At 30.0% G+C, this 50,394-nt stretch carries 42 protein-coding genes, 1 tRNA gene and 1 other annotated feature (1 of these 44 cut by a window edge); of the genes, 6 read left to right on the top strand and 37 right to left on the bottom strand.

The window, feature by feature from the left end; translation table 11 throughout:
- Positions 1-331 precede the first annotated feature (331 nt).
- Positions 332-1,327, top strand: coding sequence for an asparaginase (locus tag QX51_RS03530; RefSeq protein ID WP_039678524.1), 996 nt, complete (start codon positions 332-334; stop codon positions 1,325-1,327).
- Positions 1,328-1,483: 156 nt separating this feature from the next.
- Here the strand turns inward: QX51_RS03530 and QX51_RS03525 are convergent, their stop codons facing one another.
- The 4 genes from QX51_RS03525 to QX51_RS03510 form a co-directional block, all read right to left on the bottom strand.
- Positions 1,484-2,206: an amino acid ABC transporter ATP-binding protein gene (locus tag QX51_RS03525; protein WP_039678523.1), complete on the bottom strand. Its 723-nt coding sequence runs from the start codon at positions 2,204-2,206 to the stop codon at positions 1,484-1,486.
- A gap of 24 nt (positions 2,207-2,230) precedes the next feature.
- Positions 2,231-2,902, bottom strand: a complete 672-nt coding sequence (locus QX51_RS03520; RefSeq protein ID WP_039678522.1) for an amino acid ABC transporter permease — start codon at positions 2,900-2,902, stop codon at positions 2,231-2,233.
- 25 nt (positions 2,903-2,927) lie between these two features.
- Positions 2,928-3,779: a transporter substrate-binding domain-containing protein gene (locus QX51_RS03515; RefSeq protein WP_039678521.1), complete on the bottom strand. Its 852-nt coding sequence runs from the start codon at positions 3,777-3,779 to the stop codon at positions 2,928-2,930.
- Positions 3,780-3,907: 128 nt separating this feature from the next.
- Positions 3,908-4,202 (bottom strand) — a binding site (T-box leader).
- A 91-nt stretch (positions 4,203-4,293) separates the two neighbouring features.
- The gene (locus QX51_RS03510) at positions 4,294-6,336 is read right to left on the bottom strand and encodes an ATP-dependent helicase (protein WP_039678520.1); all 2,043 of its coding nucleotides are present in this window, start codon (positions 6,334-6,336) and stop codon (positions 4,294-4,296) included.
- Positions 6,337-6,465: 129 nt separating this feature from the next.
- Here QX51_RS03510 and QX51_RS03505 point away from each other — a divergent pair, with 129 nt between their 5' ends.
- A complete protein-coding gene (locus QX51_RS03505) occupies positions 6,466-6,987 on the top strand; it encodes a ribonuclease H-like domain-containing protein (RefSeq protein WP_052232861.1) in 522 nt (173 codons plus the stop codon).
- A gap of 291 nt (positions 6,988-7,278) precedes the next feature.
- On the opposite strand, the gene QX51_RS03495 is transcribed toward QX51_RS03505, so the two are convergent.
- From QX51_RS03495 to QX51_RS03485, 3 genes are all read right to left on the bottom strand, one after another.
- Positions 7,279-8,043, bottom strand: coding sequence for a YdcF family protein (locus QX51_RS03495; protein WP_052232860.1), 765 nt, complete (start codon positions 8,041-8,043; stop codon positions 7,279-7,281).
- Between the two features lie 135 nt (positions 8,044-8,178).
- The gene (locus tag QX51_RS03490) at positions 8,179-9,084 is read right to left on the bottom strand and encodes a CPBP family intramembrane glutamic endopeptidase (RefSeq protein WP_052232859.1); all 906 of its coding nucleotides are present in this window, start codon (positions 9,082-9,084) and stop codon (positions 8,179-8,181) included.
- A gap of 168 nt (positions 9,085-9,252) precedes the next feature.
- Positions 9,253-10,818 carry a ClC family H(+)/Cl(-) exchange transporter gene (locus tag QX51_RS03485; protein ID WP_039678518.1) on the bottom strand — a complete coding sequence of 522 codons (1,566 nt, stop codon included), beginning with the start codon at positions 10,816-10,818 and terminating at the stop codon, positions 9,253-9,255.
- A gap of 152 nt (positions 10,819-10,970) precedes the next feature.
- On the opposite strand from QX51_RS03485, the gene QX51_RS03480 reads away from it, so the two are divergent.
- The gene (locus QX51_RS03480; RefSeq protein WP_039678517.1) at positions 10,971-12,209 is read left to right on the top strand and encodes a cation:proton antiporter; all 1,239 of its coding nucleotides are present in this window, start codon (positions 10,971-10,973) and stop codon (positions 12,207-12,209) included.
- 103 nt (positions 12,210-12,312) lie between these two features.
- Positions 12,313-13,326 (top strand): CHASE3 domain-containing protein, encoded by a 1,014-nt coding sequence (locus tag QX51_RS03475; protein WP_039678516.1) that lies wholly within the window; start codon positions 12,313-12,315, stop codon positions 13,324-13,326.
- 105 nt (positions 13,327-13,431) lie between these two features.
- Here QX51_RS03475 and QX51_RS03470 read toward each other — a convergent pair.
- The 24 genes from QX51_RS03470 to QX51_RS03355 all read right to left on the bottom strand — a co-directional run bounded on the left by QX51_RS03470 (position 13,432) and on the right by QX51_RS03355 (position 39,948).
- Positions 13,432-13,524, bottom strand: a tRNA-Ser gene (locus QX51_RS03470).
- A gap of 140 nt (positions 13,525-13,664) precedes the next feature.
- Complete coding sequence (locus QX51_RS03465) at positions 13,665-13,973, bottom strand: DUF8180 domain-containing protein (RefSeq protein ID WP_039678515.1); 309 nt, start codon at positions 13,971-13,973, stop codon at positions 13,665-13,667.
- Positions 13,974-13,986: 13 nt separating this feature from the next.
- A complete protein-coding gene (locus QX51_RS03460) occupies positions 13,987-14,403 on the bottom strand; it encodes a DUF3842 family protein (protein ID WP_039678514.1) in 417 nt (138 codons plus the stop codon).
- 24 nt (positions 14,404-14,427) lie between these two features.
- Positions 14,428-14,619 (bottom strand): CooT family nickel-binding protein, encoded by a 192-nt coding sequence (locus QX51_RS03455; protein ID WP_018592076.1) that lies wholly within the window; start codon positions 14,617-14,619, stop codon positions 14,428-14,430.
- 212 nt (positions 14,620-14,831) lie between these two features.
- Positions 14,832-15,689: an ABC transporter ATP-binding protein gene (locus QX51_RS03450; protein ID WP_039678513.1), complete on the bottom strand. Its 858-nt coding sequence runs from the start codon at positions 15,687-15,689 to the stop codon at positions 14,832-14,834.
- Positions 15,689-16,771 carry a FecCD family ABC transporter permease gene (locus tag QX51_RS03445; protein WP_039678512.1) on the bottom strand — a complete coding sequence of 361 codons (1,083 nt, stop codon included), beginning with the start codon at positions 16,769-16,771 and terminating at the stop codon, positions 15,689-15,691. Before QX51_RS03445 ends, QX51_RS03450 begins: the two co-directional genes overlap by 1 nt.
- Positions 16,771-17,793 (bottom strand): ABC transporter substrate-binding protein, encoded by a 1,023-nt coding sequence (locus QX51_RS03440; protein ID WP_039678511.1) that lies wholly within the window; start codon positions 17,791-17,793, stop codon positions 16,771-16,773. The genes QX51_RS03445 and QX51_RS03440 overlap by 1 nt, the downstream gene beginning before the upstream one ends.
- A 421-nt stretch (positions 17,794-18,214) precedes the next feature.
- Positions 18,215-20,143, bottom strand: coding sequence for a corrinoid activation/regeneration protein AcsV (gene acsV / locus QX51_RS03435; RefSeq protein ID WP_039678510.1), 1,929 nt, complete (start codon positions 20,141-20,143; stop codon positions 18,215-18,217).
- A 179-nt stretch (positions 20,144-20,322) separates the two neighbouring features.
- The gene (gene gcvH / locus QX51_RS03430; RefSeq protein WP_039678509.1) at positions 20,323-20,700 is read right to left on the bottom strand and encodes a glycine cleavage system protein GcvH; all 378 of its coding nucleotides are present in this window, start codon (positions 20,698-20,700) and stop codon (positions 20,323-20,325) included.
- Positions 20,701-20,731: 31 nt separating this feature from the next.
- Positions 20,732-22,861: an acetyl-CoA decarbonylase/synthase complex subunit alpha/beta gene (gene acsB, locus QX51_RS03425; protein WP_039678508.1), complete on the bottom strand. Its 2,130-nt coding sequence runs from the start codon at positions 22,859-22,861 to the stop codon at positions 20,732-20,734.
- Between the two features lie 106 nt (positions 22,862-22,967).
- Positions 22,968-23,783: a carbon monoxide dehydrogenase/acetyl-CoA synthase methytransferase subunit gene (gene acsE, locus QX51_RS03420; protein WP_039678507.1), complete on the bottom strand. Its 816-nt coding sequence runs from the start codon at positions 23,781-23,783 to the stop codon at positions 22,968-22,970.
- A 69-nt stretch (positions 23,784-23,852) separates the two neighbouring features.
- Positions 23,853-25,202: an acetyl-CoA decarbonylase/synthase complex subunit gamma gene (gene acsC / locus QX51_RS03415; RefSeq protein ID WP_039678506.1), complete on the bottom strand. Its 1,350-nt coding sequence runs from the start codon at positions 25,200-25,202 to the stop codon at positions 23,853-23,855.
- Between the two features lie 30 nt (positions 25,203-25,232).
- The gene (gene acsD, locus QX51_RS03410; protein ID WP_039678505.1) at positions 25,233-26,177 is read right to left on the bottom strand and encodes an acetyl-CoA decarbonylase/synthase complex subunit delta; all 945 of its coding nucleotides are present in this window, start codon (positions 26,175-26,177) and stop codon (positions 25,233-25,235) included.
- 19 nt (positions 26,178-26,196) lie between these two features.
- Positions 26,197-26,967, bottom strand: a complete 771-nt coding sequence (locus QX51_RS03405; RefSeq protein WP_039678504.1) for a carbon monoxide dehydrogenase accessory protein CooC — start codon at positions 26,965-26,967, stop codon at positions 26,197-26,199.
- A gap of 60 nt (positions 26,968-27,027) precedes the next feature.
- Entirely contained in the window at positions 27,028-28,419 is a 1,392-nt protein-coding gene (lpdA, locus tag QX51_RS03400) for a dihydrolipoyl dehydrogenase (RefSeq protein ID WP_039678503.1), read from the bottom strand.
- A gap of 33 nt (positions 28,420-28,452) precedes the next feature.
- Positions 28,453-29,334 (bottom strand): methylenetetrahydrofolate reductase, encoded by an 882-nt coding sequence (locus QX51_RS03395; protein ID WP_039678502.1) that lies wholly within the window; start codon positions 29,332-29,334, stop codon positions 28,453-28,455.
- A gap of 30 nt (positions 29,335-29,364) precedes the next feature.
- Positions 29,365-30,039 (bottom strand): methylenetetrahydrofolate reductase C-terminal domain-containing protein, encoded by a 675-nt coding sequence (locus QX51_RS03390; RefSeq protein WP_039678501.1) that lies wholly within the window; start codon positions 30,037-30,039, stop codon positions 29,365-29,367.
- Positions 30,040-30,087: 48 nt separating this feature from the next.
- Positions 30,088-30,945 carry a bifunctional 5,10-methylenetetrahydrofolate dehydrogenase/5,10-methenyltetrahydrofolate cyclohydrolase gene (locus QX51_RS03385; RefSeq protein ID WP_039678500.1) on the bottom strand — a complete coding sequence of 286 codons (858 nt, stop codon included), beginning with the start codon at positions 30,943-30,945 and terminating at the stop codon, positions 30,088-30,090.
- A 119-nt stretch (positions 30,946-31,064) separates the two neighbouring features.
- Positions 31,065-31,697, bottom strand: coding sequence for a cyclodeaminase/cyclohydrolase family protein (locus tag QX51_RS03380; RefSeq protein ID WP_039678499.1), 633 nt, complete (start codon positions 31,695-31,697; stop codon positions 31,065-31,067).
- A gap of 117 nt (positions 31,698-31,814) precedes the next feature.
- Positions 31,815-33,491, bottom strand: coding sequence for a formate--tetrahydrofolate ligase (locus tag QX51_RS03375; protein WP_039678498.1), 1,677 nt, complete (start codon positions 33,489-33,491; stop codon positions 31,815-31,817).
- A gap of 85 nt (positions 33,492-33,576) precedes the next feature.
- On the bottom strand, positions 33,577-34,362 hold the full coding sequence (locus QX51_RS03370) for an ATP-binding protein (RefSeq protein ID WP_039678497.1): 786 nt from the start codon (positions 34,360-34,362) through the stop codon (positions 33,577-33,579).
- A 148-nt stretch (positions 34,363-34,510) separates the two neighbouring features.
- A complete protein-coding gene (cooS, locus tag QX51_RS03365) occupies positions 34,511-36,472 on the bottom strand; it encodes an anaerobic carbon-monoxide dehydrogenase catalytic subunit (protein ID WP_074429468.1) in 1,962 nt (653 codons plus the stop codon).
- Between the two features lie 565 nt (positions 36,473-37,037).
- Positions 37,038-38,186, bottom strand: a complete 1,149-nt coding sequence (locus QX51_RS03360) for a tetratricopeptide repeat protein (RefSeq protein ID WP_039678496.1) — start codon at positions 38,184-38,186, stop codon at positions 37,038-37,040.
- Positions 38,176-39,948, bottom strand: a complete 1,773-nt coding sequence (locus QX51_RS03355; protein WP_039678495.1) for a B12-binding domain-containing radical SAM protein — start codon at positions 39,946-39,948, stop codon at positions 38,176-38,178. Before QX51_RS03355 ends, QX51_RS03360 begins: the two co-directional genes overlap by 11 nt.
- 122 nt (positions 39,949-40,070) lie before the next feature.
- Here QX51_RS03355 and QX51_RS03350 point away from each other — a divergent pair, with 122 nt between their 5' ends.
- A complete protein-coding gene (locus QX51_RS03350) occupies positions 40,071-40,271 on the top strand; it encodes a hypothetical protein (RefSeq protein WP_039678494.1) in 201 nt (66 codons plus the stop codon).
- 2 nt (positions 40,272-40,273) lie between these two features.
- Here the strand turns inward: QX51_RS03350 and QX51_RS03345 are convergent, their stop codons facing one another.
- From QX51_RS03345 to QX51_RS03330, 4 genes are all read right to left on the bottom strand, one after another.
- On the bottom strand, positions 40,274-41,203 hold the full coding sequence (locus QX51_RS03345; protein WP_039678493.1) for a hypothetical protein: 930 nt from the start codon (positions 41,201-41,203) through the stop codon (positions 40,274-40,276).
- Between the two features lie 121 nt (positions 41,204-41,324).
- Positions 41,325-43,025: an arginine--tRNA ligase gene (gene argS, locus QX51_RS03340; RefSeq protein ID WP_039678492.1), complete on the bottom strand. Its 1,701-nt coding sequence runs from the start codon at positions 43,023-43,025 to the stop codon at positions 41,325-41,327.
- Positions 43,026-43,117: 92 nt separating this feature from the next.
- Positions 43,118-43,561 (bottom strand): 2-thiouracil desulfurase family protein, encoded by a 444-nt coding sequence (locus QX51_RS03335; RefSeq protein WP_039678491.1) that lies wholly within the window; start codon positions 43,559-43,561, stop codon positions 43,118-43,120.
- Between the two features lie 21 nt (positions 43,562-43,582).
- A complete protein-coding gene (locus QX51_RS03330) occupies positions 43,583-45,961 on the bottom strand; it encodes an endonuclease MutS2 (protein WP_039678490.1) in 2,379 nt (792 codons plus the stop codon).
- 223 nt (positions 45,962-46,184) lie between these two features.
- On the opposite strand from QX51_RS03330, the gene QX51_RS03325 reads away from it, so the two are divergent.
- Entirely contained in the window at positions 46,185-47,636 is a 1,452-nt protein-coding gene (locus tag QX51_RS03325; protein WP_039678489.1) for an aminoacyl-histidine dipeptidase, read from the top strand.
- 116 nt (positions 47,637-47,752) lie between these two features.
- Here the strand turns inward: QX51_RS03325 and QX51_RS03320 are convergent, their stop codons facing one another.
- Both QX51_RS03320 and zapA read right to left on the bottom strand, forming a co-directional pair.
- Entirely contained in the window at positions 47,753-50,164 is a 2,412-nt protein-coding gene (locus QX51_RS03320; RefSeq protein WP_039678488.1) for a U32 family peptidase, read from the bottom strand.
- 74 nt (positions 50,165-50,238) lie between these two features.
- Positions 50,239-50,394, bottom strand: the end of a protein-coding gene (gene zapA, locus QX51_RS03315; RefSeq protein WP_039678487.1) for a cell division protein ZapA. 441 nt of this gene lie beyond the right edge of the window; the window shows 156 of its 597 coding nt (coding positions 442-597); the start codon falls outside the window, past its right edge; its stop codon occupies positions 50,239-50,241.

Raw genomic sequence — 50,394 nt, 5'->3', positions numbered from 1 at the left:
ACATTTTTCCATTTAAATATAATCTGAAATATTTATCTAAAAAATTTGTAAAATTGTGTTGCATTTTTTGTCGAATATTGCTATTATATATAAGTAGTTATCCCCTTGATAACCCAATTAAAGTTTCTATTCAATACCCCTTTTTATGAATAGATATATATTATGTCTAAGACGAATTAGATTTAATTTATCAGAACAAAAAAGAGCTTCCCCGGCTCTTTTTTTGTGTTTACTTTTAAAGTAAAGTGATGAAAATTCTTTAAAAATAATAATTTTTACTTTATATTTTTGGTATAATTAAAGTAGTATTTAAATTCAAGGAGGTAATATTATGTCTACTAAAAAAAAGGTAGGTATCCTATTTACTGGTGGAACTATCTCTATGACAATAGATAAAGAGATTGGTGCAAATGTACCAACATTATCAGGAGAGCAAATAATGTCTATGGCAACTAACGTAAAAGATGTTGCTGATTTTGAAATAAAAGATTTTGATGAAATTCCAGGACCTCATATGACACCTGAAAAATTAATGCAATTAAAGCACTCTGTATTAGAATTATTAGACAGAGATGATATATGCGGTGTTGTAATAACTCATGGTACTGATAGTCTAGAAGAGACTGCTTATTTCTTAGATTTAGTAATAAATCATGAAAAACCTGTTATCGTTACAGGAGCTATGAGAAGTAGTTCTGAACTTGGTTATGATGGTTCAAATAACTTATCATCAGCTATTTGTGTTGCTATATCAGAAAATGCTAAAAACAAAGGTGTTCTTGTTGTTTTAAACAACGAAGTATTATTAGCATCAGAAGCAACTAAAACTGATACTATGGCCTTAAATACCTTCCAATCACCTGGTAAGGGATCTTTAGGTATAGTTGACAGTAATGAACTTCTATTATTTAAAAATGTTGCTTACAGAACTTTTATAGATACTGATAAAGTAGAAACTAAAGTTGCTCTTTTTAAATCAGGAATAGGAATGGATTACACTTTTATAAATCATGCTGTAGATATGGGATATAAAGGTATTATAATAGAAGCAATGGGAAGAGGAAATATACCTCCATTAATGTATGAGGGGGTTAAATATGCCAGAGAAAAAGGCGTTATAGTTGTTATAACCTCTAGATGTTCAACTGGTAGAGTCTACGATTCTTATGGCTATTTAGGATCAGGAAGAGATTTAAAAAATCTAGGTTGTATCTTTGCTGGTGACTTAAATGGACATAAATCAAGAATAAAATTAATGTTAGCATTAGGTAAAACTAATAATCTTGATGAGCTTAAAGACCTTTTCCAAAAAGGAATATATTATTAAGATTATTTAATTTATAAAAAATCTAGTATTATCCAATTAAATTACAGTAATATTATATATACCTTCTTTATTATTAAACATAATATGAATTAAATTAATTTGATAATAAAAAACTTCCAGAGATAATCTGGAAGTTTTTTTATTACAATAATATATTTATAGAACCTTAGCTAAAAATTCTTTTGTTCTCTCATTTGTAGGATTATTAAATACATTTTCTGGTGTACCATTTTCTACAATTTTTCCATCATCCACAAATATAACCCTATCTGCTACTTCTTTTGCAAATCCCATTTCATGAGTAACTATTGCCATAGTCATTCCTTCATTAGCTAGTTCTTTTATAACATCTAGAACTTCTTTTACCATTTCCGGGTCCAAAGCTGATGTAGGTTCATCGAATAACATCATATCAGGCTCCATTGCCAATGCTCTAGCTATGGCTATTCTTTGCTTTTGCCCTCCTGATAACTGAGAAGGGTATGCATCTTTTTTATCTAATAGCCCTACTCTATCTAATAATATCTGAGCTTTTTTATTTGCCTCTTCTTTGCTTATTTTTTTTATTTTAATAGGAGCTAAAGTTATATTATCTAAAACAGTCATATGAGGAAATAGGTTAAAATTTTGAAATACCATTCCTATATTTTGTCTTACTTCATCAATATTAACTTTCTTATCCGTTATATTTTTATCTTCAAATAATATTTCACCTTCTGTAGGTTCTTCAAGTAAGTTCATACATCTTAAAAGTGTACTTTTGCCTGATCCACTTGGTCCTACTATTGCAACTATTTCACCCTTATCAATTTGTAAATCTATACCCTTAAGTACATGTAAATCTCCAAATAATTTATGCAAATTACTTATCTTTATCATCTTATCACTTTCCCTTATATTATTCTAATTTGACTGAGCTAATTTTTTCTCTAATATACATACTAATTTAGATAATACATAAGTTATTACAAGATACGTAGCTGCTGCTACTAAATACGGTTCCATTGGGCTATAAACTGCTGTAACTATTATTCCTGCCTTAAACATCAGCTCTTGGGTTCCTATAACAGAAAGTACTGCTGATTCTTTTACTAATGTTATGAACTCATTTGCTAAAGCTGGCAACACATTTTTTATAGCTTGTGGAACTATTACAAATCTCATTGTATCCTTATATCCTAAACCTAAAGATCTACTAGCCTCCATTTGACCTTTATCAACAGACTGTATTCCAGATCTTAATATTTCAGCCACATAAGCACTGGAATTTATAGATAATGCAAATGCACCTGCTATAAATTTTGAAGATATAGGCCCTACATCTGGAAAGTCGAAGCCTAGTTGTGGAAATCCATAATAAATAATATATACTTGCACAAATAATGGTGTACCTCTAAGAATTTGAATGTATGCACTTGATATTAGTTTTAATATCTTAACTTTAGACATTTTCATTAAACAAATTAATAAACCAAGAACAAAACCTATAACCAATGATACCATAGATACTAATATGGTATACTCTGCCCCTTTAATAATTAATCCATAGTACCCACTTAATTTACTAAAATCCATATATCCATCTCCTAGTTAATGTCTCTTATTTGGCTAATTCTAAAGCTTGTTGCATATACTCATCTATTTTACCGTCTTTATCTAATTTTGCTATTGTATCATTTACAGATTTTAAAAATGCAGTATTATCAACTTTATCATCTGATTTTTTTATAGCTGCTGCTGCAGTTTCTGCAACTTCATCTCCTATAGTTGTATTCCCTATAGCTACATTTTTATAATTTTTTACATTTATTTCTGCAACTGCTTTACCAGTTACTATAACATCTATTTTTCCATTTTGAAGTTCTAACATTAAATCTGGTATTTTCTTCAATTGTGTTGCATCTGATATTCCTAGACAACCTTCTTTATCACTTGTAACATAATCTGCTTGAGTTGTTCCTTTTTGAACTCCAACTTTTAGGTTCTTTAAGTCTTCTGAGCTTTTTATAGAATCTTCTTTTCCTTTTGCTACTATACAAACATTACTATTTGTATAATATATTTCTGAGAAGTCTACACTTTTCTTTCTAGTTTCATCTGGTGTCATACCTGCTAAAACTATATCTACTTTATCAGCTTGTAAAGCCCCTAGTAATCCATCAAAGTCCATGTCTGTGTATTCTACTTTTACTCCCATATCTTTAGCTATTTCTTGAACTATAAAATCATCAAATCCTACTATTTTATCTTCTCCGTCTACTACCTTGTGGAATTCATATGGTGAGTATTCAGCACTTGTTCCTACTTTTAGTACACCTGCATCCTTAATTTGTTGAAGTTTGTCTGCTGTTTTACTATCTCCACCGTCATCCCCACTACTTGAACATCCTACTAATGATATCGTCATCATTGCAGCCAAAGTTAATCCTAATATTTTCTTTAATCCTTTCATTTCAATATCCCCCTTTTATAATTTAAAATATAATCTCTAAAAAATTCATGTCGCCTGTTAGCATATCATTTTGATACTGATTAGTGTAACGGTATTACCCAAATAAAAAAGTCCCTTAGTCATAATGACTAAGAGACGAATTAACCGCGTTACCACTCTTGTTGATAAAACTCACTCCGCTCGTTTCGCCAACGATATGTCTTTGCTATTATTTCAGACAAATCCGTTGCTAAACAAAATTCTCATTACTTGAGTTGAGCTCTATCCTCTCAAACCCTTAAGGCAGGCGCTACCTATTATCATACTTAGGTTCTGATAATCTTCTCCAAAGCTCTCTTCACACTAAACTTTATTATTAGGCTCACACCATACCCTAACTCGCTGAAACTCTATTTAGGCTACTTTCTTTTTCCTAGAATTTTCCTTTTCAAATTATTAATAAAATTATAGTTAGATAAACTAACTTTGTCAACAACAATTTTCAGAATCTTTTTATTTTTGTTCATATCTTTATTTATAACTTCTTAATGATATTATTTCTAATACATAGTTTGTAATCTAATGTTTTCTCTTCATTTTTAAATTTAACTTGTACCATATCTCCATCTTTACCCACAATTCTTCCATCTCCAAAACTTTTGTGATAAAGTTTATCCCCAATACTCACACTATTAATCTCTTCTTTTGTTGGATTTTTTATATCATCTAAAAATCTTGATTTATATGCCTTTTTGCCATATTTATTTATCGGTGAGCTCAAAGTTAAACTTTCCTCTGCACGAGTCATACCTACATACATAAGTCTTCTCTCTTCTTCAATTTGCTCATCTTTTTTCTCATCATCATCAATATCATAAGACTTTTCATGTGGAATGGTACCTTCATTAATACCTATAATATATACATATCTAAATTCCAAACCTTTAGCACTATGCATAGTAGTAAATACTACTCCATCCAGCTCTTTTTTATGCTGATTTTGCTCTAATTCTTCTTTAACTTTTTCTATATGAGTTAAATATTCTTCAATAGTTTCAAAATTAGACGCTGAACTTTCTATCTCATTTAATATTTCTATTAATCCATTTGTTTTTATTTTTCTATTAACACAATAATCTAAAATATATTTATCATAATCTAAAGTTGTCCTTATATAAGATATAGCATCTTGTGGGCATTGATGTTTTAAATAACTTATATCAATATCCAGATCATTTATGGTTTTTACTTGTTTTGGATGAAGATTACACTTTGTTATTAAAGCATTAACAAAATCCTTATCTTCTTTTATTTGACTTAAATTATCTCTAGATATATATCTAAATGGTTTATTAATTATTCTTATCCAATCTTCATTAGTATGTTGCTTTGCAGCTATTTTCAAATAAGATAGTATATCTCTTGCTGCCCAGTGATCATATATTGTCACTATAGAGTCTTTTATAGTAAACGGTATTCTCATATCCATAAACACATCTACAAGAGCTCTAGATTGAATATTTGTCCTGTAAATAACTGCAAAATCACTATATTCTACATAGTCCTTTTTAATTTCTTCTAATATTTCTTTTCCAATTTGAATTGCCTCATCTTCTGAGTCCTTCGGTGTAATATAATTCACTATAGCACCTTCTCCTTGGTGACATTTTATAGTTTTATCATATCTACTTATATTTTTCTCTATCAATTTATTAGATACATCAATTATTTCTTTTTTAGACCTGTAATTAATATCTAGTAATATCTTTTTTGTACCTTGGAAGTACTCTTCAAACTGTAATAAAAAGTCTGGTCTAGCGCCTCTAAATCCATAAATACTTTGATCCTCATCTCCAACAACAAATATATTATTATTAGGATTTGCCATTAGTTTTAGAACCTCAAATTGCACTCTATTTATATCCTGAAACTCATCTACTAAAATATATTTATAAACTTGTCTAACCATATCTAGAGCTTGTTTATTTTGACTCAACAAATAATATGTTCTTAGTAACATATCATCAAAATCTATTTTTTTGACTTGTTCCTTATATTCTTCATACATGTTGTAAGTATTTATAAACTCATCTTTTGTTAAAATTTCTGATTCAAAATCCTGCTTATCCATAAGCTCATTTTTCACATAAGAAATTTCATTTATAACTTGTCCCACAGTCTCGTCATCTTCGCCGTTTTCTACTTTTAAATTCTTAAGTATTCCTTTTATAGTGATTCTTTTTGTTTTTTCATCAAGAATACTATTCATATCGTATCTTCCAAAATATCTTAAAATCTTGTAAAAAACAGCATGAAAAGTCCCAAAAGTAACTTTATTTATTCTATTATCCTTACAAATTTGCAATGCCCTATTTTGCATTTCCATAGAAGAGTTCTTCGTGAAACTTATTGCTAATATTCTTGCTGGAGGAATATTATTATTCATTATCATATTTGCTATTCTATAAGTTATAACTCTTGTTTTACCTGAACCAGGTCCAGCCAGCACCATACAAGGTCCTTCCACATGTTCCACTGCTTTTCTTTGATTTTCGTTTAATTTATCTTTATCAATCATTTTTTCCCACCTTGAAGTATTTGTTTATTATTTATAAAATTACATTTACTATGATTCCTATTTAATATATGATTAAATTAATTTATTCAACGTCTATTATAGTACAAAAATGAAAAAAGGAGAAATATCATGAAAATTATAGAGAAAATTCTTAATGAAAAATTAAACATAGATAATAACACCTTTATTTTCGACATTGAAACCACAGGACTAAATCCTAAGTTTTGCAAAGTTATTTTAATTGGTATTCTATATAATTGCCAAGATAAGACTGTTATTAAACAGTTTTTTGCAGAAAATGAAGATGAAGAAAAAGAAGTGCTTACTGCCTTTGCTAATGATATTAAGTGTTTCAAAAGACATGTAACTTATAATGGCCTAGGCTTTGATATAGGGTTTATAAATTATAGATTAAAAAAACATAACATTGATTTTACTTTGAATAAAGAAGACGACTTCGATATTTTTAGATTTGTTAAACAATTTAAAAGTCCTCTAAACTTAGAAGATTGCAGTTTAAGTACAGTTGAAACATTCTTTGGTATTCATAGGGATGATATTATAGATGGTGGCGAAAGTGTAAAATTATATAAAAATTTTGTTAAAAACAAAGATCAAAAAACTTATCATGAATTATTTTATTTTTACTGAAAATCAAAACAATATTTCAATCTATAACGACAATTATACTATAATATGCCAAGATAATAATATTTCTCTGGAAATAAATATCAATAAAGGTATAGATAGAGATAAAAATACCATATTATTTTATAATTTATCGAAAATTATTCCTCTTAAGTTTAATGATGATGTTCTAAATGCAAATATTTATTCTTTGTGTAATTTTATAATGAAAAATGAACTTTGTAATATTTAACATTTTAAGTATAAAAGCTATATAACTAAATACTCTTTAATTTAGCTATATAGCTTCTTATTTTAATTCCAAAAACTAAGTTTTATACTCCTATATAAATCTATAATACTTGTAGGGTATTCTCTTATCATATAATAAATCCTATTAGAGAAGCCACTTATTGAACATAATCCTTCATTATCAATCCCCAAAATACTAGCTATAAATCTTCCCCTAAATAGATGATAGTCGCTAGTAACAATCAAAGCTCTATTTGCCAAATTTAAATCTTTCATTATTTTTTTACTAAATATTATATTTTCTAAAGTGGTAGCTGCTTTATCTTCTAAGATTATATTTTCTTCATTCACGCCCTTTTCCAACAAATAATCCCTCATTGCTGATGCTTCAGTAGTTACCTCATCTTCACCTTGTCCACCAGATACAATTATATTGATATCTTTATTTTTATTGTAATATTCAATACCTTTATCTAGCCTTAGCTTTAAGGTTTTAGATACTCCATCTTCATTTACTTTTGCACCTAAAATTATCATTGTATCAATAGGTTTTACATTACTTATATCTTTTGTTTTATACATATTTATGACAATTGCACTTTGTAGAATAATAAAGGATGATATAAACAATATCATTATTATTCTATAAATTTGGTATATTACTTTTGTATATTTATTTTTATATGCAATATTTTTGACTCTTATTAAGACGTATATAAGCATCATTGATACACTTATAAATACAGTAGAAAAACTTAGTCCCCATTCAATTAATGCTAATATGGCTGGAATACTAAATATTATAATTAGCTTTATATTTTTACTCACAACAGTCCTCCCATACAATAATCCCTTATTTTTTATTTTCAGTCAATTATAACATACCACATTATAATAAAAAAAGAAGTTATTTAGGTAACAATTTAATTAATCATTCCTTAAGTAACTCCTTAAATCTAATATTTAATTATTTATTATCACTTCTTCTTCAAATGGATTTTCTATTTTTCCTAATTTTATATAGCAATAAATACCTACTAATATAAGTATGCATCCTCCTATTATACCTGTTGGTGCTGGTCCTATAAAAGGATTTACAGTTCCTCTACATAAAATTATACTAAAGGCAGCGAAACCATTTATTGCACTATGAGCTATACCTGCTGGAATAACACTTTTCGTTTTTATAGTTAAATATGAAAGATAAAATCCAAAAATCACACAAAACACTATCATAGCAAATATGCCTCCCCATGGTGCTCCTACATATCCAGTCCCATAATTATGCCCCATTGCAATTATAGGTGCATGCCATATTCCCCATATAACTCCACTTATAATTATGGATTTTTGTACAGAATACTGTTTACAAAGCTTTTGAAGTAAATATCCTCTCCAGCCTACCTCTTCACCAAGAGTAAATATAATATTTATTATAGGTCCTATTAAGATGCCTTGAGCAAATTGAGCAATCAAAATTATCTTTGCATCAATAGCTATACCTTGGTTTTGTAATAATTCCTTAAGTGAAGTTAAATTTGTATCTAGCATATTAGGAAAAATAATAAAAAATATAATTCCACCTAATATTATAAAAACATTCGTCATAAAATATGCAGTTAGGTAATACTTCATATTATTTTTAAATCTCGGTTTTAAATACATATTTTTAAAACCTTCTTTTGTAATTAATCTTGTTAATATTGAAGATAATGTTGGTATTAGCATGAGAACTGATAATATTATAAGACTTTTGCTTGATCCATAAGTGTCTCCAGTCAAAGGTATTGTAGCAACCCATCCCCATGAAAGTATAAATACAATTCCTAAAAACACATACAATCTTCTTTTTTCAATATTTTTCCCCATTTTTATTCAACCCCTTTATATTTACCTATTAAATCTATATTTCTAATTTCTTTAATAAATTCTCGTATCTAATATTATATCTTATTAATATAAAACCATCAGTCGACACAATGTATTTATGGTTGATTTTACATTCATCAAGTCAACTGATGGTTTGCTTAATATTTATTAAATTGTAGCTGCCATTTCAGATATATCTTCCAACATACACGATGCATGATCTTCATTAGTCATTATTACTAATAAATCTCCCGCATAAATCTTCGTATCTCCCCTTGGTAAAATTTCTTTTTCACCTCTATGTATAGATACTACTAAACAATCTTCAGGCCAATCTATATCTTTTATTTCTTTGTCATCTAATTCACTGTATATTTGTACTGCTATTTCTATTAGAGTTTTCTTCCCTACTCTTCCTTCATATTTATTTATACCTTTAGCTAAAATTCTGCTTAATAAACTTTCATAAATTGGTGCAGAATTTAAAATATCTGAAGTTAATTGAGATACTATTACCACTACTGCTAAAGACAACAAATGATTTAGAGACCCTGTCATTTCTGAAATTAATAATATAGCTGTAATAGGTGCTTTTACTATAGAGGCAAAATGTCCTGCCATTGCTAATACTATAAAGTTTACTATATACATGTCTGGTATACCCAAATACTTTGCAAAAACTAATCCTACAAAATTACCAACAAGGGCTCCTAGTACTAATAGTGGGAAAAATATTCCCCCTGGAGCTCCAGATCCAAAACAAACAAAAGTGAATAAAAATTTAACTACTATTAAGGTAAATAAAAACATCATAGTAAAGTTACTATCTTTTAATTCCATGATTAAATCATGTCCCCCACCCAATACTATAGGAAAGATTATACCTACTATTCCTGTTATGACGAAAGGAATTATACATTTTACTTCCACGCTTTTATTTAATTTCTTATATAAGTCCTGTGTTTTTAAAAGACCATTGCTAAATATAACACCACTAACTCCTATTACTATACCTAAAATTATAAGGCCCCAATAATACTTTAAAGGTAAAGAATTCAATTGTGAAAAATGTAAAGATGGTGTCATTCCAAAAAAGTTTTTGGAGACAAAATCAGCCATTAGAGATGCTATCATTGCTGACACTAATACTAAAGAAGAAAAGTTTTTATGTGTTTCTTCTAAAGAAAACATGACTCCCGATATGGGTGCATTGAAAGCTGCTGAAAGTCCTGCACTTGCTCCACTCGTAATTAAATATTTTTTCTCATTATCTAATTTTTTAGTTTTCTCAGAAATACCTTCTCCAATACAAGCTCCCATTTGAACTGATGGACCCTCTCTTCCAAGAGAAAGACCTGCACCTAAACAAATTAATCCACCTATAAATTTGTATACCAATACATTGAGCCAATTTTGTTTTAAATTTCTAGTTAATATACCTTCTACTTGCGGTATACCACTACCACTAATCATAGGCTCTTTCTTTACCATTCTGCCAACTGCAAATCCAAGAACTATTAAAATTATAAATAATATAGGTATTAAAATATAATTTTCACTAGCTTTTTTATAAAAATTTATAAATACAGGGCTAAGTGTTGATAATATAATTCTATGTATAACAATTATAATTCCTACTACTATACCTACTATTAAGGAATCTAAAATAAGCCTATATTTTAGTTTTTCTAATCTTTTTAACATTACATCAATTCTATCTGTTTTCCTAATCATATCTTATTCCTCCTATGACTATTTTAATTATGTTTCTATTAAAAAACAAGTTTAATAAAATATGAAAATTATTTTGTTAACATATCTATATAAATAAGTTTTTTACAAATAATATTTTTAATGAAAAATAATTATTTGTGGAGGTAAAAATTATGAGCGAAACAAATATAGTAGCAGTTAGCGCAAATGAATTACTTCTTCTAATGGCTTCCATTAGTATCCTTGGAATAATTGGAGGATTTATCGGAGAAAAATTAAAAATACCTGATGTAGTTATTTACCTACTTTTTGGAGTTGCATTTGGTCCTATATTTTTTAATATAGTTAATATAGATTCATATCCAGTTGCAAATGAGCTAATTTTAAATTTTGGCTCGGCTTTTATACTTTATGAAGGCGGAAGAGAGATTAAGTTGAAAATTTTAAACAAAGTTAAAATAACAGTTTTAATGTTAGCTTCCTTAGGGGTTTTTATAACTGCAAGTACCATTGCAGTTGGAGCTTTTTACATATTAAATTTGCCAATATCAACTAGTATCCTTTTAGGATCTATTGTTGCATCTACCGACCCAGCGAGCTTAATACCTGTATTTAAACAAGTATCAATTCACAAAATGTTAAAACAAACAGTTATAAGTGAATCTGCATTCAATGATGCCTTTGGCGCTATACTCTTCTCAAGTGTTTTAGCTGGAGTTACCATGACTCAAGAAACTAGCTTAGGACAAACTGTTTTACAACTAGTGTTTATGATTCTTATTGGTTTAATAGTTGGTGTTGTCGTAGCACTTATAGGTGTAGCCTTATCATCTAATAAACAATATGGTATTTTCCATAAATATGCCCCTATAATATCATTGGTAATTGCAATTCTTGCTTATGAAATTTCTGAAAAATTAGGTGGTAGCGGATATATGTCTGTTTTCATTGCTGGGTTAGTCGCAGGTAATAAGAAAACCTTCCATCTTTGGATTGATGATGAGCCTTATATAGAAGGTGTTCATTTTAGAGAATGTATAGCTACTATATCTAGAATGGCTATTTTTATTGTTTTAGGAACTCATTTGGATTTAAATTCTTTAATAAAATATGGTTGGAAATCACTACTCGTAGTTCTTATTCTTATATTCATAGCTAGACCACTAGTAGTTCTAATTTGTACTGCCTTTGATAAAAAAGCAAATTGGAGTTGGAACGAAAAATTATTTATGATGTGGGTTAGAGAAACGGGAGTTATTCCCGCTGCATTATCAGGTATTGTAGTATCAAATAAAGTTCCTGGTTATGAAATTATATCATCTACTGTATTTATGGCAATAGTAGTAACACTTCTAGTTCAAGCCAGCTCAACTGGTATTGTTGCAAAGAAATTGAATGTTTTAGAAGAATAAGTTTATATAAATATATCTTTATTTTTTATATCTCTCTAATCATGGTACTTTTTACATATTTATACAATATATTAATATAAAAAGTATTAATTGGTGAATATTTATGAAAAAAAAGATAATTATATCTCTTTCTGTAATAATAACAATGTTACTTTCTATAAGTGTATATACTTATAGAACTAATAATAAAATATCTAGTTATATAGAAGAAAGTAGTAGTTTAAGAAAAAAAACTTTAATTCTAAGTGATTTAAGAAGTGATTTAGTCAAATGTTCTCAAGATCAAAGACTTTATATTCTAACACAAGATAAAGACTATAAAAATAAATTCAATGAAGGCATGAAAGAAATTTATCAAAATGTTGAGAATATGCACAAAGAAGGGTATCTTACTTTGACTGAGAAAAATAAACTTACTTATACGCTGGATAATTTTAAAGATTTAAATATAAATTATTTTAATCAAAGCTATAATAGCTCTATATCTACTCAATTAGAAAATGAAATCATAAACTATAATACCGAACAACTAAAAATATTAAATAATATTACCTTAGACATAACTTCACAATCAGAAAATATTGAAAAAGAAAATGATAAAATTAATTCTTTATCTGCTTTACATAGTAAATCAATACAAAGTGCAAGCTCTTTAGTTGCAATTATTATTTCTGGTTTTCTATATTATTTTAAAGTAAAACTAAAAAAAGACAATGTAGATATTGAGGATATAATTAATTATTTAACTACAAATGATAAAGAAAATATTGACAATGATAATAATAAGAAAATTGATGATTTAAACCTACTTAAATCAAAAATTACTGAAAATGAAGTTTTATTGGATAATGCTAAATTACTATATATGCAAAGTTTAAAATTAAAAGATCAATATGAAAAAAGCGAAGTGATTTTAGATCAAATAGACTCTTCTACAAAAAGTCTGAAGTTAATACTAAATACTCTTGAGAATTATCCTGATACAACACAAAAAATTATTTTAAATGACATAGAAAATCAACTTTTAAATCTTAAAATTTTATTTAAATCATTACCATATTATAATGACTTTGTAATGGATATATCTAAAAATATGATCAAAAATAATAAAGATTAATTTAGAATTAGATTCACTTGAGCCACTGCGTAGCGAATCATTTTTATTTGAAGTATTTGAGATTATAAAAAAAGACTATGGAAGTTATTCCATAGTCTTTTTGATTGGCGGAGAAGGAGGGATTCGAACCCTCGCACCGGTTTAATCCAGCCTAATCCCTTAGCAGGGGATCCTCTTGAGCCACTTGAGTACTTCTCCAATACCATTTCATTATATTATATGAAAACCTTTTTGTCAACAATTAAAATTTATAAAATATTATTTGTATCTAAAATTTAATTCTATTATTAACAAAAGCAAAGAAAATTTTCATCTTCTTTGCTTTTTATATCACATAACTACATATGTTTTTTAGCTTCTAATAACATCTCATTAGCTTGTTGCATATATTCTATTGCTTTTTCTATATACTCAGCTGTTTCTTCTTTTCCCATTTCTTTAGCTTTGCTCACCCATTCTCTAAAGCCTTCTTCATGAGATTCATTATGATTTACCCAGTGTACTAATAAAATATTTAACGTCTTTTCATCCTTACTAATTTCTTCTTCGTGGTCATGACAGTTACCTCCGCATCCACACTCAGTATGTACATGGTCGTCATCATGATGATGCCCTTCATGATATAAAGCTATATTTTTATTAAACATTTTAAAGTCCCCCTTATTTTATATTAAATTCCCTTTTTATTATTTTGATTGTGTCTTTAATTAATAATGATAATGGTTTTCCTTCTATACCTATTACTTCAAAATTTTCTGGCATTATTGGTAATAATATTTTAAATGCTTCGCTATCACAAACGGCCTCACTTATGGCGCTTGTTACTTCTCCCATCATAGTATTTGGCATAACAATCGAAATAGGCGAAACAATTATATTGGCTTTTTTTGAAGATACTACTATTGCATTTTCTCCAGTTGCACCTTTATTAGCATGAGCCTTCATCATGGCACTTGTTGCTATTGAGTTTGTACCTAAAGCATATATCTCCATATATGTCGGTAATTCCTCCCTCAGTGCGCTAACAACCTGTGCTCCTATACCTCCACCCATTCCGTCTATTACTGCAATTATCATATTGACCTACCCCTGATTTAATTTTTATTTTTCTGCTAAAATTATTTTGTGATCCATTAATCTTATTTCTTTAATAAATCCATCAACTATTTTTTGTTCTCCTAATAAATCTGTTAAATAAACCTTTCCTTCAGTTGGATCTACGTTTACCACATTTTCCATTACTTTTTCTAATTTATTATCTTTTCCTAATACAAATGCAGATGATTCACACATATAAAAATCCCCCTTAATTATAAATCTAATCAAAAAAAAGATTTCCAAAGGCATTACAATACCATAAGAAACCTTCATGATTTCATTTACAAATTTTTCTATTAATATAAGTATATACTCATATTATTTGCAAGTCAAACACTTAAGTACAATTTATTTCTTACAACAAAAATTATTGTAAAAAACTTGTTTTTGTATTGTATTTTCCTAAATTAGACATATATTTGATTCTCTTCATGAGAATGTAATCCTGTAAATCCATCCTCATGTATATGGTTATCACCTACCCCATTTATATGTTCATGAGTATGCATAAAAGACACTTGTAATTTTTGATTAATTGGATTTTTGCCTACATAAGCATTTACTCCAAATATTTCTTTTAATGTTTCTGATGTTATTACTTCTTCCACATTTCCAAATTTCTTTATTTGTCCATCTTTCATAACTATTAAATAATCACAATACATAGATGCTATGTTCATATCATGTATTGCTGACAATGTTGTTATATTCATACTTTTTACCAAATCCATTAACTGTATTTGATACCCAATATCTAAATGATTTGTTGGTTCGTCTAATATTAAAAAATCTGTATTTTGTACTAATGCCCTTGCAATTAAAGCTCTCTGTTTTTCTCCTCCTGACAAGTTAGAAAAACTTCTATAACTATAATCATCTAAACCTACTTTTTTTAACATTTCTAATACCATTTTTAAATCATCCTTGGAATAGTCTTCAATAACAGATTTATAAGGATATCTTCCCATTTTTACTATTTGCTCCACAGTGAAGTCAAACTGAGAATTACTTTCTTGAGCTAGTACAGCTATTTCTTTTGCACATTCTTTATCTTTCATCTTGGATAAGTCTTTATTGTCCAAAATTATCTTCCCACTTGAAGGCTTATATAGCCTATATATATTTTTTAATAAAGTAGATTTACCTGACCCATTCGGTCCTATAATACCTACAAAACTTCCTTTAGGAATATCAAAAGATATATCTTTCAATATTTCTTTATTATCTATACTAAATCTTAAATTTTTCACTTGAATTTTATGCATTATTCATTGCCTCCAAAATCATATTCTCTTTTGGAAATTAAATATAAGAAGAACGGACCACCAACTAGTGATGTTATTATTCCTATAGGTATTTCTATTGGAGGGAAAAGCCCTCTTGCAAATACGTCTGATATTATTAAAAATATAGCCCCTACTAAAGAAGAAAGTACTATTAACTTTTTATGATCATTTCCTCCAATAGTTCTACATACATGAGGTACTACAAGGCCTATAAATCCAATTGCACCTGTTATTGCAACTAAAGACGATGTTAATAATGTGGCTAATATTAATATCATAGATTTTATAAACTTCACATTTATACCCAAAACTATGGCATTATCATCTCCTAAAAGCAGTATATCTAAAGACTTAGACATTATAAACACTATTATCATCACTATGATTAAAATGACAAAAGGAAGTAATAATACATCCCATTTTGCTCCACCTAAACTACCCACAGTCCAAAACAACGCATTTTTAGCTTGATTTGAATTTTCTGCTGAATATATAAGTAAATTAGTTAACGCTGAAAATATGGTTGATATGGCCATTCCTGTAAGTACAAGCCTTGTTGTAGATGTTGTCTTTCCCATTTTAGTTCCTATTGCAAATACCAATACTCCTGATATTATAGAACCCACAAATGCACCTGCACTAATGCTATTAATTCCTATTGCTGATACTCCTCCAAGAACAATTACCCCAACTGCTCCACAAGATGCTCCTGAAGATATTCCTAATATGTACGGCTCTGCTATTGGGTTCTTTGTCACACATTGCATCATTACACCACAAAGTGCCAATCCAGCTCCGCATATGGCTCCCAATAAAACTCTAGGAAATCTAATTTCCCATATTATATTTTGTGTCATAACTGTTCCAACATTGCCAAATAAACTTCCTTTTGTTAACTTATTAAGTAGTACTTTATACACTTCTCCAGGTTCTACGTATGTACTACCTATTGCAATAGCAATAACTACTGTTACCGCTAATATGACTGTTAACAGTAGTATCCAAAACAAGAAACCTTTCTTGTTAGAAAGGCTTCTCTTTTGCTTTACCGATATCTCCATTATTTATTTTCTCCATAGAAATATCCATACATTTCTTCTATTAACTTAGGATTTCTAACACCTGGAGATAAATCTGCTAATCCTACAACATATATCTTATTATTTTTTATAGCTGATACATCTTTTAATGCAGGATGAGATTTTAGAAACTCAATTTTTTCTTTAACTGGTTGTCCAGCCATAAAATCAGTTACTAATATTACTTCTGGATTTTGTGCTACTATGCTCTCAAAAGAAACATTTATATATGGTTTTTTTGCATCTTTTCCAAATATATTACTTCCACCTGCTAGCTCAATTAAATTATTAGCAAGACCAGATCCAACTACCATGGCATCTTTTTCTCCAGAATCATACACCATCATTTTCACTCTATCTTCATCTTTTATATTTCCTAATTTATTAGTTACTGATTTTATATCACTTTTCATTTTATTTATTACTTCTGTTGATTTATCTTGAACTCCAAATATTTTTCCAAGTAGTTCAAAGTCTTCATAAACAGTATCTACTGTAGCATCTGCAGAATAAGATTTAGCCATAAATGGTGCTATATCTTTTTCAATAAGTTCCTGTGGAGATCCTGTCGTTTGCTCACTTATTGATGAATCCCAACCACTAACAAAATCTGCTCCTGTAGCCATAAAACCTTCTTTTGATACAGAATGTCCCTCACCTATTTTAAGCTGTGGTATCTTTTCATAAGCTTCTTTAAATTCTGGTAGTATTGGGTTATCTAAAAGTGCTGTTCCTACCATTCTATCCCCTAAATCTAGTGCTAGTAACATCTCTGTCATAAATTGAGATAAAGTTACAGCTTTTTGTCTTGGAGTTTCTACTTTTACATCATAATCTTTCGCTCCGTCAGAATATGTATACTCTACCTTTTCAAAATTACTTGATTCAACTTTAGCTTCTGGTGATTCTGTCTTCTTGCTAGAAGAACATCCAACTGCACCTAGCGTTAAACCTATTACTGATATTACTACTAGTACTCTGTTTAAACTTTTACTTTTTACCATAAAATATCCCCCTTAAAATTACTATTTTTATACTTATTACTTTTTATATTGATTAAATATAAAAGACCATGAGATTATATATATCAATAAGGATATATAAAACCTTCATGGTCTTAATTATTATATTTATGTTGTTATTATGTAACGTTTAATCTTTTCTTAACTTATTTTCTTAATTAATCTTCTGATAAATATTTGGCACTTCTTGTGCTTGATTCCTTAATAATATAACATATATGACTATGCATGTGAATAAAGTTAAATATTTCCAGAATATTAAGTATTATACATAATACTACATTTTTTTATTTTTATACAAAATATGACACTTATACTTTTTTTAATATAATAAAAAAGCTATGAATTATGCAGTTTTACCTAACTTCATAGCTTTTTTATTATATGTTTTAAATTATTATTTTTATTCCAAAATTTCTTTTACTGTTGGAAATTGGTCTATATTAGTATGTGGTAAGAAGCATGCAGAAACAAATTCGTCCATATATGTAGGGTATACACTTAACTCAACATATGTCATTTGAGATCCTATTTCTTCTAATTTCTGTCTAGCATCTGAACTTATTAAACTTAAGTATGATCCAACTAATGAACTATTTCCTATATATTTAAACTTACTTCTATCTACATCTGGAAGCAATCCTATTAATATTGAATTCTCAATATCAAGATTATTTCCTATTCCACCTGCTATATAAACATTATCTATCACTTCAAAGTCCATACCAAGACTTTCTACAAGAACTGATGCTCCAGAATAAATTGCACCTTTTGTTCTAATAAAATTATCAATATCAATTTCATTTATAAATAGGTCATTTTCTAAATCTGCATACTCTTCTTTAAATGCCAATACGTATTCACCTATATCATGTTCATTAAATCTAATTCTTTTATTGTCTAACTCCTTCTTAATTTTTCCTCTTCTATCAATTATTCCTTTAAGAAGCATTTGACAAATTAAATCTATTATACCTGAACCACAAATTCCTATAGGTGTACATTCTCCGATTATTGTTAACTCAGGGTCCAAAGTATTTTCATCTATACTAACTTTTTCTATAGCTCCATCTGACGCCCTCATACCACAGCTAATTCCTCCACCTTCAAAAGCCGGTCCTGCTGAGCATGCACAACACATCATAAAATCTCTATTCCCAAATACAATTTCTCCATTAGTTCCTAAATCTATGAATAATGTATTCTCATCACTAGCCCATATTCCAGCTGATAATGTACCTGCTGTTATATCTCCTCCTACATAACTTGCCACATTCGGAGATAAGTATATTAAAGCACTTTTATTTACATTTAATCCTACATCTTCACCCATTAAATTAGGTGATTTTAGATATGGAGGAATATAAGGTTCTAATCTTAAATAATCAGGGTATATACCTAAGAAAAGTGTAGACATTGTTGTATTACCAGATAATACAACTCTTACTACATTATTTTTATTTATACCTGTACTAGCATATATAGATTCGATTAAAGGATTAAGAGTTTCATCTATAATTGCTTTTCTCATTACTTCTAAATTATTTTTTCTTATAGCAAATACGATTCTATTAATTACATCAGCACCGTATTTTATTTGTGCATTTCCTGAAGATGCTTTTTCTACAACTTCATTAGTAATTAAGTTAACTAAACAAACAACTACAGATGTTGTTCCTATATCTATAGCTAGTCCGTATAATTCACCTTCTTTATTACCTGATTCTATATTTAATATAGTTATCTTACTTTTCTTTTTTACATAAGTTAAAGTGATTTTAAAGTTATCTTCTCTTAATACTTTAGGTAATTTTTTTAATATGTCTAATCTAAAATCTATTCCTTCAAATCCTAAATCTTGTTTTATTTGTCTTTCTAATCTGTCCACATCACTTATATTATCATCTAGTGATGGTTCATCTACTTCAATATATTTTTTCTCAACATTAGTACTATAAGAGAATTCATTTTCTTCTATTATTCCTCTAGCTCTATCAAATAATTGTTTATCTACCTTTTTCCCAGATCCTTCTATTTTCATGTCATGCATTGATGATGAAAGTTTAGATGGAACATCTATCGTAATATCTCCAGTAACTTTTGTAGCACATGCTAAAATATATCCTTGATCATATTCTTCATCACTAATATGTACTGTTTTTTCTGTATCACACTTTCCCTCTAATAACTTTACTTTACATTTTCCACATGATTGAGCCCCGTTACAAGGTGCATCTATAAAAATATCTGCTTCTCTCGCTAAATCTAATAAATTTTTCCCAAGTTCACATTCTACTTCTTTGTTATGTGATTTAAAAAATACTTTAGCCATTCTTACTCACCCCAATAAATTAATTTTTATAATCACTCAACCTTCTATATTACTAAAATATTAATAAAATAACCTTTTAATATTATTTAAATTCTATATGATTAAAAAAGCATAGTAAACTTAATTCTATTAAATTTACTATGCTTTCATTTTAATTCAAATTATATGTTAACTATATATTATTCTAAACCTTTTTCGTAGTCTTCTCCACTTAATAAAGTATCTAACTCAGCTGGATCTGACATTTTTACTTTACATATCCATGCATCATATGGAGCTTCATTAACATATTCAGGTTCATCTTCTAATTTATCTTCGTTTATTTCAACTACTACTCCTGAAACTGGAGCTATTAAATCAGAAGCTACTTTAGATGATTCTATAACACCAAAAGACTCATCTTTTGTTAGTTCATCATCTATTTCTGGCATTTCAACGAATAAAACTTCTCCCAATTGTTCTTGAGCAAAGTCACTTACTCCAACAAATGCAAACTCTCCTTCAACTTTTACCCAAGTATGTTTTGGAGAATATTTTAATCCTGCTACTGTACTCATATATATTTCTCCCCCGATATCTTTATTTAAATTACATTATTGGATCCATAGATAAAGCTGGATGTCCTTTTTCTTCAAGGAATGCACAAACTGATTCAGAATCAACTGCTATAGTTTCATCACAAATCATTTCGCTGAAGTTTTCTATTCCAGCCATTTCTTGAACTGTAGCATTTAATTTATCAGCTACGAAATCTTTTAATTCTTTTGGCATCCAAACTATTCTTTCTGGTCCACCTTCAGTATAAGCAAATTTCTTAGAAGATATGAAATGTCTACCATGACCCATGAATCCAGGAGTTTGAACTCCACCACCAGTCATAGAAGCAAGTTCACCGAAAGTCATACCAACTGGAGTAATTCCAGGGAACTCTCTATTTACTATAACTAATCCATTAGCTTCTGGCATGATACCACATATACATTCGAAACATCCACAAGAAGTCATAGGATCTTCCATTATAGAGTAAAGAGTAACACTCTCAACTGCACCTTGAGATATTTCATTTACAGTATCATTAACTGATTGCCAAATACCTTTCTTGTCATCTAAACATTCACCTTTAGCTATTGGTTGGCAAGGTCCTGTTGGATTAAGTTCTTTAGTAGCTTTAGCATCTAACCAAGAAACTGCACCACAAAGTCCTAATCTCTCAGGAGTAACTACACAAACGTGAGCTGGAGCGAATGATTGACACATGTTACAAGAATAGAAGTCTTCAACACTTTCATCAACAAGAGATGCTAATCTGTCATCTCTAGCTTCATATTTAGCTAAAGCTTCAGCTTTTCTTTCATTAACTATTGCTTCATCAGTAATTATAGTAACTTCACACTTATCAACAACAGCTTCGAATTCATCTTTCATCATAGCATACATAACTTCACCTATATGCTCAAGAGTAAATCCTTTTTCAACAGCATCTTTAGATATTCTTACCCAAGACATATCTCTTTGACCAACATGCATTAATCCTTCTATGTAGTTCATGAAGTAGTGGAATCTTCTTTCAAGAACTGGTTCGAAGTCTTCTTGCATTGCTTTACCAGCAACATTAACTACTATAGCAAGTGGTAATCTAGTTACACCATCTGCTAATTTAGCCGGATCTATATTTTCACCTATAACTTCTATTTTATGGTCTTCTACTTCTGCCATAGATTTAGCTATAACTAATTCCCAAGCAGGAGTTTTATTTCCACCGAATTCGTAAGCCATTTCAGATTTTCTTATTCTTTCACCTTCGAAAGCTGCAGCGAATCCAACTGGTATAGGTATTTCAGTAACTTTTATTTTTATGTTTCTAGCTTCTAAAGAAGTAGCAACAAATTTATCGTAATCTCTTTGAGTTAATAAGTTGCAAGGAACTTCAGTAACAACTTGATCAGTTATAACTGGGAATCCAAGTGCTATAGCACCAGCACCACAAGCAACTATTAATTCACTAAGTGGTCCAAATGCATTTACGAATGCAGGAACCCTCTTAGCTGTGTATTCTAATAATTGATTTAAATCTCCTGGAGGAACAGCACCGAATATTAATGCAGCTCTTATAGCAACAGAAACAACATGGATAACTGATGTTACATCATATCCTAGAGGTATAACACGAAGCTCTACACTCATTTTTACTCCAGCCTCTATAGCTTGATCTATAACTTTTCCAACTAAGAAAGTCATTATACCTTTAGATTGATAGTCTTTAACTACTTTTGCTAATGTTTCAGCGTCTGGGCATTCACCTAATACAACTGCAACACCAGGTATATCTCCTGTAACTAATGGTACACCTAAAGATCTGATTATAGGGTCAACTACATGCCCTGCACATGGAGCCTCGTATGGAGCCTCGTTTAAAGCATATTTAACTGCTTCAACTATTTCAGCAGCTAAAGCTGTAGCTAAACCAGCATTTAAAGCTGTTTCAAGTAATGGTTTTTCTACTATTAAAGATTTTACTATTGCTAAAGCACCTTCTAAATCTCCTAAAGTAGCCATTTTTTGACCTGTTGCAGCATATATACATGGAAGAGAATATGCTGTATCTGGGAATGCCACTGGGCATTCTTTACCTTTTTCTGCTATTGCAGTTGTAAGTGCTCCATTTGCTGCATCATATGCTTGATTTGCACCTGTGTAAATTATGTTATATAAATTCACTTTTTACTTCCCCCTTTTATGAATTATATGTTTATATTCAAGCTAGGCATTAATTTTTAATGCCTAGCTATTAAAACCTAATTCTAATTTAAAATTCTAATTTTTATTATCCTTTATAATCAAAAGCTAAGTCTTTTACTTCTAAGTAAGAATCTGCATATAAGTTAGCATTTCTTATTATGTCGCAAGATTTTATAGTTTGCATCAATAATTCATCTAATGGGTTAACTATAGCAGAAGAGAATCCATTAGCCATTGCCATTGCTAACCAGTTACTATCTAGTATAGGTCTTATATGTTTTGGACAACCATTAGAAACGTTAGATAATCCACCAGTAGTTTTTAATCCCATTTCAGTCATTTGTCTTATAGCTTCTAAAACGTCCATTTGTTTATCTTGCATTCCTTTTATAACTAAGCAAAGTGGGTCAAAGTATACATCTGTTTCTGGATCTATTCCAGCCATAGCAGCTGCTTCTATTAACTCAGTACAATATCCCATACGTTGTTCGTTATCAGCAGGTATACCTTCTTTAGCACATAATGCTATTATAGCTGCATCGTATCCTCCAGCAACTTCCATTAAGTGCATTCTATCTCCAGCATCTGCAGAGTTTATGATTGGTTTTCCATGAGTTCTATCATAAACTTTTAATCCAGCTTCTAAAGCTGCAACGTTAGCAGTATCTAGAGCTAGTGGAACATTGTTTAATTCACTTTGAAGTAACTTAACTCCCCATTCCATTATTTCTGCTCCATCTCTTTCTGCTGGTCCTATATTAAAATCTATAACATGAGCTCCTGCATCTAATTGCTCTACAGCTCTTTTTATTATTGGTTCTGGATTTCTTTCAGCTATAGCTTTTCTTATTGGTGGTGCTATACAGTGAATTCTTTCACCTATAATCATAAATTTTTCCATATTAATTTATCCCCCTTAGATTTTATATGTTTATATTTATACGACCTAATTAGTTAAATAAACTTTTATCTATTTCCCATATTTTTCTTTTAAGAATTTTGGAAGTTCCATAGCCTCTGGAGTACCAACTATAACATTCCAATCTGGTAAATTATCTTGTACATCTGCTTGTATAACTGCTACTTTACCTGGTATGATTAAATCTCTACACTTAGTCATATCAGCTATTCCACATTCTTTAACAAAGTTACCTATTACACTACCACCAAATTTACCAGCAGCCCAAGAAGTAAGAACTGAATATCCACCTGCATCAGGTATTACTAACCAGCATGGAACTTTAGATCTTTCAAGTTCACCAGTTACAACGAAGTAAGTTAAGGCAAAGTCAACAGTTACTAAAACTGGAGAGTTTTCATCTGGGTTATTTATTGGATAAATCTTAGTTTCAACTCTCATTGGTTTTTGAGGGTCAGTGAATAAGTTTTGTCTTAAAGCATATAATGGTAATGCTTTAGCATAGCTTATATCATCTATTACTATTATAGAACCATATTTAACTGTGAATGCAGATGATAATGCAACTTCCATCATTTCATCCCCATTAGCTAATTTATTTACGAATACTATAGATGGGTATCCGAAAGTTCTATCTTGTTCTTTTAATGCTATTCTTCTTACTTGAACTGCATTAGTGAAAGTATCTTTTGTATTTTCACCAGTTACATCAAGTATTAATTCTTTATATCCAGCTTTTTGAACTAATTCAACAGTAGAATATAAGTCTTCTAAGCTAGCAGCTTTTAAACCTAAAGCTAAGTTGTCACCTTTAACTACGTCTATCATAGCTTCGTAGTTATCTTTAGTTGCACCAACTACAACTGGGTTTAATCCAGCAAGTTCTGCAACAGCTTCTTTTGCTACTTCAGCATCGTCTACATTTAATATAAATGCAACTTTAGTTTGTTCTTTTAATTTTTTGATTACATTTAAGAAGTTTTCTTTGTTTCCGCTATATGTAACGCAAGCAAATTCAGCCTTCATTATTTCTCCAATTCTTTCATATTCCACTTTATTAATGTTAGCTATTTTAGCTTCTACTTCTTCTTTAGTCATACAGTCACAGAATGCAACAGCATATCTATTTTTACTTACTAAAGTTTTTTCATGTCTAAATAATACAGTTTCTCCACCTATAGTATACTCGTTTTCTCCAGCTCCAACTTTTAAAGTTTTCATTGGAGGTGCTGTAGCCTCTGATAGTTTTTGTATTGCTTCATCAGACATGTGTGGACATTTTTCTACCTCTACTGCTCCACTGGCAACTTTCATAGAGAAAGCCATACAAGTTGGAAATCCACATTCTTTACAGTTTTTCTTTGGTGTTAATTTAAATATATCTAAAGCTTTAAGTGCCATTATTTTATCCCCCTAACCTTACAAATATTATTAAGCTAACTCGCTTACAAATGATTTTATAGTTTTTACTGACTCTGGATGACGAAGTATTACAGCATCAGATCCGCCTACTAAAACAGCTGTAGCAGTAGAAATTTCCATTGCTATACTTCTCTTCTCACTACATCCCCATTCTGGTTGGTCTGCTTCTGTAGCTATAGCTTCTTTAACATGACCAACTTCAAAAGAAACTGGTGTTACTATAGGTATTTGTAATTGCTTGTCATTTTGATTGAAAGCAGCAAGTCTTATTCTATCCATTGTAGATGCAACATACTCATATCCATATCCAACAGCTGAACATCCAACATTCATAACTATATTTTCAGGTTTAACACCTAATTGAGTTAACAAAACATTCATTTGCTTAGCTAAGTTTATATCAACAGCTGATTCTGCACCAACTTTTTGACCATATGCTAGTCCTGCAGCAGCTCCTACTTCTTTGTAGTTATCTTCAACTGCAGATAATATTAAAACATTTTTTCCTTCTAAAGCTTCTGCAACTTTAGCAAATAATTTACCATCTTTTTCAGCAACTCCACATCCTGCAACTACTAAAGGTAAATCTATTGCATCAGCAACTTTTTTAGCCACTTCTGCACATTCTTCAGGAGATTTATCATCAGCGTTAGGATCTGCTCCAACAAATCTTAAGCAAACAAAATCTGCTTCAGTATTATCTTGAACATATTTTGCCCAAGCAGCAGGGTCATTTGCTACATCTTTATACATTTCTTTGTAGCAATCAATCCAACTTTCTGGATATATATCATTTATTTCTATCCCTACTTTTTGAATGTTACCTGTATCACCATCAAAGCTATAGAATGGTAATACATTCTCTCCACCTAGTTTTATAGCTTTTTCTCCTGTTCCTATTACTACTTCACTTATTTTCCCAGAACTCTTTTGAACAGACATTTTAAATGCCATATTTTTTTCCCCCTTAAGCCTATTTTAATTCTAATTTCGCCACTACTTCTTCTATGGCCAATCTAGATTTTGATTCTTTTGGTAATTGTACTAATGGAATACCATCTGAATCATATTTATATATTAATTCATCTAAAGGTACAACACCTAGAAGGTCTAAATTATGTTTAGTAATTTCTTCTTTTACACCAGCATTTAATATTCCATCTGGTACTTTATTTACTATAAGATAGACCTTTCCAACACTTAAATTTAATTCAATAGCTAAGTCTCTAATTCTTGCAACAGCTTGGATACTTCTTCTTGAACAGTCACTAACTAATAATAAAGTGTCTATATGCTTAGTTGTTTTTCTACTTAAATGTTCCATCCCTGCTTCATTATCAGTAATAACATAGTCGTATTGGCCAGAAATCTTCTTAACTTGTTCTCTTAATATTCCATTTACGAAACAATAACATCCTTCGCCTTCAGATCTCCCCATTACTAACAAGTCATATCCGTCTCCTTCTACTAATATAGAATTTAACTTCCATTGTAAAAACTGAGCTTTTGTCATACCTCCAGGAAATGAATCTCCTCTTTTTTCAGTCATATTAGCTTCTTCCCTAATTTGACCTATAGTAGCTTCTACTTCAACCCCTAATACTTCATTAATATTAGCATTGGCATCTGCATCAACTACAAGAATTGGTTTTTTATTTTGTTTTAATAATGTATCAATTAAAAGCCCTGTAAGACTTGTTTTACCAGTTCCACCTTTTCCTGCTACCGCTATGTTATAACTCATTTTAAGATTTCCCCCTTGATATGCCTAAACAGAGCTTTTCTTCTTACTCTGTTTATAAACTTATAAAGATGATGGTACTGAATGAACGCATTCTCCATGAACATCATGTAATGCTTCCATAATACCTTCAGATAAACTTGGATGAGCATGTATTACTTTTCCTACATCCTTAGCTTTTAATCCTAAGCCTACTGCTAGAGATAATTCAGTTAATAAATCTGTACAATGAGGTCCTACTAAAGTAGCTCCTATTATTACATCATCTTTATCAACTAATACTTTGATAAATCCTTGTATTTTTCCTATAGCTTTAGCTTTGCCTAAACCTCTAAAATCAAATTTACCAACGTGATATTCCACACCTTCAGCTTTTAACTCATCTTCAGTTTTACCTACACCTGCAACTTCAGGTTCAGTATAAACACAACTTGGGATAGATTTATAATTAACTGTTTCGCTATTTCCTTTTACTGCATTTTCTGCAGCTACCATACCTTCAGCAGATGCAACGTGTGCAAGCATTGCTCCTGGTATAATATCACCTATAGCATAAACACCTTCTAGATTTGTTTCCATATATTCATTTACTTCTATGAATCCTCTGTCAGTCATTTTAACACCAGCTTCAGCTACACCAGAGTTAGCTAAGTTTGGTTTTCTTCCTGTACAAAGTAATACTACTTCTGCTTCTAAAGATTTGCCATTATTTAAGTTAAGTTTTACTATGTCATCACTAACTTCAAAGCTGTCAGTAGCAACATTACACATAACTTTTATTTTGTCTTTCTTGAATTGTCTTGCAAGAGCTTTAGCACCATCAGAGTCCATTCTTCCTAATATTTGTGGAAGAACTTCTATTATAGTTACTTTAGTTCCTAATGAAGAGTAGAATTGACCTATTTCAGATCCTATAACTCCACCACCTATAATAACCATAGATTTTGGTAATTTTTCTAAACTTAATACTTCATCAGAAGTTATAACATTCTTACCATTGTAAGGCATGAATGGGAATACTGTAGGTATAGATCCGTTAGCTAATATTATTTTATCAGCTTTAACTTCTTCTACACTTCCATCATCTTTAGTAACTTCTATAGTATTTTTATCAATTAGTTTTCCAAATCCATCTATTTTTTTAACTCCTCTTTTATCAAAAAGGAATTGGATTCCAGCTACTAATTCATCTGTTACTTTTTGTTTTCTAGCTACTATAGCTTCAAAATCAGGTTTAATTTCACCTTCTACATTAATACCAAAGTTTTTAGCTTCTTTAACTGTTCTTAATACATCACTAGAAGCTAATAATGCTTTAGTTGGTATACAACCTACATTTAAGCAAGTTCCGCCTAGTTTATTTTTTTCTATTACTGTTACTTCAGCACCAAGCATAGCTGCTTTTAAAGCTGCTACATATCCTCCTGGTCCTCCTCCAATTACTGCAACTTTCATGTTCAATCCCCCATTTAACCTAAAACAAAATTTTTATAATCCTGCTTCATCTAATATTTTTGGAACATTTTCCTCTGCACCAATTGCCATTATATGTACACCATCGCATAAATTTTCTTCTCTAAGTTGTCTAATAAACTCTCCAGCCATCTTAATACCTTCTTGTACATAATTTCCTTTACCAGCTGCCTTCAATCTTTCTATTTGATCATCTGGAACAAATATACCAGGAACATTAGCTGTCATGAACTTAGCCATTCCAGGTGATTTTAATGGAACTATACCAGCTAGGATTTTGCAATCCATATCCTTAGTAAGTTCTCTAAATTTTCTCATGTGCTCTATATCATAAACTGCTTGAGTTTGGAAAAATTTAGCTCCAGCATTTATTTTCTTTTGCATTTTTAATAATTGTACTTCTATTGGAGAATATTCAGGTGTAACACAAGCTCCTAAATAGAAATCTGTTTTACCTTGTAATTCTAATCCTACACTATCTACCCCACTATTTAATGTAGAAGCTGTTTTTAATATACTTACAGAATCTAAATCAAATACTGGTTTAGCTTGTGGGTGGTCACCAACACTTGTATGGTCACCTGTTAAAGCTAATAAATTCGGTATACCAAATACACCAGCAGAAAGCATTTCACCTTCTATTGCTATTCTATTTCTATCTCTACCAGTCATTTGTATAACTGGCTCTAATCCTATATCTTTTAATAATTTACATGTAGCTAGAGAAGTTGCTCTCATTACAGCAGATTGGAAATCTGTTACGTTTGCAGCATGTACTCTTCCCACACACATTTTTGCACATTCTATCAAGTGAGAAAGGTCTGTACCTTTTGGTGGTGCCATTTCTGCAGTTACAGCAAATTCTCCTCTTTCAAATGCTTCTTGTAACTTACTCATGAAAATAATCCCCCTTTATTTACCTAACTTTTAAGCTTCAGCTTCAGCTTTATTATTTGCGTTGTGTCTTCTTGGATTTAATTGTTTAGAATAATCTTTTGGAGCTCTTATTTCTAATAAATTGTCTAGTTGATTTAAATCTCTAAGTCTTTCATAGATTTTTACCCATGCACAATCATTATCTGGGTCAACTTCACATTTACCATTTTTAGCTCCACCACATGCACCATTTATTAATCCTTTAGCACACATAGTAACTGGACAAATTCCTCCAGTCCAACCAAGTTCACATTCTCCACATGCCTTACATGCTTCTTCAAATTGACCAACTCTTTCAACTTCACCTATAAATAAAGTATTATTAGCTGGGTAAACAGGAATATTTTGTTTTTTAGTATTTTTTACAATAGTTTGAGTTCCATCTCCACATGCTAATGACAATATTGCATCAGCATCTTTTAACTCATTTTTTAATGATTTAAATTCTTTTTTACCTAATAACAAGTTACAAGCCGTATCTGGAAGAAGATATCCTAATACTTCTTTTCCTTCAGCTTCTAATAAAGCTTTCATTTCTTGTATTTCAGGTTCACCACCAGTTTTACTAGCAGCTGCACATTGGTTACATCCTACTAATATAACCTTTTTAGCGTCTTTTAAAAATCCTAGTATTTCAGCCATTGGTTTTCTATCAGATATTACCATAGATATTTTCCCCCCAAAGTTTTCTATTTCAAATACATTTATGTCTAACTACTTGTTGTTTTGTTGCTTACATGCTTTTATTACATGTTTAGCAAGTATAGAAGTTGTTACTGAACCAACACCTGCTGGAACTGGAGTTACCATTGATGCTTTTCCTACAACATCATCAGTATCAACATCTCCACAAATTCCTCCACCTTCTGGTTTAGCATTTATACCAACATCTATTACAACTGCCCCCTCTTTAACATAATCAGCTGTAACCATTCTTGCTCTACCAACACCTGCAACTAATACATCTGCATCAGCACAAACTTTTGGTAAATCCTTAGTTTTTGAGTGACAAATTGTAACTGTAGCATTTTCACCAAGTAATAACATAGATACTGGCTTACCTACTACCATCGATCTGCCTAATACAACTACATTAGCCCCTTTTAATGGAACATTATAATGTTTTAATATTTCAACAACTGCTGTAGGAGTACATGGAGGGAATCCAGTTTTATCTCCTTCCATTAACTTTGCAGTATTCATTGGACTAAAACAGTCAACATCCTTTTCTGGTGCTATAATATTTTTTATTACATTTTCATCTATTCCTTCTGGTAATGGTCTAAAAGTTAATATTCCATGTACTGAAGAATCATCATTTAATTTTTGTAATGTTTCTATATATTGATCTTGAGTTGTTCCATCTGGTAACTCAGTTACTTCTGTAGTAATCCCTATTGTTTCACATTTCTTAAGAGCACCTTTTTCATAAGAAAGATCATTAGGTTTGGCTCCAACTCTTAAAATAGCTAATTTAGGTTGTATACCCTCTTTAACTAAAGCTTCACATTCACCTTTTAAGACTTCACTAAGTGCATCTCCAACTGGTTTACCTTTAATAATTTCTCCCACTCTTTTTCTCCTCCCACATTAAAAAGATTACGTTTCTTATTGTCCTCATTTTAATTATATACTTATCTTTTTTTCTTCGCTTTTATATAAATTGTTTTGTTCAAAAATATATTTTTATTTTACCCTAAAGCAACTAATACTTTTTGATATACTTCATCACAAATTTTCACACCTTCTTGAACTAATTGGTTACATTCTTTTTCTATCTTCTCTGCATACTCTCTATCTTTCATTGAATTAACATTAATTATTACATTTAATTGCCCTGATAATATAGCAGCTCTTAAGCATTGAACTCCACATCCTACATCACTTATTGCAAGTTTTGAACCTTTATCAACTAGTTCTTCATGTAGTTTTATAGAGTCGAAACATAATCTCACTATATCCATAGGTACTTCACATGCAACTTTCAAACATTTTTCCATTGTTTCAGTCTTATATTGTTTTTCTTCCTCAGTAGAAGTTGGAAGACCATAAGCTTTTGATAATGGATAAAATCCTTCTGCATCTTTATCTATCATAGATAATAATTCTTCTTCTAATTTTGCTGCTTTATCTAGTATTTCTTGAATAGCTTCTTCATACTGAGCATATTTTTTCTTTCCAGTAGTTAAGTTACAAACCATACTCCCTAGAGCCATTCCTATTGCTCCAGCAAGTGCAGCAGCTCCTCCTCCTCCTGGTACAGCAGCTTTAGAAGCTAATACTTCAATAAAATCTACACAACTTTTTTGTGCCATTTTTTCCATAAAGATTTATGCCTCCTTAAGTTATTCAAGGTTAATTTGAAGGTAGTGCACAAGATAATACTTTGCACTACCTTTTTGTGTTTATATGTTATCCGATTAATTTTTAATTTTTAGAGATTAGAATAATCCTGAGATTACTCCACTTTCATCAACATCTATTCTTTCAGCTGCTGGACGTTTTGGAAGACCTGGCATCTTCATTATTTCTCCAGTAAGAGCAACAACAAATCCTGCACCTGCAGAAACTGTTACTTGTCTAACTGTAATCTTGAATCCAGTTGGTCTACCTAATACATTAAGATCATCAGTTAAAGAATATTGAGTTTTAGCCATACATACTGGCATATTTCCAAATCCTAAACCTTCTAATCTAGTTAATTCTTTTTTAGCTTGTGGAGTAAAGTTTACACCATCAGCTCCATATATCTTAGTAGCTATTGCTTCTATTTTTTCAACTAACGTTAAATCATCTTCATAACAGAATTGGAAGTCATTTGGCTGTTCACAAAGTCTTACTACTTCTTTAGCTAATTCAATTCCGCCTTCTCCACCTTTAGCCCATACTTGAGATAAAGCAACATTAACGCCTAGTTCTTGACATTTAGCTCTAACTAAATCAACTTCTGCTTGTGTATCAGTTGGGAATTCATTTATAGCAACCACTGCTGGTAATTTATAAACTTGAGTTATATTTTCAACGTGTTTTAATAAGTTTGGTATACCTGCTTCAAGAGCAACTAAGTTTTCTTCGTTTAACTTATCTTTTGGAACTCCACCATTGTATTTTAATGCTCTAACTGTAGCAACTATTATAACAGCATCTGGTTTTAAGTTAGCCATTCTACATTTTATATCTAAGAATTTTTCAGCACCAAGGTCAGCACCAAATCCTCCCTCAGTAACAACATAGTCTGCAAAATGCATAGCCATTCTAGTAGCTATAACAGAGTTACATCCATGAGCTATATTAGCAAATGGTCCACCATGTACGAATGCTGGTGTTCCTTCTAAAGTTTGAACTAAGTTTGGTTTTAAAGCATCTTTTAATAATGCAGCCATAGCACCGTTAGCTTTTAATTGCTCAGCAGTTACTGGTTGACCTTCAAAGTTATAACCAACAACTATTCTTCCTAATCTAGCTTTTAAGTCCATGATATCACTTGCTAAACAGAATGCAGCCATAACTTCTGAAGCAACTGTTATATCAAATCCATCTTCTCTTACTATACCATCGGCTCTAGCACCTAAACCATCAACAACATTTCTAAGTTGTCTATCGTTCATGTCAACGCATCTTCTCCAAGTAATAGTTCTACTATCTATTCCAAGTTCATTTCCTTGATGCATGTGGTTATCTAACATTGCAGCTAATAAGTTGTTAGCAGCGCCTATAGCATGGAAGTCACCAGTAAAGTGTAAGTTAATATCTTCCATTGGAACAACTTGTGCATATCCTCCACCAGCAGCTCCACCTTTTATACCGAATACAGGTCCTAAAGAAGGTTCTCTTAATGCAACAAGAACATTTTTACCAAGTTTTTGTAAACCATCAGCAACACCTATAGTAGTAGTAGTTTTACCTTCTCCAGCTGGAGTTGGGTTGATAGCAGTAGTTAATATTAACTTAGATTTTTTTCCACCATTGTCTCTTTTTAGTAAATTGTAATCAACTTTAGCTTTATATTTACCATAAAGCTCTAAATCATCTTCAGTTAAACCTAATTTTTTTCCTATCTCTCTAATATCTAGAGGTTTTGCTTCTTGAGCAATTTCAATATCTGATTTGAATCCCATAACTTATTCCTCCCACAGTTTTATAATAAGCAGTAAAAGTATTCTTTTATGTACTATTACTGTTTTAATCTTATTTCATTAATTTTTAACTGTTATGATTTTTTATTTCAACTAGTCTCTCTTTAATAGCTTTTATTTCAGTTCTAGTTGCTTCACTTATATCGTAAGGAGATTGGTTTGCTCTATCTGAATCAATTACTTGTTGATTATAATGAATAAATCCTAAAGCTTCTCCATCTTCAAGATTGCTCTTTATAAACTCAATATCTTGATCATCTCTCATTTTATTTCCAACTACATATACTTTCTTTACGCCTATATCATTGCCAAGTTTTTTAACTTTTCTATATGTTTGTAAACTTCTTTCACCAGGTTCAACTACTACTATAAATGCATCAACCCCTTGAGCCGTACCCCTTCCTAAATGTTCTATTCCTGCCTCCATATCCATTACAACAACATCATTGCTTTGTAATATTAGATGTGAACATAACCTTTTTAATAGGACATGCTCTGGACACACGCATCCAGTTCCACCTGTATCTACAGTACCCAATGTTAGCAATCCTACACCATTATGTTCTTTACAATACTTTTCTGGAATATCATCTACTTTTGGATTTAGTTTGAACATTTTGTTAAAAGTACCTTCACTAGTTGCAGTTCTTTCTGATACTAATTTTTTCATTTCAGATATTGGTACAATTGATTCATAAACATCCTTCGGAAAACCTAATGCTAAGGCTAGATTGGCATCTGGGTCTGCATCAACAGCCACAACTCTAAAACCTTCATCTGCAAACATTCTTGCTATCATTGAGGAAAAAGTTGTTTTGCCTACTCCACCTTTTCCTGTTATTGCTATTTTCATATTCTCCTTCATCTCCCGTCCTTAGTGTATTGTCTTAAAATTGAATAAAAAGCCAATTTTCTTACATAAATAATATACAGTTAGTTTATTGCTAACATCTGATTAACAATAAACTAACCTTTGTTAACTAAGTATTCTAAAAAATTTATTATTCAGCTGCTACTTCAGCTAATCTTTTATTTAAAACTTTTTCTTGATATAAAGCTTCGAATGCTGGACGTTTAGCTTCTATATCATCCATTATCATCTTAGCTAATTCTACTGGATTTTCATTTACATAGAAACAAGCTCCCACTTGATCTTTTAATCCACCACATAATAATTCAACTGCTCTATCTGATCCTGTAACTGGAGGCATTACACCTAAGAATGTATCTATACCTGAACCAACAACATAAGTACCTATAGCTATAGCTTTTTCAGACATCCATTCTGGAGCACAACCAGCAACTGGTAAATCACTTATATCCATATCGCAAGCATTTGCAACTATTGAACAAACATTCAGTATACGAGAGTTATCAACGCAAGATCCTAAATGTATAACTGGTGGTATATCAACTAATTCACAAACAGTTGCTAAACCTTTTCCTGCATACTTAGGAGCATTTTCTTTTAGCATTAAGCCATTCTTACAAGCTGCAGAAGCACCGCATCCTGTAGTTACTACTAAGAAATCATTTTTAATTAACTCTTTTATTATAGTTAAATGATTGTAGTTAGATGGTGTTTTAGCATTGTTACATCCAACAACACCAACAACCCCTCTTATTACACCAGATGCTAATACATCTACTAATGGTTTTATGCTATCCATTTCATCTATTTGAGTATTAACAACATTATTTAATTGACCTACTATAGCTTCTTCAGCATATCCAACCATACCTTCTGATTTTAAATCTGGAACTAAAACCTTAGAAGCATCTCTATTTTTAAAGTTTAATATAGCTTCTCTAACTATTGTTTTAGCATCTTCCATAGCTGTTTCCTCATGGAATTCCATGTAAGTAGATCCAGTTATTTTAGCTTTTGGAGATGTAGTTATAAATTTAGTATGATAATGAGTAGATACCTCAGCCATTGCTGGGAATATACATTGTACGTCAACTATCATAGCTTCAACAGCACCAGTTATTACAGCTAATTCTTGTTGATGGAAATCACCAGCTATTTTAACACCATGTCTCATTGTTAATTCATTACCTGTACAGCATATACCTGATAAAGTTATTCCATCAGCTCCAACTTCTTTAGCTAATTCTTGCATTTCTGGTAATTCAGATGCTGCAACTATCATCTCTGATAATGTAGGCTCATGTCCATGTAATATTATATTTACATTATTTCCTGCTAATACATTTAAGTTAGCTTCTGTATGAACTGGTTTTGGAGTTCCAAATAATATGTCAGATAACATTGTACCTATCATAGATCCTCCCCATCCATCTGCCAAAGAACATCTCAATGACATATGTATTAGAGAATCTAAATCAGCTGTACATCCTACATGAGTTGAATGCATTACTGTAGCTATTTCTCTATCTATAGCTCTTGGCTCTATTCCTAGGTTATGCCATATTTCTTGTCTTACTTTTGGAGCTCTCTTTAATAGCTTTGATACACCAAATGGTTTACCAAATTCCATTAAACATACTTCAGCTACTTCATGAGCTAGTTCATATATATCTTTACCTTCAGGATCAACATCCATGAATTTAGCGAATTCTACTAATTTTTGAGGTTCTTTTACTTGATAATCCCCACCAGGAGCAGTTAATGCTAATGTATGAGCTATATCTCTGGCATGGTCTGAATGGGCAGCAGTACCTGCAGCAGCCATTCTAGCAAAGTTTCTACCAACTATTGTATGTTGGTCAGCTCCGCAAAGTCCTCTTGGAGTTTTTGCACTTATTCTACATGGTCCCATACCACAGTTTCTACAACATACACCTTGAAGACCAAAACCACATTGAACTTTGTATCCTAATTTTCTTTTATACATAGTTTCAACGCCATCTTTTTCAGCCTTTTCTATTAATACCTTACTGTTTAAGTCAACTGTCATATCTTGCATTTGCTCAAGAACGTTAATATCTTTTTTTTCCATATTCTTTTTCCCCTCTTTGTATTTTTTTAACCCTAATTTTGAAATCACAAAAAGATGCCTTAAGTATATATTCAATATATTTTTAAAAATATATTATAAACAAAATTATTAGGAGATTGTCCTATTAATTTAAAAAAATTAATTTTTTCACAAGCATAGACACAATTTGCTATATTCATATAACATTAAACGCATAACTGTCTACCGCTCTTATGTAATTTTAAAAAGATCGTTCCTTGTAATTTAATTATTTGAATTTGTTTTGTCGATGGAAATTTAGGTCAGAATAATATAAGATTAGATTTGTTATAATTTATTTTCCATTTTTTTCTATTAGTCACTTTAATTAGATTATATAATAAATTACTTGAATTGTATACCGATTTATATTTCAAAAATCGTATTTATAATAATTCTTTTTTTAATTTCTTTTATAGAATAATAACTTTTTCTTTTTCATAAATATTTCTTATACTCAAAAAACCATAGTATACGATGATTTACACCTAACTATGGCCTTTTAATATAAGCTAATATAAATTTTTTTAAAATATACTTTTTTTAATTAATCAACTCTGTAATTATTTAATTCCCTCATGCATGCAATTGTTATTTCATCTTCTGGATTTAACTCATAAGCTCTTTCTATATAGTAAATGGCATCATCAATGTCTCCTGCATTTAAATATGCCATTCCTAAATTACAAAGAATTTCTGGATCTTCTTTTATTTTAGCTGCTTGCTCTAATAGTTCTATAGCTCTATCCATATTAAATGATGAAGCTTCACATAATGCAAGTTCAACTAAAGTATCTACTTGTTTCGGTCTTATTATTAGTACTTTTTCAAAATAAAGCATTGCTTTATCCATTTCGCCCATATTTTTATAAGCTATACCAATTATAAATAGTAAATTCCACCAATCACTATATTCTTCTTCTAGTGGCAATAATTTTTCAAGTCCTTCTTCAAATTTCCCTTGGAATACTAAAGAATATCCTTCTTCATATTGTACTTTATAATCCATCTTACCTAAGTTTTCTTGTATTTCAGCTATTGTATCTTCATCTAATTCTAGCCTCATAGCTTCTTCCCATATAACCTTAGCTTTAATATATTGGCTTTGATTATAATAATGATATCCTAGATGGTAATATGCTATGGCAAAGTTTTCATCCATATTAATTATCTTTTCAAGTTTTTCTCCTGCTTCTATTAAAAATGTATTCATTGCCTTTGCATCACCATCTTTTTGGTAAGATGTCGCTACTTCTTGACATACAATAGCGTAATTATACAGTCCTTCAATATCATTCGGATATAATGTAATTAGAGCTTTAATATAAATTAATGCATCTGTACATTCTCCAAGTTCAAAATATTTTCTAGACATATATCCAGCATAAGATCTTACTTCAAATTTTACTTTTTTCTCAAGCGCACTTAAGAATTTTTTATACTCTTCGTTGTATTTAAACTCTGGGTCAATACCTATTATATAAATCATTGCATCTGCTATAGACATTGAGTTTAGTCCTTCTTGTGCTGTTTTTTCTTTTATTCCTTTTACAAGAACCTCATTTTTTATAGGTACATTTAATCCGTCTTTTGGTATTTCATAGCCATCTAAATGAAAATCTCCATCTTTTCTTACAGTTATAAATGCAAGTTCTTCGGTTTTTCTAAGTAAATATTTATCTATTTTAAACTTCATATTCTTCTCCTATCTTTACAGTATAAGTTTTTGACTTATCAAATACTTTATTAGTATTATAGTCAAATAGTATTACAGTTTGTTCTTTTTTTAACTTAACACTAATATCTTCTTTTAATCTTAAGATATCATATTTAAATGGTTCAAAATGAATATATTTTAAGATATATTTTGTTGGTGTATCTGCAAACTCTGGCAAGTATTTTTTAAGATTATCCACATTATGTAGAAAATCATGACACCTACTCTTAAAATTACTTATTTCTATTTTGTTGAAAATAGGTGGAACTGTTGATATTTTTCCTAAAGATAAATAATCATATTTCACTATTTCACTAAATAAGTCATTTTCTTCATTAATTTTTTCACTGTAGAAATCTAATAGTATTTTATATAATTTATTTTTACCTTGTGCCATGTGGAAATATCCCATATCTTCGAAATATGTTGAAAATTCTTCAAAGAATTTAAATGGACTTTCACTATAGTAATTTTTAATTATATATTCTAAAGAAAGTGGGAAATTATTAGAATTATAATACGTTTCTAATATCTCTTCTATATCTTTAATCTTTAGCATTTCATCATAGCTTATAAAATCATTAAATAAAACTTCGTATGGCGCATAGTCCTTAAATCTATATCCGTATTTTTCCGCACTATATCTCATTCCAGTTCCTTTAATCATCTTTAAGAACCCAAGTTGCAATTGCTCTATACCTAAATTAAATACATCATTAAATGACTGTTCAAATCTTCCATATCCTTCATATGGAAGGCCTGCTATTAAATCTAAATGTTGATGTATATTTCTAAATGATTTTATAGTTTTTACAACATAAGACAACTTTTCAAAATCATCTCTTCTTCCAACCGCATCTAAAGTTTTTTGATTAGTACTTTGAACACCTATTTCAAACTGGAATAATCCTTCTTTACAATTTTTTAGGAAGTTTAGCATATCATCATCTAATAAATGAGCTGTAACTTCAAAATGGTATGTAGTGTATCCATTATCATTTTCCATTAAGAAATTCATTATTTCCTTAGCAAATTTTTTATTTGCATTAAAAGTTCTATCTATAAATTTAATTTGTGATACTCTTGCATCTATAAGATTTTTTAAATCTCTTTTTACCCTATCAGTACTAAAATATCTAAGCCCTTTTATAGCTGATGATAAACAATATTGACAGTTAAATGGACACCCCCTAGATGTTTCATAATAAACTATTCTATTTTCATATTCCTTTACATCTAAGTTTTCATATGGACTTGGTATTTCATCTAGATTTTGTAGTAATTCCATTTCTTCATTTGCTACGATTTTTCCGTCTTTTCTATATACAATCCCTTTTACATCTTCTAAGTTTTTGTTACCTAAAAAATATTGAACTAAATCTCTAAATACTAGTTCACCTTCGCCACATAGTATATAATCTAAAAATTCATATCTTTCCATAGCATTCTCACTATCATAAGTAACTTCTGGACCACCTAGTCCTATCATTATTTCTGGCTTAACTTTTTTTAAGTTATCACATAGCTTTACTATGTCATAAATGTTCCATATATATGTTGAAAAGAATACTGCATCATAATTATTCTTGTATATATCTTTTAAAATATAATCTAACTGGTTATTAATTGTATATTCTCTAATGTCTACATCAACTAAATCTTTTACACTTTCTTTCAGGTATCTTATTGCTAAATTCGTATGAATAAACTTTGAATTTAACGTAGTTAATAATATTTTCAAATATTTCACTCCTTTTTAAATTTATACTATGTTTTTATATGGTTTTTAAGTTAAAATAATATAGTAGGGTAAATATTTCAAAACTATACTAAAATCAACAATTTAGAAAGGATGTATTTATTATGGAATCTATTGATCAAGTATCTATAAATGATTTATCAAAAAGAGATTTATTATTATTGATCAAAGCTCTTGAATTTACTGGGGAGAATACTAAACTTGATGAATTTATAAATCTCAAAAATAATATTGTAAAAGAATTATGTTTTTTAACTGAAACTACTGAACAAGAATTTATTAGCTATTTAGAACAAAATAGTTAATTTTATGCTTTTTTAAATTTAAAATTATATTCACCGGATTTGGATTTAACCTTTAGATGAAGAATATTGTCTTCTAATTCTTTTGATACAATATTTATCTTATTTAATATGGCATCTGAGACAACTTCTCCTTCATTGTATTTAATTAAATTTCTCGGATCTGAATTTAAATTATAAGTTTTTTTGTTAATTACATATTTCCTTAGTTTTATTATGTAATGAGACATTTGCTCAAGAAAATCTATATTGTCCGTATTTAGATTTGCTTCTTCGCCCAATATTGATAATATAGATTTTTTTATGCTTAAAACTCCTATATTGCTTACATCTTTTTCTTCTATATAAACATCATATATAGCATTTAATAAATTTTTTATTATTTTTCCGTCCTCATAATTGTCTATTTTTAAATCTATATAATTATCAATTAATTGTATCGCATTGATTCTAGCCATTTGAAATTTTATCATATTTAGCTTTTCTAACTCAATGGAAAATCCTATAATTTTTTCCTTTAATAATTGCAGTAATTGTCCATACTCTATATTTTTATCCTCCAAAATATAATGTATCAATGCATTATACATTAGCGCACCTATAATATATTCAAATAAATGCTCCTCTTTTTTAAAGTATTTAATATACTTTTGGATTAAACTTATTACCTCATCCTCTGACTTTTGAATATTAGTATTTGCAAGTATTAATGGTAGTAGAATGTTTAGTATATCATCATAATCTGGTTTTGTCCCATAGAAATTATAATATCTTAATTCATCTTTTAATCTATTATTATCTATGTACACATATCTTTGAATTTTGTCATCAATCAAACACTTAGTATTAATAATGATTAAATCTTGTAATCCTTTTTTCTCATCATTAATGTTAAAAGAATTTAGATAAGAATTTCTTATTAAATTTTCTTTCATAAATTAACTCCCTTATAAGTCTTTTACTTAGTATTTTTATCAATTTTATTACCTTGTATTCAGATGCTTGTTTGTAAAATCAAAAATAGCAGCTAAAAGCTGCCATTTTTAATGTGAATTTTTACATTCTTTCTGGTGCATGCATTCCTAATATTGCTAATCCATTTTCTAATGTTTGTCTTGTTACAGCAACTAGAGCAAGTCTTGCTTTTCTAATTTCTGAATCTTCAACTATTATTGGGTTGTCATGATAGAATTTATTAAATGATTGAGCTAAATCTAGTACAAATCTTGTAACTATGTGCGGCTCATTTCTTCTCATTGCAGAAACTATTGCTTTATTAAATGATCCGATTACTTTTAATACTTCTGCAGCATCACCACCTGATAATAATTCATAATTTATATCTGCAGTTACTTCTTCGTTAGCTTTTCTTAAAACTGCACAACATCTAGCATGAGTATATTGAACATAAGGTCCAGTTTCACCCTCGAAACTTAAAGTTCTTTCCCATGAGAATGTATAGTCTTTTATTCTACTATTTGATAACTCTTGGAATACTACAGCTCCAACACCAACTTGCTTAGATATTTCATCTACATTTTTAGCATCTGGATTTTTAGAAAGTACAGTTTCTTTAGTTTTTTCTATAGCTTGTTTTAAAACATCCTCTAAGAATACTACTCTACCTTTTCTTGTAGACATTGTTCCTTCTTCTAAAGCAACCATACCAAATGGAGTATGTACTAAGTCTTTTGACCATTCAAATCCCATAAGCTCTAATACTTTAAATAGCTGTTGGAAATGTAGAGCTTGTTGAGAACCAACTACATATATACATTTTTCAAAATCATAAGTATTTTTTCTATAGATTGCTGCCGCTAAATCTCTTGTCATATATAATGTTGAACCATCATTTTTAGTTATAAGAGCTGGTGGCATATTATATTCTTCTAAATCAACAATATTTGTTCCTTGAGATTGCTTTAATAATCCTTTTTCTTTTATTTGCTCTATTACAGTGTCCATCTTATCTGAGTAGAAAGATTCTCCTGCATAAGAATCAAACTCTATGTCTAATAAATCATATACTCTAGCAAATTCTTTTAAACTTTCGTCTCTGAACCATTGCCATAATGACTTCGCTTCTTCATCACCATTTTCTAATTTTGTAAACCAAGCTCTAGCTTCATCTTCCATTTCTGGTTTCTTTTCAGCTTCATCATGGAATTGTATGTATAGTTTTAATAACTCTGGTATTGGATTAGCTTCTACAGCTTCTTTGTTTCCCCAAAGTTTAAATGCAACTATAAGTTTACCAAATTGAGTTCCATAGTCTCCTAAATGGTTGACTCTTATTACATTATATCCTTGAGAGTCATATATTTTGTATAGAGCATTACCTATAACAGTAGTTCTTATATGTCCTATATGGAAAGGCTTAGCTATATTAGGAGATGAGAAATCTATTACTACAGCTTTATCTTGTCCTAAATCGCTATGTCCGTAATTTTCTTTTTTAGTTAAAACATCTTTTATTACACTCTCAGCTAATTGAGATTTGTTTACAAAGAAGTTCACATATCCACCAAGTGGCATCACTTTTGATATTTCACCCTTAGCTTCTATAGTTTCAGCTAAATCAGCAGCTATCATGTTAGGAGCTTTTCTGAATACCTTCGCTAATTTAAAGCATGGAAAAGCATAATCCCCCATTTCTTTATTTGGTGGCACTTCAATTAGTGCTACTATTTCTTCTAAAGTTAAGTCTTCTATTTTCTCTTTAAGACAGTTCGCTATCGCTATTTTAAAATCTTGCATTATATTCTCCTCTCTACATCATCATTCTTCTATGTTAAATTAAATTTTACATTTTTTCAAGTTATTCATATTGTTATAGTTTCAAATATATATTATAACTCTTTTTCACTAAAAACTTCTATATTATTTTCATTAAATAAAGCTGCTGTTACACCCATGCCAGAAATTTTCTTACCTGTGAAAGTTCCATCATATATTAAATTGCATCCACAGGATGGGCTACCTTCCTTAAGAAGAGCTTGCTTGCAATTGAATATTTTAGCAATATTCAAACTTTCCTTTGCTCCCTTAACAAAATTTTCTGTTACATCTTTATTTTCACAACTTATTACCTTACTATTTCCAATTAAAACTTCTTTTCCGCCTGCTTGGTTTATTTCAGATGGTTTTCTTGGTGTAGTTAGCCCTCCTAATTGTTCTGGACAAATAATGATATATTGTTTATCTTTTAAAAATTCTTTCACTTTGTCATTATCATTATTCCCCCCATTGTATTTACAATTCACTCCAACTAAGCATGCTGACACTATCATCAATTATACCATCTCCTTAATTCATTATCTTATTTCAACAATAGTTACTCCCATTCCACCTTCACCATATTGTCCAGGTCTTTGAGATTTAACATGTTTATTTTTCTTAAGCACATCTTGAAGTCCTTTTTTTAGAACTCCCGTACCAACTCCGTGTATTATTGTAACAGTTTCAAGCCCTGCAACACAAGCATCGTCTAAATATTTATCTACTTCAACAATAGCTTCTTCTAAATTCAGTCCTCTTAGGTCAACTTCACTCTTAACACTACCTGACTTAGAGCTGATAATTTGTCTTGTTGATTTAGTTACTATTGATTTTTTCTCTTTCTGTGCTATTTGTAATGCTTTAAATGGAAGTGTCATTTTCATTATACCCATTTGTACAACAGCTTCTTTTTTCTTTTTATCAACTGATACTACTGTACCCTCTTGATTTAAAGTTATAACCTTTACTTCATCTCCTGATTTTAAATCCTTTATCTCTTTATTAGAAACCTTCGGAACTATCATACTTTTTACTGATGGTTGTAAGTTACCCATAGAGTCTGCAAGTTCTTTTCTTAAAGCCTCTATTTTCTTGTTCTTCTCCTTAGAAGCCATTTCCATTTCCATATTTCTAAGTTCTTTCAGAATATTATCTGCTTCTTCTTTCGCTTGTCTTGTTATACTAAAAGCTTCTGATCTAGCTTTTTCCATCATTTTTTCTCTTGATACATTTAATTTTTCAAGTTTTCTATCATATTCAGCTTTAACATATTCTATTTCTTTTTTAAGTTGCTCTGCCTCTGCTCTTTCTTCTTCAGCTTTTATTCTATTTTTCTCCACATTTTGAAGAACATCTTCCAACTCTATATTATCTGTATTTATGAATTCTTTTGCCCTATCAATTATATAGTCTCTAAGTCCTAACTTTCTTGATATTTCAAAGGCATTTGATTTACCTGGTACTCCAATTAATAACTTATAAGTAGGACTTAATGTATTAACATCAAATTCTACAGCTGCATTTTCTACTCTATCTTTTGTCAGTGCATAATTTTTAAGCTCACTGTAGTGAGTAGTTGCAATACATTTTGCTCCTGCCATATTCACATCTTCTAATATGGCTATTGCAAGGGCAGCTCCTTCAACAGGGTCAGTCCCAGCTCCAAGCTCATCAAATATTACTAAAGAATCAGAGTTTACTTCATTTAATATTCCTACTATTTTTGTCATATGTGATGAAAATGTAGATAAACTCTGTTCTATACTTTGCTCATCTCCAATATCAGCAAAAACATTATCATATACACACATACTACTTCCATAATCTGCAGGTATGTGTAGGCCACTTTGAGTCATTAATGCAAATAGTCCAATAGTTTTTATTGTAACTGTTTTACCACCTGTATTAGGGCCTGTTATAACTAATGTATCAAAGTCTTCTCCTAAGTAAATGTTATTAGGCACAACTTTATCTGCATCTAACAATGGGTGACGTCCATTTTTTATATTTATATTTTTTTCTTCATTTAATATTGGTTCTATTGCCTTCATGGATAAAGATAATTTTCCCTTTGCAAAAGCAAAGTCTAACTTACCAAGTATAACTTGATTAGATAAAATATCTCCTGCAACTTCACCTACTAATTTTGTTAGCTCTGTTAAAATTCTTTCTATCTCTTCTTGTTCATCTAATTTTAACTTTCTCAGTTCATTATTCATTTCAACAATACTCATTGGCTCAATAAATAATGTAGCTCCAGATGAACTTTGATCGTGTATTATACCTGAAACCTGTGATCTATATTCAGCCTTTACAGGTACAACAAATCGATCCCCTCTAACAGAAATAATTGCATCTTGTAAATATTTTTGATATGTAGTCGATGATATTATTGAGTTTAGTTTAGTTCTAATCGATTGATTTTTTTGCAATATTCCTCTTCTTATACTCCTTAAAGTAGGAGACGCATTATCTGATATCTCAATTTCACTAATTATTGCATTATTAATTTCTTCTTCTATATCTCTATATACATATAAAGAATCTGATAAAGATTGTATCATTGGATAATTAAAGTCTTCCTCTTCTCCTGGAGTCAAACTTCTTTTTAGATTCCTAGCAGCTCTCAGATTATCACTTATCTTTAATAAACTTCCAGGATCTAATACTGCACCTATTTCAGCTCTCTTAACACTATCTGATACATCTTGTATACCACCTAAGTTTACATGGCCTCTTTTGATAAGAATTCCCTGTGCTTCACTAGTTTCTTCTAACATATCTTTTACTTCTTTATAATCAGGTTTTGGTGTTAGTTCTTCAATATATTTTAAACCTAAAGAAGATGAGGCTTTTGTTGCTAATAAATCAATAATTTTATTGTACTCTAAGACTCTTAATGATTTTTGATCCATACTTCCTCCTCTTTTTTATCTATTTATTCAAATTTAGTATATAATTTCTACTATTTAGTTTTTTTTTTCGAAAATGTATTATAATACTAGTAGACTAAATAATATTATACATTAGCATATTATATTTTAACATATAATACAGCTTTTATTTAGTATATCTAAGTTATTTACATTATTAACTTAAAATTAAATTTTAATCGATTCAAAAGAAAGGGAGTTTATTATGAAAAATGTATTAAAGGATTTAAATCCATCATTAGTGTTTAAGTATTTTGAAGAAATATCTCAAATACCTAGGGGTTCAGGCAATGAAAAAGAAATAAGTAATTTCTTATATAAGTTTGCCAAGGATTTAGGCTTAGAAGTAATCCAAGATGAACACTTAAATATATTAATAAGAAAGCCTGCAACTGAAGGTTATGAGAACTGTCCTGGTGTTATACTGCAAGGTCATATGGATATGGTTTGTGAAAAAAACAAAGATTCAGATCACGACTTTGAAAAGGATCCAATTGACCTTAGAATTATAGATGATATGATTTATGCAAACGGTACTACATTAGGGGCAGATAATGGTATAGCTGTTGCTATGGGTCTTGCTGTACTTGCTTCAAATGATTTAGCTCATCCATCTTTAGAAGTATTAATAACTTCTAACGAAGAAGCTGGTATGACTGGTGCTAATGGATTAGATGGTGGCATATTAAAAGGAAAATATATAATTAACTTAGACTCTGAAGAAGAAGGTTATTTATTAGTAAGTTGTGCTGGTGGAAATAGAGCTTATGTTACTTTACCACTTACATATAAATCTGTTGATGAAAATAAACAAGCTCTTTTAGTTGAAGTAAAAGGTTTACTTGGTGGACACTCAGGTATGGATATAGTTAAACAAAGAGCTAACTCAAATGTTGTAATGGGTAGAATATTAAATTTACTTGATATTGATTATGATTTAGTAGAAGTTAACGGTGGATCTAAAAACAATGCAATTCCTCGTGAGTGTGAGGCAAAAGTTGTAGTTGATAAAAATCAAGTTGATGCTCTTAAAGCTAGTGTATCTAGAATAGAAGAAATATTAAAACATGAATTTAGCACTACTGATCCTGGTCTTAAAGTTATAGTTGAAGAAACTACTGCTGACAAGGCTCTTGCTGACGATTGTAAGTCTAAAGCTCTATTATTACTTAACTTAATTCCAAACGGAATACAAACACAAAGTATGGATATAGAAGGTTTAGTAGAAAGTTCTACTAACTTAGGTGTTGTTAAAACATCAGAAGATAAAATGTCTTTCGAAAGCGCCGTAAGAAGCTCTGTTGCTACTTTAAGAGAAAACATAAACAATAAAACAAAGTTACTTGCTGATTCAGTTGGGGCTAACTTTGAAAACACTGATGGATATCCAGCTTGGGAATATGTAAAAAATTCTAAATTAGAACATATATGTGTTGATGTTTATGAAAAATTAACAGGTAAAAAACCAATTATAACTGCTATACATGCAGGACTTGAATGTGGTTTATTACTTGATAAAATGAACGGTGCAGAAGCAATATCTATGGGACCAGATATGTTTGAAGTTCATACTCCAAATGAACATTTAAGTATACCTTCTGTTAAAAATGTTTATGAGTTTTTACTTGAAGTTTTAGCATCTATGAATCAATACTAAAATTTGACTCGCTCATATTGCTTTAATCAACGTATTGTCGAGACATATTAGTTTATATACAATAAAAAAGTACTAGAGGAAAATTAATCCTTTAGTACTTTTTTATTTATAGTAAATTATTCTACACCTTTATAGAAATGAGCTGTTGTTACACCTTTTTCGCCTAACTTTTTATATAATTTACTCGACTTATTCCCTAGTCTAAAATCATTGTTAATAACTTCAGTATAAGCCTCCATGATTTCTCTTATTTCACTTTTATTTTCTCCAGTAAAATCTAATCTAAATATATTTATACCAATGTTATTTAATTCTTCTAGGTTATCTAATACACAAGTTGGTTTTGAATTATATATAGTAGTTCTACAGAATAAGTCTTGTGATAATCTATATTCTTCACCCTTAAAATCTTTCAGAGCATATTTACTTTCATTACATTCTTTGCATCTTTTGTCCTTTTTACAGTTTCTAACAATTACTCCCATAGGACAATATTCACTTATCATCATTGGTGCAAATCCATAAACTACACTTTCTACATCTAAATCAGTATAAGTTAGAGTATCTTCTATCTCATTCATATTAAGTTCTTGAGAAATACAAAGAGAAGTAGCTCCTTCTTTTTTAAAATGATTTATAGTTTCGCTGTTAAATGAATTTAAATAATAATCTATGCAGAAGTTTTTATTTTTAAAGAAATTTATTGATCCTAAAGTTCCAATCTGAATAGTATCTTCATTTAAAGCTTTAATTTTATTCAGCTTATTATATTCTTTATTTCTAATAATCCTAGGTGCTGAGTAAATTACTTTTTTATTATTTTCTTTTCCTATTTCTATGGCACCTTCAATAGTTGATGCATCTTCATAATAAATAGCATCTATTTCAAAGTTTACCACTTCTCTCAATTGATCTAAGTTTTTAACTTTGACTCTAATCTTTTTATCTTTCGGCCTAATAGCTTTTTGTGGGTTATAACTTATTTTTTCATTTTTATATTTTCTATCTTTAATATCTATTCTTTTTTCACTTAGATTATCAATACATTCTCTTCTAATTTGATTAATTACACTAATTGGTAAACTTATCCCTTCATCTAAATCTATCTTCAGATTTCTTAATTCGTAAGGAGTATTTCCTAGTTTTTTCAATTGTGTTTCTATTTTTTCTTTACTCATTGGTACTTTTAAAGCTTTTTCTATAACAAAGTCGCCAACAACTTCAGCTTCGTTACCATTTAAATCTTTAAATTTAATTATAGGATTTTGTCCTAATCTTAAACTTATTTCTCCATCAATAAAACTTTTTGCCAGTTCTTTGTCTTGTTTAAATGTACTTTGTACTTTATCCATTAATTGAGTATCGGAAGTTTTGAATATCATTTGATTTCTTCTAGCTTCACCAATAAAATCTATTTCTATAATCTCGCCTTTGTATCCAATATCAGTGATTTCCTTACCTTTTATGATTCTTCCAATAACTCCGCCACCTAAGTTTATTCCATCGCCTTTTTTTAGGTTCTCTTCCAATACTATTTTCAATCTTTTTGCTTTTTTATTATAGTCTAATACTTTTCCTATATATAACCCTTGGTTATTTGGTACTTGAGAGTTCATTACATCTTCCCCTACTTCTCCAAGTAAAAGACCCTTTGTGAATTTTCTATTAAAAATAGTATATAAATCAGTCATTATATCATGAGATACATTAACTTTTTTAGTTCTTAAATAATCATCAACGGCATCTCTGTAGCTACCTATTACAGTTGCTACATACTCAGGCTTTTTCATCCTTCCTTCGATTTTAAGAGAATGAACCCCAGCATCAATGATTTGGTTTATTTCTTCTATAGCATTTAAGTCCCTTGTACTAAGCAAATAATCTCCATCAGAAGCTACTTCTTCTCCTGTATTAATATCAATCATTGTATATCTTTGTCTACAAGGTTGAGCACATCTTCCTCTGTTTCCTGACCTGTTTCCTATCATACTACTCATTAAGCATTGACCAGAATAACAAACACATAGTGCTCCATGAACGAATACCTCTATATCAACATTAGTATTGTCACAAATATGTTTAATTTCTTCCACATTTAATTCTCTAGCAAGTACTACTCTATCAAAACCTATCCCTTCCAAGTACTTTACATCTTCTAAAGAATGTGCAACCATTTGTGTACTAGCATGTAACTCAAAATCTGGAAGTAGTTTTTTTATTGTCATTGCTGCACCTATATCTTGTAATATTAATGCATCAATATTTATATCATATAAAAACTTTACATACTCGATAAAACCTTCTAATTCACTTTGCTTTATAAGAGTATTTGTTGTAACAAAAACTCTTACGCCCCTAATATGTGCGTATCTTACAGCTTCTTTTAACTCTTCTCTATCAAAATTATTGGCAGATGCTCTTGCACTAAAATCTTTACCTCCAAGGTAAACTGCATTAGCTCCATTTTGTACAGCTGCCTTCAATGATTCAAAAGAGCCAACTGGGGCTAATAGTTCAACTTCTTTCATATTATACCTCCGCTCTTAAGTCAAAAGGGTGTTTCAAAAGTTTATAATCCTTTGAAACACCCCCATTATTTTCTTTATAGAGTACTTTTTCTATTTTTCAACTGATTTTCTAGTTCTGCATATTTTAACTGAAAATCATAAGCTTTATTTTGCCACTGTGATGCTATACTTTCTGCTGCTTTCGCTCTTTGTTTAGCTTCTTCAGCTTCTTCTTTTAAACTTTTAATTTC

Source organism: Terrisporobacter othiniensis, assembly GCF_000808015.1.
Taxonomy (GTDB): Bacteria; Bacillota; Clostridia; order Peptostreptococcales; family Peptostreptococcaceae; genus Terrisporobacter; species Terrisporobacter muris.
The sequence above is the reverse complement of the archived record's forward strand: the minus strand, read 5'-3'. Positions and strand labels throughout refer to the sequence as shown.

Coding starts and splice junctions, on each gene's coding strand:
- QX51_RS03530 (WP_039678524.1), top strand. CDS start 332: ATGTCTACTAAAAAAAAGGTAGGTATCCTATTTACTGGTGGAACTATC.
- QX51_RS03525 (WP_039678523.1), bottom strand. CDS start 2,206: ATGATAAAGATAAGTAATTTGCATAAATTATTTGGAGATTTACATGTA.
- QX51_RS03520 (WP_039678522.1), bottom strand. CDS start 2,902: ATGGATTTTAGTAAATTAAGTGGGTACTATGGATTAATTATTAAAGGG.
- QX51_RS03515 (WP_039678521.1), bottom strand. CDS start 3,779: ATGAAAGGATTAAAGAAAATATTAGGATTAACTTTGGCTGCAATGATG.
- QX51_RS03510 (WP_039678520.1), bottom strand. CDS start 6,336: ATGATTGATAAAGATAAATTAAACGAAAATCAAAGAAAAGCAGTGGAA.
- QX51_RS03505 (WP_052232861.1), top strand. CDS start 6,466: ATGAAAATTATAGAGAAAATTCTTAATGAAAAATTAAACATAGATAAT.
- QX51_RS03490 (WP_052232859.1), bottom strand. CDS start 9,084: ATGGGGAAAAATATTGAAAAAAGAAGATTGTATGTGTTTTTAGGAATT.
- QX51_RS03485 (WP_039678518.1), bottom strand. CDS start 10,818: ATGATTAGGAAAACAGATAGAATTGATGTAATGTTAAAAAGATTAGAA.
- QX51_RS03480 (WP_039678517.1), top strand. CDS start 10,971: ATGAGCGAAACAAATATAGTAGCAGTTAGCGCAAATGAATTACTTCTT.
- QX51_RS03475 (WP_039678516.1), top strand. CDS start 12,313: ATGAAAAAAAAGATAATTATATCTCTTTCTGTAATAATAACAATGTTA.
- QX51_RS03465 (WP_039678515.1), bottom strand. CDS start 13,973: ATGTTTAATAAAAATATAGCTTTATATCATGAAGGGCATCATCATGAT.
- QX51_RS03460 (WP_039678514.1), bottom strand. CDS start 14,403: ATGATAATTGCAGTAATAGACGGAATGGGTGGAGGTATAGGAGCACAG.
- QX51_RS03455 (WP_018592076.1), bottom strand. CDS start 14,619: ATGTGTGAATCATCTGCATTTGTATTAGGAAAAGATAATAAATTAGAA.
- QX51_RS03450 (WP_039678513.1), bottom strand. CDS start 15,689: ATGCATAAAATTCAAGTGAAAAATTTAAGATTTAGTATAGATAATAAA.
- QX51_RS03445 (WP_039678512.1), bottom strand. CDS start 16,771: ATGGAGATATCGGTAAAGCAAAAGAGAAGCCTTTCTAACAAGAAAGGT.
- QX51_RS03440 (WP_039678511.1), bottom strand. CDS start 17,793: ATGGTAAAAAGTAAAAGTTTAAACAGAGTACTAGTAGTAATATCAGTA.
- acsV (WP_039678510.1), bottom strand. CDS start 20,143: ATGGCTAAAGTATTTTTTAAATCACATAACAAAGAAGTAGAATGTGAA.
- gcvH (WP_039678509.1), bottom strand. CDS start 20,700: ATGAGTACAGTAGCAGGATTAAAATATTCTCCAAAACATACTTGGGTA.
- acsE (WP_039678507.1), bottom strand. CDS start 23,783: ATGGAAAAATTTATGATTATAGGTGAAAGAATTCACTGTATAGCACCA.
- acsC (WP_039678506.1), bottom strand. CDS start 25,202: ATGGCACTTAAAGCTTTAGATATATTTAAATTAACACCAAAGAAAAAC.
- acsD (WP_039678505.1), bottom strand. CDS start 26,177: ATGGCATTTAAAATGTCTGTTCAAAAGAGTTCTGGGAAAATAAGTGAA.
- QX51_RS03405 (WP_039678504.1), bottom strand. CDS start 26,967: ATGAGTTATAACATAGCGGTAGCAGGAAAAGGTGGAACTGGTAAAACA.
- lpdA (WP_039678503.1), bottom strand. CDS start 28,419: ATGAAAGTTGCAGTAATTGGAGGAGGACCAGGAGGATATGTAGCAGCT.
- QX51_RS03395 (WP_039678502.1), bottom strand. CDS start 29,334: ATGAGTAAGTTACAAGAAGCATTTGAAAGAGGAGAATTTGCTGTAACT.
- QX51_RS03390 (WP_039678501.1), bottom strand. CDS start 30,039: ATGGTAATATCTGATAGAAAACCAATGGCTGAAATACTAGGATTTTTA.
- QX51_RS03380 (WP_039678499.1), bottom strand. CDS start 31,697: ATGGAAAAAATGGCACAAAAAAGTTGTGTAGATTTTATTGAAGTATTA.
- QX51_RS03375 (WP_039678498.1), bottom strand. CDS start 33,491: ATGGGATTCAAATCAGATATTGAAATTGCTCAAGAAGCAAAACCTCTA.
- QX51_RS03370 (WP_039678497.1), bottom strand. CDS start 34,362: ATGAAAATAGCAATAACAGGAAAAGGTGGAGTAGGCAAAACAACTTTT.
- cooS (WP_074429468.1), bottom strand. CDS start 36,472: ATGGAAAAAAAAGATATTAACGTTCTTGAGCAAATGCAAGATATGACA.
- QX51_RS03360 (WP_039678496.1), bottom strand. CDS start 38,186: ATGAAGTTTAAAATAGATAAATATTTACTTAGAAAAACCGAAGAACTT.
- QX51_RS03350 (WP_039678494.1), top strand. CDS start 40,071: ATGGAATCTATTGATCAAGTATCTATAAATGATTTATCAAAAAGAGAT.
- QX51_RS03345 (WP_039678493.1), bottom strand. CDS start 41,203: ATGAAAGAAAATTTAATAAGAAATTCTTATCTAAATTCTTTTAACATT.
- argS (WP_039678492.1), bottom strand. CDS start 43,025: ATGCAAGATTTTAAAATAGCGATAGCGAACTGTCTTAAAGAGAAAATA.
- QX51_RS03330 (WP_039678490.1), bottom strand. CDS start 45,961: ATGGATCAAAAATCATTAAGAGTCTTAGAGTACAATAAAATTATTGAT.
- QX51_RS03325 (WP_039678489.1), top strand. CDS start 46,185: ATGAAAAATGTATTAAAGGATTTAAATCCATCATTAGTGTTTAAGTAT.
- QX51_RS03320 (WP_039678488.1), bottom strand. CDS start 50,164: ATGAAAGAAGTTGAACTATTAGCCCCAGTTGGCTCTTTTGAATCATTG.